This is a genomic window from Pseudomonas sp. Ps21-P2 (genome assembly GCF_039672565.1).
Taxonomy (GTDB): Bacteria; Pseudomonadota; Gammaproteobacteria; order Pseudomonadales; family Pseudomonadaceae; genus Aquipseudomonas.
Map to the genome: position 1 here is coordinate 114,609 of NZ_JBDFPL010000008.1, position 56,824 is coordinate 171,432.

The window sequence follows — 56,824 nt, forward strand, 5'->3', positions numbered from 1 at the left end:
CAGCACCGCGCAGATTCCGTTTTTGCGTCGGCAGATCGGCGTCGTGTTCCAGAACCACCAATTGCTGTTTGATCGCACGGTGTTCAATAACGTCGCGCTGCCGCTGCAGATCCTCGGCCTGTCCAAAACCGAAGTGGTCAAGCGCGTCGACTCGGCCCTTGAGCGCGTTGCGTTATCGGACAAAGCCGAGCTGTACCCGGGCGATTTGTCCACCGGTCAGCAACAGCGCGTGGGCATCGCCCGCGCCATCGTTCACCGCCCGGCCCTGCTGCTGGCGGACGAACCCACTGGTAACCTCGACCCGCGACTGGCAGCTGAAATCATGGGTGTGTTCGAAGACATCAACCGTCTGGGCACCAGTGTGCTGATTGCAAGCCATGACCTCGCATTGATCGCGCGGATGCGCCATCGCATGCTGACGTTGCAACGCGGCCGACTGATCGGCGACGGGGAGGCTGGCGTATGAGTGCCACTCGCAGTCCCAAGGTGTCCGAACGCGTAGCGCCAAAAGCTTCAGACCCGGCGCCGCAAAAGAAAAAGAAACGCGATGACGACGATGGCCCGAGCTTCGGCGAGTTGTTCAACGCCTGGATCGAGGCCCACCGGTCAAGCCTGCTGGACAGCCTGCGCCGTCTCGGCAAGCAGCCCATTGGCAGCTTTTTTACCTGTCTGGTGATGGCCATTGCGCTGAGTTTGCCGATGGGCTTGTCGTTGTTGCTGAGCAATGTCGAGCGTTTGGGCGGATCCTGGCAGCGCGCGGCGCAGATATCTCTGTACCTGCAACTGGACGCATCGCCGAGTGAAGGCGAGGGCCTTGTCCGTCAGATCAAGGAAATGGGCGGCGTCGCCGATGCCGAATACATCAGCCGCGATGAGGCACTGAACGAGTTCCAGAAGCAGTCCGGTCTGGGCGAGGCACTGAAGGAGTTGCCTGAAAACCCGCTGCCCGGCGTTGTGCTGGTTACACCGTTGGAAGTTGACAAAGCCGCGCTGGAAGCATTACGTACGCATCTGGCCGAGTTGCCTAAAGTGCAGCAGGCCCAGCTTGATCTGGTCTGGGTCGAGCGGTTGGCAGCGATCCTCAAGCTGGGTGACCGGTTCGTGTTCGGCCTGACCGTGTTGCTCGTCGCGGCGCTCCTGTTGGTCATCGGCAACACCATTCGTCTGCACATCGAGAACCGTCGTACGGAAATCGAGGTCATCAAGTTAGTAGGCGGTACGGACAGTTACGTCCGTCGGCCCTTCCTTTATATGGGGGCGTTGTACGGGCTGGGTGCCGGAGTTCTTTCCTGGGGTGTTCTGGCTTTCGGGCTAGACTGGTTGAACGAAGCGGTGGTCCGGCTGGCCGGACTCTACGGCAGCAATTTTGCCCTTGCAGGCGTGCCAGTGTCAGACGGCGTGTCGCTCTTGCTTGGAGCGGTGCTGTTGGGGTATATCGGTGCGTGGATTGCAGTGGCACGCCATTTAAGAGAGTTGGCGCCTCGTTAGTGTTGAGTAGCTACAGTGTTCAGGCGCTGCGTCGTTAGTAAATTTTGTTTCACCTATTGACTTTTCAGCTAAGGGAACTTGTCTAGCGGTTCCCGGTCAATTTCGCAGTGCTGAACTGCACGAGTTATGTGTCGGAGGTTTTTCGTAATGACCAATTCTTTGCAACCTGCGTATGCCTTAGTCCCGGGTGCGAACCTGGAAGCCTATGTGCACACGGTTAACAGCATCCCACTGCTGACGCCAGAGCAGGAGCGTGAACTGGCGGAGAGTCTCTACTATGAGCAGGATTTGGGGGCGGCTCGGCAGATGGTGCTCGCCCACCTGCGATTTGTCGTGCATATCGCACGCAGTTATTCCGGTTATGGCCTGGCTCAGGCTGACCTGATTCAGGAAGGTAACGTCGGCCTGATGAAGGCCGTGAAGCGCTTCAATCCAGAGATGGGTGTGCGCCTGGTGTCCTTTGCCGTGCACTGGATCAAGGCCGAGATTCACGAGTTCATCCTGCGTAACTGGCGCATCGTGAAGGTCGCGACCACCAAGGCTCAGCGCAAACTGTTCTTCAACCTGCGGAGCCAGAAGAAGCGTCTGGCTTGGTTGAACAACGAAGAAGTCCATCGCGTTGCCGAAAGCCTGGGTGTCGAACCCCGCGAAGTGCGCGAGATGGAAAGTCGTCTGACCGGCCACGACATGGCATTCGACCCAGCGGCAGAAGCCGACGATGACAGCGCTTTCCAGTCGCCGGCCAACTATCTGGAAGACCATCGCTACGATCCGGCGCGTCAGCTGGAAGATTCCGACTGGACGGACAGCTCGACGGCCAACCTGCACGAAGCACTGAACGTGCTCGACGACCGCAGCCGCGACATTCTGTATCAGCGCTGGCTGGCGGAAGAGAAGGCCACGCTGCACGACCTGGCCGAGAAGTACAACGTCTCGGCCGAGCGTATTCGTCAGCTGGAGAAGAGCGCGATGAACAAGCTGAAGCTGTCGATTGCTGCCTGATCGTTACGCCGTTACGCAAAACGCCCCGAGATGATCGGGGCGTTTTTGTTTGTGGGATGTATCTCAGTAGGACCGGCTTCAGCCGGGAAGAAGCCGGGTTGAGCGCCATTAGGCTTGCGGCGTGACGTGTGACGCGTTCCCGGCTAAAGCCGGTCCTACGAAAGCTTAAAGCCAGTCCTACGAAAGCCATAAAGCCAGACTTGGGCTCACCACTTCCGGCTGTGATTCAACCCCATCAAATACTCATCCCCACCCAGCTGACGCATCTGCTGGCGGATCCAGCCTGCCCGCTGTGAGACATAGCCACTGGGGTGGCTGGCGCTCCATTCCCGTGGGTTGGGCAGGACGGCGGCCAAATAACTTGCCTGCTGCGTGGACAGCTGACTGGCATTCACATGGAAGTGATGCTGCGCGGCCGCTTGGGCGCCGAAGACGCCGTCGTCCCATTCGACGCTGTTCAGGTACACCTCAAGAATGCGCTGCTTGGACCAAAACACCTCGATCAGCGCGGTGAACCAGGCTTCCAGGCCTTTGCGGAAGTAGCTGCGGCCCGACCACAGAAACAGGTTTTTCGACACCTGCTGGCTCAGCGTGCTGGCCCCGCGCAGGGAGCCGCCGCGTTCGTTATGAACCAGTGCCGCCTGAATGGCGTCGATATCGAAACCCCAGTGCTCGGCAAACTTCTGGTCCTCGCCGGCAATGACAGCGATTTTCAGGTCATCGGAGATGTTGTCCCATGACTCCCAGTCGCGCTGCAGGTCAATGGGCTGACCGTCGAACCAGGATTCAATTTTGCGCTCGACCATCAAGCCGGTAAACGGAGGAGGGACCCAACGGAAAATCAGCACCAGCACGACACTCGTCGCTGCAAACCAGAGCAGGCCTTTGGCGACACGACGGAGAAGTAATTGCAGCATAGAGATGGCTTGGCCGAAGCGTTTGAGCGGGCCATTATACAGACCACGCGTCATTGAACTTGCCTGGAGTTGTACATGTTACGAACCTTTCTGATGCTGGCCTCCTTCTTCGGATTCACCGGCGTCGCCCTTGGCGCGTTCGCTGCCCACGGCCTGAAAAACCGCCTGACCCCCGAGTACCTGGCGGTCTTCCACACCGGCGTGCTCTACCAGCTGATTCATGCGCTGGCGATTTTCGGCGTGGCGCTGCTGGCGATGCAGATCCAGGGCCGGCTCGTCACCTACGCAGGCATCTCCTTCACACTGGGCATCATCCTGTTTTCCGGCAGCCTCTACCTGATGACGCTGACCGGCGCGACCAAGCTGGGCATCATCACCCCCTTCGGCGGCCTGTTTTTCCTGATCGGCTGGGCGATTCTCGGCTGGACGGCATGGCGCCTGGGGCTCGACACGCTTTAATCCCGCCTGGGGCGCGCGCCTGTCGCGGACGCGCCCCATACCCAGGCTACGCCCGAGACGAATGGCGTGGCTTTGCCTTGGTCATACCGGCCGATCGGGCTAGAATGCTCGCCCCCTAAAATGATGGCTGCCCCTCGCATGCGCATTCAGTTGAACGGTGAATCCTTTGAGCTGCCCGACGGCGAAACCGTCGCGGGATTGCTCACACGTCTGGATCTGGCCGGGCGCCGAGTCGCCGTCGAGCTCAATCTGGACATCGTCCCGCGCAGCCAGCATGCCGCCACGACGCTGACCGAAGGCGATCAGGTCGAAGTGGTGCACGCCATCGGTGGCGGCTAGCCTTCGACGTGCCGCCGGCCTGATCCGCAGGCACTGCAAAAACCTCAACCGTAAAGAGGATTTCAGATGAGCAACGTTCGCAGCGACAAGCCGTTCACCGTGGCCGGTCGTACTTTTCAGTCGCGCCTGCTGGTCGGCACTGGCAAGTACGCGGATATGGAACAGACCCGACTGGCCATCGAAGCCTCGGGCGCCGAGATCGTCACCGTTGCCGTGCGCCGGACCAACCTGGGCCAGAACCCGGGCGAACCGAACCTGCTCGACGTGCTGCCGCCGGACCGCTACACCATCCTGCCGAACACCGCCGGTTGCTACGACGCCATCGAAGCCGTGCGCACCTGCCGCCTGGCTCGCGAGCTGCTCGATGGCCACAATCTGGTCAAGCTGGAAGTCCTCGCTGACCAGAAAACCCTGTTCCCCAATGTCATCGAAACTCTCAAGGCCGCCGAAACGCTGGTCAGGGACGGCTTCGACGTCATGGTCTACACCAGCGATGACCCGATCATCGCCCGCCAGCTCGCCGAAATCGGTTGCTGCGCGGTGATGCCCCTCGCGGGCCTGATCGGTACTGGCCTGGGGATCTGCAACCCGTACAACCTGCAGATCATCCTCGAAGAATCGAAAGTCCCGGTGCTGGTCGATGCCGGTGTCGGCACTGCGTCCGATGCCACCATCGCCATGGAACTGGGGTGTGAGGCGGTGCTGATGAACTCGGCCATCGCCCACGCGCAACACCCGGTGCTGATGGCCGAAGCCATGAAACACGCCATTCTGGCAGGCCGCATGGCCTACCTGGCCGGCCGTATGCCCAAGAAACTCTATGCCAGCGCGTCTTCGCCGCTGGATGGTCTGATCAAGTAAGAGCCTGTTGATGATTGATTCGCAAACGCCCGACCCACTTCCGGACGATGAAGTGATGAACGACGAGAACACCAAAGCCCAAGGCGATGACAGCCACCATCGGCGCATCAAGAGCTTCGTGATGCGTGCCGGTCGCATGACCGAAGGCCAGCAACGTGGTCTGGATCAGGGCAAGGAGCGTTTCGTGCTGCCGCTGGCCGACGCCCCGGTGGATTTCGATCAGGTGTTTGGTCGCTCGGCCCCGCGCACCCTAGAAATCGGCTTCGGCATGGGCCACTCGCTGCTGGAAATGGCCGCCGCCGCGCCAGAGCAGGATTTCATCGGCGTGGAAGTGCACCGTCCGGGCGTCGGCGCCTTGCTCAACGGCGTGCTGACCCAAGGGCTCACCAACCTGCGCGTTTACGATTGCGATGCGATCGAAGTGCTCAACCGTTGTGTGGCCGACAACAGCCTGGACCGGCTGATGCTGTTCTTCCCGGATCCCTGGCACAAGTCGCGCCACCACAAGCGCCGCATCGTCCAGGCCGAATTTGCCGAGCTTGTGCGCACCAAGCTGAAGCCGGGCGGCGTGCTGCACATGGCGACCGACTGGGAACCCTATGCCGAATACATGCTGGAAGTGATGAACGTGGCGCCGGGTTACCGCAACCTGGCCGAAGACGGCAAATGCGTTCCGCGCCCTGCGGAGCGTCCGATCACCAAGTTCGAGCGCCGTGGCGAACGCCTCGGTCACGGGGTTTGGGATCTGAAGTTCGAGAAGCTGGCCTGATCACTTCTCGACCAGAAGCGGTCCGGTAGCGGCCGCTTTTGAGTTTTTACATCACATTTCAGCCGCTTTTTGCCTTGTATGACGAACCCTTCGATTTCTTCCTAAGGAGGCTACAAGGTCTTCGGAATCGTCCGACATCCATTTTCAGTTCTGATCTTCATAGTCCCCGCCGTTGCATATATCAATATTGATGACGAGGAATGAAGATGAACAAGTTTTGGCAAATGGCTGCGATCGCCACGCTGATTGCGACCACCAGCGGCTGTGTCAGCTATAACGTCAGCCAGCCAAGCGCTTCGCTGTCCGGCGACGTGAAGACTGATCTGAAGGCTGACGTCAAAGTCGGTGAAGCCATCAGCGGCGAGTCGTCCACCAATGTTCTGTTCGGCTGGTTGAACATCGGCGGCGATACGCAATTTGCGGACGGCGTGACCTACGGCGGCGCGAGCGGTGGTGGCGGCATCGGCCTGCCTCTGCCGGACCCGATCTCCTCCACCAAGGCCGCCGCAGCGTTCAAGGCCGTCAAATCGTCCGGCTCCGACCTGATCGTGGCGCCGCGTTACGAAGTCACCGTCAACGATTACTTCATCTTCAAGCAAGTGAACGTGAAAGTGACCGGCAACAAAGGCAGCATCCAGAGCATCCGCTGATGGGCTGATCGCACTCGGCAACCGCGGAGTGTGATTCTTGAGAGCGCCCTTCCCGCCATCGCGGGCAAGGGCGCTTTTGCATGTCCGGTCGGTTACTTCCGATCGGCCACCACCCCGATCAACACCAGCACTACCACCAATACCGGTGCCAGGCTGTAGTTGTTGAACTGGCTCAGTGCGCGAACGACCCACGGCGTTGCATAAATCAGCGCAGCGCCACTGCCGACGGTGCAGAGCAGCGCCATGATCGGAATGCGCAGGGCGCCGGCAAAACCGCCGATGCGGCCTTCGATCCAGCCCTTGATGTCAGTTCCGAACAGAATCAGCAGACAGCCCACCAGTGCCAGGGCGATTTCCGACAAATTGCTGCGACTCCAGCGCGAGACAGTGGCCAGCAAGTCGAGTACGAATTCCATTCAGTGTCCTTAGTGTTGAGCCTTACAGAAGAAAGTGCTGCAGCAGGTCGTTGAGGAATAACTGGCCGCGAGCGGTTGCCACCAGCCGTGTCGGATCAGTTTCCAGCAGGCCGCGTTGTTCCGCCTCAAGACGGGCGCTGGCGAGCGAATCGACGCTTAGACCGGTGCGGCGCTGAAATAATGCAGCGTCCACACCATTTGTCAGGCGCAGGGCGTTCATCAGGAATTCAAACGGCATCTCATCCAGTGGCAGCAGCTTTTCGCCAGCCTGATAGGCCTTGGCGGGATTCAAATAGTCTTTGGGCAAGCGGGTTTTCCAGGTGCGGATGATGCGCCCATCCGGGTGGCTGAGCTTGCCATGGGCGCCCGCTCCGATCCCGATGAAATCCCCGAAGCTCCAGTAATTCAGGTTATGCCGCGCTTCGCGTCCCGGCTGCGCGTAGGCCGACACTTCGTATTGGCCGTAGTCGTTTTCCCGAAGCAGCGTCTGACCGGCCTCTTGAATGTCCCAGAGGATGTCATCTTCCGGCAGCGTGGGCGGCTGATTCCAGAACACGGTGTTCGGCTCAAGGGTCAGCTGATACCAGGACAGGTGCGTCGGGGCGAGGGCGATGGCCTGCCGCAGGTCGCCGAGGGCGTCTTCCTGGGACTGATCCGGCAGACCATGCATGAGGTCCAGATTGAAGTTATCGAAACCCGCCCGACGGGCCATGTCTGCCGCGCGCACGGCTTCATCGCCGTTATGGATACGCCCCAGCGCCTTGAGCTTGGCCTCCTGAAAACTCTGGATGCCGATCGACAGCCGATTGATGCCCAGGCCGCGATAAGCGCTGAATTTCACCTGCTCAAAGGTGCCAGGGTTGGCTTCCAGCGTGATCTCGATGTCGGGCGCGAAACGGATGCGTTGTTCCACGCCGCGCAGCAAACGGCCCAGCGCGTCGGCGCTGAACAGACTGGGCGTGCCGCCACCGAAGAAAATCGTGCTCAGCTCGCGGCCGTAAACGTGGGGCAGGTCCTGGTCGAGGTCGGCCAGCAACGCGTCGACGTATTCCTGCTCCGGCAACACCGGGCTCGCGGTGTGGGAGTTAAAATCGCAGTACGGGCATTTGCGCACGCACCACGGAATATGGATGTACAGCGACAGCGGCGGCAGCTCGGCAAGCGGCGCCCGCGGCTGCTCAGAGGAGAAACCGGTCGCGCCCAGAATCAGCGGCCGGGTGTTGGAATCCTGAGTCATTGCTGATCAGGGCTCAGCCCCAGACGCTGACGCAGGATGGCCATGGCGCGGGCGCGGTGGCTGATCTGGTTCTTGTCGGTCGGGGTGAGTTCGGCGCTTGAACAGTTGCGCTCCGGCACCCAGAACAGCGGGTCATAACCAAAGCCGTGTTCGCCGCTGGCGGCGGTGAGGATGCGGCCGTGCCACAGACCTTCGCAGAGGATCGGCAGCGGGTCGTCGGCGTGGCGTACCAGTGCCAGAACGCAGACGAACTGGGCGCCGCGCTGTTCGGCGGGGACGTCGTTGAGGGCGTCCAGCAATTTGGCGTTGTTCGCCGCATCACCCTGGCCGTCGGCGTAACGCGCGGAGTAGATGCCCGGCGCACCGCCCAGGTAATCCACCGCCAGCCCCGAGTCATCGGCCAGCGCCGGCAGGCCGGAAATTCGCGCCGCATTGCGCGCTTTGAGGATGGCGTTTTCGACGAACGACAGCCCGGTTTCTTCGGGTTCCACGGTGCTGAACTCGCCGATCGAGCGCAGCTGTACGCTGGCGCCGAGCATGGCCTGAAGTTCTTTGAGTTTGCCGGCGTTATGGCTGGCCAGTACAAGCTGGGTGAGATTCATGATGAGTCCGTATAAATCGGCTGCGCGAAAACTGCTGCGTTTAAATCCGCTGATTGAAGCTGAGCCCGTTGCGTTGCTGTCGCCCGCTTTCTTCACTTGGGTGCTAACGCTGGCTGGCAGGGCTTTACTGCCCTGCGGCACCGGTCACACGGCTATCTGATGGTCCTGCAAGCCCGGGCTGCTGACGCGATAGATGCCGATTTCACCCAACAGATTAGGCCAAAGCTTGCTGGCCCAGCCGTGCCGGTGCTGTTGATCGACCGCGAGCCGATCAATGACCTTCGCCGAGCGACCGCGGCACAGCTCTTCGAAATCTTCGAAGGTGCAGAAGTGGATGTTCGGCGTGTTGTACCACGTGTACGGCAGGAACTCGGAAACCGGCATCCGCCCCTTGCTCGCCAGGTACCAGCGGCAGCGCCAGTGCCCGAAATTGGGGAAGGTGATGATGCACTGACGGCCCACGCGCAGCATTTCATCAAGGATGCGGTCCGGGTAGTGCACGGCCTGAAGCGCCTGGGTCATCACCACGACATCGAAACTGTTGCTGGCGAAGTTGCCCAGCCCCTTGTCCAGATCCTGTTCGATGACGTTGACGCCCCGCGCCACGCAACGGGCGATGTTGTCAGCGTCATTTTCCAGGCCATAGCCCGTCACTTGCTTGTGCTGCTGCAGCCAGGACAGCAATTCGCCGTCGCCGCAGCCGAGGTCGAGCACACGGCTGCCAGCCGGTATCCAGTCTTGGATGATGTCCAGGTCGGCTCTCATGGTGTCCTCAGAGTGCAATTCGGTTCATGTAGCTGGAGAAGGCCTGCAAATAGCGCGGGATCGGGATCAGGAAGGCGTCGTGGCCCTGGGGCGCATCGATTTCCAGATAACAGACGTCCTTTTTCGCCGCCATCAGCGCATCAACCAACTCCCGCGAGCGGGCCGGGGAGAACCGCCAGTCGGTGGTAAACGACATCACACAGAACTTGGCACTGGCATTGGCGAAGGTGGCGGCGAGGTTATCGTTGAAGTTGGCGGCCGGATCGAAGTAGTCCAGCGCTTTGGTCATCAGTAGATAGGTGTTGGCGTCGAAACGCCCGGAAAACTCCTCGCCCTGATAACGCAGATAGCTCTCGACCTGAAACTCGACGCTGTGAAAGTCGTAGTTGAGGTTTTCGTTCTTCAGGCCCCGGCCGAATTTCTCACCCATCGAGTCATCGGACAGATAAGTGATATGCCCGACCATGCGCGCCAGCATCAGGCCGCGCTTGGGGATCACGCCGTGTTCCTGAAACGAGCCGCCGTGGAATTCCGGGTCCGTCAGGATCGCCTGCCGCGCGACTTCGTTGAACGCGATGTTCTGCGCCGACAACTTGGGCGCGGAGGCAATCGCCAGACAGTGCCGCACGCGCTCGGGGTAGGTGATCGTCCATTGCAGCGCCTGCATGCCGCCCAGGCTGCCGCCGACGATGGCGGCCCATTGATCGACGCCCAGCCGGTCGGCCAGACGCGCCTGGCTGTGCACCCAGTCTTCGACCGTCAACACCGGGAAGTCGGCGCCGAAGGGCCTGCCGGTTTCCGGGTTGAGGCTGCTGGGGCCGGTGGAGCCGTTGCAGCCGCCGAGGTTGTTCAGGCTGACGACGAAGAACTTGTCGGTGTCGATGGGCTTGCCGGGGCCGATGCAGCTGTCCCACCAGCCCGGCTTGCGGTCTTCGGCGCTGTGATAACCCGCCGCGTGGTGATGACCCGACAGCGCGTGGCAAATCAGCACCGCGTTGCTTTTGGCGGCGTTGAGCTGACCGTAGGTTTCGTAGATGAGGTCGTAGGCAGGCAACGAGCGTCCGCAGGCCAGGGCCAGCGGCTCATTGAAATGCGCCGTTTGCGGCGTGACTAGACCGACAGAATCTTTGGGAAAGACCGTGGACATCGACCTGCTCTCGCTGAAATGAGGCGTAAGTCTAAAGATCGCGCGGGGGTGCGGCAACAAAGTAAATGGCTGATTTCGCGGAGGGTGACGCTTTGGATTTTTGCCGGCGCGACATTCATCAGACTGGGAAAAAGGCGACGGCTGCTGGCGCCGTCGCCCCAAGATCTAAAGCTTCCCGGCTGAAGCCGGTCCTGCTGTCAGAGTTACCGCGTTCTCATTGGCTGCATGCGGCGGCAGTCAGATCGACCGCCAAAGCTCTTGCGGCATGCCGGCGTAGGCCGCCAGTTCAGGCATGACGTAGGACTGCAGCACTTGGATCGCCAGGAAGGCGAAGATCGGCGAGATGTCCATGCCGCCCAAGTTAGGGATGATGCGACGGAACGGCGCCAGGATCGGTTCGCTGATCTGGTAGGCCAACTCGGCGGCCGGGTTGTGGCTGCCCGGTGCAATCCAGGAAACGATGACCATGATGATCATCGCGACCCAGAAGATCTTCAGCAGCAGCGACGTGATGCCGATGATCGACCACATCAACAGGTGCGGGATATCGCCGATGGTGCCGTAGGTCATCATCAGTACGAAGGCCATCAACAGCGCCTGAATGACGATCGCCAGCAGCAGCGAGGAAGTATCGAGCCCGAAGACGCTCGGCACGATGCGCCGGATGGGCTTCAGCAACGGCTGGGTCGCACGGACGGCGAATTGGCACAGCGGATTGTAAAAGTTGGCTTTGACCAGCTGCAGCACAAAGCGCAGCAGAACGATGGTCAGGTACAGGCTGATGAGCGTCTGGATGACGAAAATAGTGGCGCCGGTGAGTGCATTCATGAGTGGTTCCTTATTTGCCCAGCTGTTCGGCGAGTTCGGCGGAGCGATGTGCAGCGGCGCCCAGCGCCTTCTCCACAATTGTTTCGAAGCCATCGGCCTGGAACGATTTGATGGCCGCTTCGGTGGTGCCTGCAGGCGAGGTCACACGGCGACGCAGTTCAGCGGCATCGACGTCGCTGCCGGTCGCCATCAGTGCAGCGCCCAGTGCGGTTTGCAGGGTGAGCTTGCTGGCAACGTCAGCCGGCAGGCCGAGTTTGACGCCTGCGGCCGTCATGGCTTCGATCAGCAGGAAGAAATACGCCGGGCCGCTGCCCGACACCGCCGTTACGGCGTCGATGTGGGCTTCTTCATCGACCCACAGTGCAATCCCGACCGCCGACAGCAGCATCTCGGCCTGCTCGCGCTGGGCCGGGGTAACATCCGCCGTCGCATACAAGCCGCTGACACCCTGGCGCAACAGCGCCGGGGTATTCGGCATGCAGCGCACGAGGGGCTGCTCGCCCAGCCACGACCGCATGCTGGCGCAGGTAATCCCGGCGGCGATGGACACGATCAGTTGATGCGGTTTGAGCGCCGGCTTCAGTGCTTCGCACACGGCTTTCATCATTTGCGGCTTGACCGCCAACAGCACCACATCGGCGCCTTCAATGGCCTCGGCGTTGTCGGCGACCACCTTGATGCCGTGTTCTTTTGCCACGCGCTCGCGGGTCTCTGCGCCAGGGTCACTGGCGCGAATCAGCTCAGCGTCGACGCCCTGGGCGCGCATGCCGCCAATCAGGCTGGCGGCCATGTTGCCGGCGCCGATGAACGCGATACGGGTTTTGCTCATGAACGGTTTCCTGTGGGGCAAAGGTTAAGGCTGCCCATAATTGCGGGCGCCAAAGAGGGCAGTGCCAATCCGCACCCAGGTCGCGCCTTGTGCGATGGCGGCTTCGAGGTCGTGGCTCATGCCCATGGAAAGCGTGTCCAGCGGCAGGCCAAGTTGCGCCTGCAGCGTGCTGACGGCGGCGAACGAAGCGTTCTGTTCGTCGCGGTCATCGGTGGGTTCGGGAATGGCCATCAGGCCGCGCAGTTTCAGATTCGGCAGCGCGCTGATGGCCTCGGCCAGTGCGGGCAGGTCTTCAGGGCTGCAGCCTGACTTGCTGGCCTCGCCGCTGACGTTGACTTGAATGCAGATGTTCAGCGGCGGCAGTTCCGGCGGACGCTGTTCGGACAGCCGTTGTGCGATTTTCAGACGGTCCACGGAATGCACCCAGGCAAAGTGCTCGGCGATGGCGCGAGTCTTGTTGGACTGGATGGGGCCGATGAAATGCCAGATCAAGGGCAGGTCACTCAATTCGGCCTGTTTGCCGAGAGCTTCCTGAAGGTAATTTTCGCCAAAATCGCGGAGGCCGGCGTCGTAGGCTTCCCGCAGATCACTCGCCGGCTTGGTCTTGCTCACCGCCAACAGGCCGACAGACGCCGGGTCGCGCTGTACCGCTTGCGCCGCGCTACGAATTCGCTCGGCGAGCGTTGAAATGTTCTCTGCTATCGTGGACATTGATTTGCGCCAGCAGGGCTAAAGTCTGCGGCATTCTATGTGATGAGGAGCTGTATGGATATTACCGAGCTGCTGGCCTTCAGTGCCAAGCAAGGCGCGTCGGACTTGCATCTCTCTGCCGGCCTGCCGCCGATGATCCGCGTCGATGGCGATGTGCGGCGGATCAACCTGCCCGCACTGGACCAGAAAGAGGTTCAGGGGCTGATCTACGACATCATGAACGACAAGCAGCGCAAGGACTTCGAGGAAGATCTGGAGACAGACTTCTCATTCGAAGTCCCGGGCGTGGCGCGCTTCCGGGTCAACGCGTTCAACCAGAATCGCGGCGCGGGCGCCGTGTTCCGGACCATTCCGTCGAAGGTCCTGAGCATGGAAGAGCTGGGCATGGGCGAAGTGTTTCGCAAGATTACCGACGTGCCGCGCGGCCTGGTTCTGGTCACCGGTCCGACCGGCTCGGGCAAGTCGACCACCCTGGCTGCCATGGTCGACTATCTGAACAGCAACAAGCATCACCACATTCTCACCATCGAAGACCCGATCGAGTTCGTACACGAGTCCAAGAAAAGCCTGATCAACCAGCGCGAAGTCCATCGCGACACCCACGGTTTCGCCGAGGCGCTGCGTTCGGCGCTGCGGGAAGACCCTGACGTGATTCTGGTGGGCGAGCTGCGCGATCTTGAAACCATTCGTCTGGCGCTGACCGCTGCCGAAACCGGCCACCTGGTGTTCGGCACGCTGCACACCACGTCCGCAGCCAAGAGCATCGACCGTATCGTCGACGTGTTCCCGGCGCAGGAGAAGTCGATGATCCGCTCGATGCTCTCCGAGTCGCTCCACGCCATTGTTTCTCAGGCGCTGCTGAAGAAGGTCGGCGGAGGGCGGGTCGCGGCCCACGAGATCATGATCGGCACGTCGGCGATCCGTAACCTGATCCGCGAGGACAAGGTGGCGCAGATGTACTCGTCGATTCAGACCGGGGGATCGCTGGGGATGCAGACGCTGGATATGTGCCTGAAGGACCTGATCAGCAAGGGGCTGATCACGCGCGAGAGTGCGCGGGAGAAGGCGAAGACGCCTGATAATTTCTGATCAGGAATACAAACGACTGTGGGGAGCGAATGAATTCGCTCCCCACAGTGTTTTTCAGGCGGCGGGTGCGATCAGCGCTGGGCGATGCGCACGGTGCCTTTCTGACTCGGCGGCTGCTTTGGCAGCACACGCTTGGCGACGACGTAATGGCTGTCCCAATACGGCTTCTTCAGCGTGTCGATCGTCACGGATTTGCCACGGCGTGGCGCGTGAACGAATCGGTCGTTGCCGAGGTAAATCGCAACATGGTTCACCGTGCGGCTCTTGATGTTGAAGAACAGCAAGTCGCCCGGCTTCAAATCCTTGCGGTCAACCTTCTGCCCGTGACCTTCGGCCATGGCGTTGGACGTGCGCGGCAAATCGACTTCGCTCACGTCGTTGAAGGCGTATTTCACCAGTCCGCTGCAGTCGAACCCTTTTGTTGGGCTAGTGCCGCCCCAACGATAAGGTGTACCGATGGCGTTAACGGCCCGGTTGACCACGGTGCTGCTCTGTTTGGTACCCATCTGCGCCGTGTTGGCCAGGGCGACAGTGTTCTGCGAAATCTTGCGAGTGCTGCGGGATGGTTTTCCCTTAACAGCTTTGGCTCGCTTGCCAGAGGTCTCGAGTGGAGTAGCCGTCTGTTCCAGTGCAGCCATTGCAGCTCGTTGAGCAGCGATGTTGCGTGAAACGGATTCCGGCGACTCGGACCTGGCGGTGAAACCGGTGAAGCTCGGTGGAAGCGTTTGCTCACGATTGGTGGCGTGGGCGGCCAGTGGCATAAATAGACAAATAGTCAGCCATGTCTTGAAAAATGGACGCATTAGGCAGGGCTCTTGTTGGTCAGCGCGCAACTTTATAACAGCTTTTTGCGAAATTCTGAGCCCCCTTGTCGAACAATTTACTGCCCTCAAAGTCAGTTTTGGCTGCAGAATCGTCATCTCAGTGTGCTGATCACCTTGCAGAACAAGGGTTTGCACGATTGAAAAGAGGTTCAAGCCATACGTCGGACGGCGTCACGAAAGTCACAAAACTTACGCATATTTTTTTCTATTGCAGCAAGCGAGGTCAACAATGAACACCTATCAACCCGACGTTCAACGTCCGGACACCCACAGCAAGGTCATGGGCTATCTGCTCTGGATTGTGGGATTTACCGGGGCGCATCGCTTTTATTACGGCAAGCCGGTGACCGGCACGATCTGGTTTTTCACGCTGGGCCTGTTTGGCATTGGCTGGCTGATCGACGTGTTCCTGATCCCTGCGATGGATCGGGAAGCGGACCTGCGATTCAACGCAGGCTCGACCGATTACAGCCTCGCCTGGATTCTGCTGACCTTTCTGGGCGTGTTCGGCGTGCACCGGATGTATCAGGGCAAATGGATCACCGGGATCATTTACCTGTTCACGGGAGGTCTGGCGCTGCTGGGCGTGCTGTACGACTTCTGGACGCTGAATGACCAGATCTCGGTGAAGAACGCCCGCCGGTAATAGAGGTTGCTTTGGGCTCGTCCGTGGAAGTGAGAGAGGTCACCCCACGATGAGGTGCGTCATCGCTGACGGTAGGGCGCGACACAAAACCTGTGGGAGCGAGCTTGTTCACAAAGGGGCCGGTGCATTCAGCCGTTTTCTCTGAGGCTGAAAGTAAGCCTTCGCGAGCAAGCTCGCTCCCACATAATCAACGTCTGCCTGAGGTTGGGCATCTCACCCGTTATAGCTAACCCGCCCATCCACAAACGTGTATTTCACGGCGCTCGGCAGACAATGGCCGAGGAACGGGCAGTTTTCGCCTCTCGACAGCCACTTCTCGCCTACAACCGTAGAAGCGGCGGGGTCGAACAGCACCAGGTCCGCAGGTGAGCCGGCAATCAGCGTCCCGGCCGGCAGGCGCAGCGCAGCGGCGGGTCCGGAGCTGAGGCGTGCCAGCAGCGTCGGCAGGTCCAGCAGGCCGTCTTCGACCAGCGTCATCGCCAGTGGCAACAACAGCTCCACGCTGCTGATGCCCGGTTCGGTCGCGCCAAACGGGGCCAGCTTCGCGTCACGCTCATGGGGCTGGTGATGACTGGAGATCGCCTGCACCACGCCCGACTTCACCGCCTCACGCAATGCGTCGCGATCCGCGCGGGTGCGCAGCGGCGGCTGCACGTGGTACAGGCTCGAGAAGCCGGTCAGTGCTTCGTCGGTCAGGATCAACTGATACAGCGCCACATCTGCCGTCACCGGCAGGCCTCGCGCCTGCGCCTGGGCAATCAAGGCCACGCCGCGCGCACTGGTCAGTTGCGTGAAATGGGCGCGCACACCGCTTTGCTCGACCAGCAACAGGTCACGTGCCAGTGCCACCGTCTCAGCCGTTTCCGGAATGCCCGGCAAACCCAGAAACGCAGCCGTCGGACCGTCGTGGGCCAAGCCGCCTTCAGCAAGGTCGTGGTCCTGGGAATTGAAAATCACGGTCAGATCGAACGTCGCCGCGTATTCGAGCGCGCGGCACAACGTGCGGTTGCTGCGGAAATTGACCATGCCGTTGGTGAAGGCCACGCAACCGGCGTCGCGCAGGGCAATCAGCTCGGCCAGTTGCTCGCCTTCCAGACCCTTGCTCAACGCGCCGATCGGAAAGACCTTGCTGTGGCCGGCTTCGCGGGCTCGGTCCAGAATCAGCTCGGCAACGGCAGAGGTGTCGAGCACCGGTTTTGTACGCGGCGGACAGCACAGGCTGGTGACGCCGCCGGCCGCCGCTGCGCGGGTTTCGCTGGCGATGTTGCCTTTGCGGCTGTAACCCGGTTCACGCAGAGAAACATTCAGGTCGACCAGCCCGGGGGCGGCGATCAGGCCGGCGGCGTCGATGGTTTCCATAGGGCTGAAGCCGGCAGGTGCCGCGCCGAGGGCGAGAACCTTCCCCGCTTCAAGATGGATGTCGGTGACTTGATCCAGACCGCTGACAGGGTCGATGACGCGAGCGCCGAGGATGCTGAACTTCACTGGGCGATCTCCTGCTCGAACTGACGTTGTGCGGTTTGGCCACTCATGGCCATGGACAGAACGGCCATGCGCACGGCAATGCCGTAGGTGACCTGATTGAGGATCACCGAGTGCGCGCCGTCGGCCACGGCTGATTCGATCTCCACGCCGCGGTTGATCGGGCCCGGGTGCATCACGATGGCATCGGGCTTGGCGCCGGCCAGGCGCGCGGTGGTCAGGCCGAACAGCCGGTAGAACTCACCCTCGCTCGGCAGCAGGCCGCCCGACATGCGCTCGCGCTGCAGGCGCAACATGATCACCACGTCGACGTCCTTCAGGCCTTCGTTCAGGTCGGTGTAGACCTTCACGCCGTATTGCTCGACGCCCACTGGCAGCAGGGTTTTTGGCGCGACCACGCGGATGTCCGGGCAGCCCAGCGCTTTGAGCGCGATCATGTTCGAGCGCGCGACGCGGGAGTGCAGGATATCGCCGACGATCGCCACCGAGAGGTTTTCGAAATTGCCCTTGTGGCGACGGATGGTCAGCATGTCCAGCATGCCCTGGGTCGGGTGCGCATGGCGGCCGTCGCCGCCGTTGATGATCGCGACCTGAGGGCTGACATGTTCGGCGATGAAGTGCGCCGCACCGGAGTCACCGTGGCGCACCACGAACATGTCGGCGGCCATGGCTTCAAGGTTGCGCAGCGTATCGAACAGCGTCTCGCCCTTGCTGGTCGAGGAGGTCGATACGTTCAACGTAATGACGTCCGCCGACAACCTTTGGGCCGCCAGTTCGAACGTGGTGCGGGTGCGTGTCGAGTTCTCGAAGAACACGTTGCACACGGTCTTGCCGCGCAGCAACGGGACCTTCTTCACCGCGCGGGCGCCGACTTCCAGGAACGAGTCGGCGGTGTCGAGGATTTCGGTGAGCAGTTCGCGGGGCAAACCGTCGAGGGAGAGAAAGTGCTGCAGCTGGCCCTGATGGTTCAGTTGCAGCTGGCGCTTGGCGTCGAGAGGCGTCATCGCAAAGGACTCTTAGAGGGCGGCGGAATCGGTGGAGAGGTCTTGCAGTTCGAGCGTCAGCGGCGTTGGCCCGGACAGCTTGACCCGTTCATTCGGCCCCAGTGACAGGGTCGCGCCCGTCACGTTTGGCCGGATCGGCAGGTCAGCAGCGTCCAGATCCAGCAGCGACACCAGGGTCACGCTGGCCGGGCGGCCGTAATCGAACAGTTCGTTGAGCGCCGCACGAATGGTGCGCCCGCTCATCAGCACGTCATCGATCAGCACCAGATGCTGGCCTTCGATCTCGAACGGCAGCTCCGACGGGCGCACTTGCGGGTGCAGGCCGTTCTGGCTGAAGTCGTCGCGGTAAAAAGAGACGTCCAGCGTGCCCAGCGGCGACTGGATGTTGAGGGCTTCAAGGAGCGCCTGCGCGACCCACACGCCACCGGTGCGAATGCCGATGAAGCGAGGCTCCTGGATGCCGCGTTTGTTCAGGTGCGCGTTGAGATCAATCGCCATCTGGCTGATCAGTTCGGCGGGATTTGGCAGACTCATGGTTGCTCCTTCAGGTGCCCCGGCGTGCGCTGCACGAACGTCCTGGGTAAATCGAATTCGGTTCAGCGTAGATGGATCAGGTTTCAAACAGCGCGGTGTTGGCTTCCAGCCAGCTTTGCAACAGCAGCGCTGCGGCGATGGCGTCCACGGGATTGTCCCGGTAACTGCCATGCTGGCCGCGAGAGGCGCGTTCGCCCTTGGCTTCGAACGTGGTGAGGCGCTCGTCGTGGGTGTAGACCGGCAGGTTGAAGCGGCCATTGAGCTTGCGCGAAAACTTCTCGGCACGGGCGCTCATCTCGCTCGGTGTGCCGTCCATGTTCAGCGGCAGACCGACGACGATGGCGTCCGGTTTCCATTCGGTGATCAGCGCCTGCACCTTGTCCCAGTCCGGCACGCCGTTCTGCGCTTTCAATGTGCAAAGCTCGCGGGCCTGCCCGGTGATCACCTGGCCGACCGCCACGCCGATCTGTTTGGTGCCGTAATCGAATCCCAGTAACAGACGCAGTCCGGCCATCAGGCGTGACCCGCCTGACTGGTCAGCAGGTTGAGGTTAACGCCCAGTTTGGCGGCAGCGGCGTCCAGGCGATCTTCGCTTTCGACGTCGAAAAGGATCGCCGGGTCGAATGCGCAGTTAAGCCACGCATTAGCGGCAAACTCGGCGTCAAGCTGGCCGGCGTCCCAGCCGGCATAGCCGAGGGTGATCAGATTTTGATCAGGGCCGTAGCCGTCTGCGATGGAGAAGAGGACGTCCTGAGAGGTCGAGAGCGAAATGCCGCCCAGGTCCACGGTCGCCTGGAACACCTGGCCGGAAGGGTGCAGGACAAAGCCGCGATCGGTTTGCACCGGCCCGCCAAGGTGAATGGCGATGTCCTTGCAGCGCGCAGGTGGCGGCAATTCGGGGCGCAGCTGTTCCAGAATGTCTGCCAGCGACAGGCTTTGCGGTCGGTTGATGATCAGACCCATGGCGCCATTGGCATTGTGCTCGACGATGTACGTCAAGGTCTGAGCGAAGTTCTCATCGTGCATGTGGGGCATGGCGATCAGAAACTGGTGTTTGAGGTACGAGGGAGAGACGTTTTTCATGAGCCCTAGTGTGGCGTCGCGGGGCTGTTGTGACAACTGGCAGAACCGACTCACGGGCGGATAAATCGCGACGCAGGTCAGGTTTCATATTGCGCGGCATTGGCTGATCAATTACTCGACAGCTTGTCTCCGCGCGCGAATTTCCAGGTGCGGATGATTTCAAGCCGGTCGATATCGGCCAGATCGCCACTGAATGGCGCAAAGGGTGCTGCCAGGCGGACAATCTTCTGCGCCGCCTGATCCAGCAGCGGCTGGCCTGATGACTCCAGAATCAGCACTTCGTAGAGTGAACCGTCGCGGTTGATCGAGACCATCATGCGCAGGCTGCCGTAGATCTGCTTGCGGCGGGCTTCATCCGGGTAATTCAGGTTGCCGATGCGCTCGATCTTCTTGCGCCAGTCCTCTTTGTACCAGGCGCCCTTGTCGCGCATCGTTGAGGCCGCGCTCAGGCGGTGGATCTTCGGACGCTTGGCGTACGCCTGCTGCTCATCCGCCAGCTCGGCTTCGAGGCTGGCGATTTCGCTGTTCAGCTGCGTGCTGTCGATGGTCGGCGCGACCTTCTTCTGTTCTTCCGGCTTGACCTCATCGCGCCTGGCGACGGTCTTCTGCGGAGACTGCGCTTTCGTGGCGACAGCGGTCTTCGGCGCGTCCTGCTTGATCACCGGTTTGGCAGCAGGCGGTGGCGTGACCTTGTTGATCTGATTGTCTTGATACGGGGCGATTTCGGTGGTCTTGGGCACCGCTTTCTTGTCGAGGGTGCCGCTGCCCTGCTGGTTTTCCTGGGCGAGGAAGTCGGCGTCCTTGGGCTTGGTGTCGCTTCTGAAGGGGGCGAGGGTGATCTCCAGGGTCTGGCTGATCTTTTCCGGTTTGACGTAGGTGAAACCGACGCCAAGGATCACCGCCAGATGCACCAGTGCGGCGATCATCAGGGTAAACCCGAGGCGATCGGCAGGGCGCACGCCGGTGCGGGTCAGGGACAGGGGGAGATCATCGTCGACCGCAGCGTTCATCCACGCTCCGGCAGCACATGTGCCAGCATTACTACTCACCTAGCGCAAAAATTCAGGCCGCGCATGATAACGCAATGTCAGGACTGGCTTGGCGTTTGATGTCACCGGGCCGATTAGTGGGCGGTGCCTTTCCCGTTGGGAGCTTGCTCACAAAGACCTGCTTCAAGCCCCAGAGAAAGAGGATGAATGTCCTGGCCTCTTCGTGAGCAAGCTCACTCCCACCGGTTCTGCGACTTTCCCGATACCTCGAACAGACGAATATCCTGTGGGAGCGAGCTTGCTCGCGAAGCGGCCTGAGCATCCGCTGAATCCTCGGCGGCTGGAACGCCGCCTTCGTGAGCAAGGTGGAGCGCCACCCCGGTCACTCCCACAAGGAGCCGGGTTAAGCCCGGGCCTGCAGCTTCTTCTCGATCACATCCATCAACATGCCGCCAATGTCCGTCCCGAACGCGTTATCGATCTCGCGGATGCACGTCGGGCTGGTGACGTTGATTTCGGTCAGGTGCTCGCCAATTACGTCCAGGCCTACAAACAGCAAGCCTTTTTCCCGCAGCGTCGGGCCGATTTCGGCGGCGATCGCGCGATCGCGGTCCGTCAGGGGGCGGGCTTCGCCACGACCACCTGCTGCCAGATTGCCTCGGGTTTCGCCGGCGGCCGGGATGCGCGCCAGGCAATACAGCACGGGTTCGCCGTCGACCATCAGAATGCGCTTGTCGCCATCCTTGATGGCGGGCAGATAGGCCTGCGCCATGATCTGCTCATGGCCGTGCTTGGTCAGGGTTTCGAGAATCACCGACAAGTTCGGGTCACCAACGCGGTGGCGGAAGATCGACGCGCCGCCCATGCCGTCCAGCGGCTTGAGAATGACATCGCCGTGCTTGGCCGCGAACTCGCGAATGATGTCCGCGCGACGGCTGACCAGCGTGGGCGGGGTGCATTGCGGGAACAGCGTGGCGAACAGCTTCTCGTTGCAGTCACGCAGGCTTTGCGGCTTGTTGACCACCAGCACGCCGGCGCGCTCGGCTTGTTCGAGCAGATAGGTGGAGTAGACGAATTCCATGTCGAACGGCGGATCCTTGCGCATCAGGATCACGTCGAGGTCGTCCAGACCGCTGTCGACTTCGGTCTCCAGCTCGAACCAGTGGGCCGGGTCGGCGAAGACTTTCAGCGGCTTCATGCGGGCGCGGGCCTGGCCGGCGTCCTGATACAGGTCGTGCTGCTCCATATAGAACAACGACCAGCCGCGGGCTTGCGCTGCCAGGAGCATGGCCAGCGAGCTGTCCTTTTTATAGGAGATGCGCTCGATGGGGTCCATGACGATTCCCAGGCGAATGCTCATGGGTAATATCCTCTGATCGGTAATGGCCACGACAGGCCGAAAATAGGCGTCAGGGTGGCGCCGCGCCGGCTTTGGGTCAAGGGGCAAGGCTTTATGGATTGACCGTGGAGAGTGTGCTAAAAAGGCTCGGCATCCGGTGTCGCGCCAGCTGTCTTTGGCGCCTCCCGATGATCCCGACCCAAAACCAGATGCCCGGCAGAAGGCAACCCATCTGATTCGCCGCGGCGATGGTAGAGCAGATATGGAACAGCATTCAGCCCCATTGAAAGTGATGGTCATCGACGATTCCCGGACGATTCGTCGCACCGCCGAGACCCTGCTGAAAAACGTCGGCTGTGAAGTGATAACCGCCATCGACGGCTTCGACGCACTGGCCAAGATTGCCGACAATCATCCCAGAATCATCTTCGTCGACATCATGATGCCCAGGCTCGACGGGTATCAGACGTGCGCGTTGATCAAGAACAATCGGGCGTTCAAATCCACGCCGGTGATCATGCTGTCCTCAAGGGACGGGCTGTTCGACAAGGCCAAGGGGCGCATCGTTGGTTCCGATCAGTTTTTGACCAAACCGTTCAGCAAGGAAGAACTGCTCAGTGCGATCAAGGCCCACGTGCCCGGTTTCGTTGCAGTAGAACAACAACTATCTTGATGCCGACCCCCTCGTGCGGGACGGCTGTTTCTATGGGGAAGCACCATGGCTCGAATTCTGATCGTCGATGACTCGCCGACCGAAATGTACAAGCTGACCGGCATGCTGGAGAAGCATGGCCATCAGGTCCTCAAGGCCGAGAACGGTGCCGATGGCGTGGCCCTGGCCCGTCAGGAAAAGCCCGATGCCGTCCTGATGGATATCGTCATGCCGGGCCTGAACGGTTTCCAGGCGACCCGTCAGCTGACCAAAGACGCTGACACCAGCATGATCCCCGTGATCATGATCACCACCAAGGATCAGGAAACCGACAAGGTCTGGGGCAAACGCCAAGGCGCGCGGGATTACCTGACCAAGCCGGTGGACGAAGAAACCCTCATGAAAACCCTGAACGCGGTGCTCGCGGGCTGACCCCCGGCTGACGCTCATGGCTCAGTCACAAACCGCCTTCCAGCTGCTGCTCGATATCGACCAGCGCTGCCGCTCCCTCGCTGCCGGCCTGCCGCTGCAGGAAACCCGCCAGCAAGGCTGGAGCGGCATTGGCTTTCGCATGGGCGAGCGCCATTACGTGGCCCCCATGGGCGAGGTCGACGAAATCCTCCACGAGCCGCGCTGTGCGGTGTTGCCGGGTGCCAAGGCGTGGGTCTGCGGGATCGCCAATCTGCGCGGCCGCCTATTGCCGATCATGGATCTGTGCGCATTCTTCGGCCACGAACTCTCACCCCTGCGCAAACACCGCCGCGTGCTGGTCATCGACTTCGAGGGTGTGTTCGTCGGTCTGCTGATTGACGAGGTGTTGGGCATGCAGCATTTCAGCGAGCGCAGCCTGATGCCTGAACTGGCGCACGACGGCGAACCCCGCGTCGCGCCTTACATACAAGGACGGTTCGTCCGTGAGCAGGCCTGGCAGGTGTTCAGCCCGCGCGCGCTGGTGCAGTCGGCTGAGTTTATGGACGTGGCGCTCTGATGCGCCGGGCTGAACAGTGCAGGTCCAGACGGCTGATGCCCTCCCTCAATCGAACATCAGGCGGAGCCCTGAGCAATGAGTAATACCGGCAAGTCACTGGAAGGCGCGCGCAGTCGATCGCAGATCGTCGTGCTGTTCATCTGCCTCATCGTTTTCATCATGCTGCTGTTCGTCAACTTCGCGTACCTCAGCACGCAGTCCAACTACGACAAACAATACATCGGCCACGCCGGCGAGCTGCGCGTGCTGTCCCAGCGCATCGCCAAGAACGCCACGGAAGCGGCGGCGGGCAAGGCGGCGGCATTCAAGTTGCTGGCCGATGCGCGCAACGACTTCGACACGCGCTGGCAGTATCTGAAGAAAGGCGACAAGAACACCGGCCTGCCGGCTGCGCCAGCTGCGGTGAGCGATGAGCTGAAAGCGGTGCAGACCGACTGGGAAAACCTGCGCAAAAGCACCGACGTGATTCTTGCCCGTGAGCAGACCGTGCTCTCGCTGCATCAGGTGGCGGCAACGCTGGCCGAGACCATTCCGCAATTGCAGATCGAGTCTGAAAAGGTCGTCGACATCCTCCTGCAAACCCGTGCGCCCGCCAGCCAGGTGGCCCTCGCCCAGCGCCAGTCGCTGCTGGCCGAGCGGATACTGGGCGCGGTCAACACCGTGTTGTCCGGCGATGAGACTGCTGTCCAGGCGGCCGATGCGTTTGGTCGCGATGCCAGCCAGTTCGGGCGCGTGCTCAACGGCATGCTCGAAGGCAACGCCACCCTGAAAATCGCCCAGGTCGAAGACCGCGATGCGCGGGCGCGGCTGGCCGAGATTGCCGAGCTGTTCCAGTTCGTCTCCGGGTCGGTCGACGAAATCCTCGAAACCTCGCCGGAGCTGCTGGAAGTCCGTGAAGCGTCGGGCAGCATTTTCAACCTCTCGCAAACCCTCCTCGACGAAGCCTCGGTGCTGGCCAACAGTTTCGAGCACATGGCCGGTGGTCGCGCAGCCTATAGCTATGGCGGCTACATTCTGGGCCTGTTGGCGCTGGCGTCGATCATCCTGATTGGCTTGGTGATGGTGCGCGAAACCAACCGGCAACTGCGCGAAACCGCCGAGAAGAACGAGCGCAACCAGAACGCGATCATGCGCCTGCTCGACGAAATCGAAGACCTAGCGGACGGCGACCTGACCGTGGCGGCCTCGGTCACCGAGGATTTCACCGGCGCCATTGCCGATTCGATCAACTACTCCATCGATCAACTGCGCGAATTGGTGTCGACCATCAACCTCACCGCCGAGCAAGTGTTCGGCGCCGTGAAGGACACGCAGACCACTGCCACCCAACTGGCCGCGGCTTCCGAGCATCAAGCTCTACAGATTGCGGCGGCGTCCAACGCCATCAATGACATGGCGACTTCCATTGATCAGGTCTCGGCCAATGCGTCCGTGTCCGTCACGGTGGCCGAGCGGTCCGTGACCATTGCCAACAAGGGCAACGAGGTGGTGCACAACACCATCACCGGTATGGACAACATCCGCGAGCAGATTCAGGACACGTCCAAGCGCATCAAGCGTCTGGGCGAGTCGTCCCAGGAGATTGGCGACATCGTCAGCCTGATCGATGACATCGCCGACCAGACCAATATTCTTGCGCTCAATGCCGCGATCCAGGCGTCGATGGCTGGCGATGCCGGGCGCGGCTTTGCGGTGGTGGCCGATGAAGTGCAGCGGCTGGCCGAGCGCTCGTCGTCGGCGACCAAGCAGATCGAGACCCTGGTGCGCGCGATTCAGAACGACACCAACGAAGCAGTGATCTCCATGGAGCAAACCACGGCGGAAGTGGTGCGCGGTGCGCGGCTGGCGCAGGATGCCGGTGTCGCGCTCGAAGAAATCGAAGGCGTGTCGAAGATCCTCGCCGGGCTGGTCGAAAGCATCACCAACGCGGCGCAGCAGCAGGCTGCATTGGGTCAGCAGATTTCCTCGACCATGCTGGTGATCCAGCAGACCACCACACAGACCACCTCAGGCACGGCGGCGACCGCCCGGAGCATGGGCAATCTGGCGAAGATGGCCAGCGAGATGCGCCGCTCGGTGTCCGGCTTCAAGTTGCCGGCCTCGCGGCATTGATGGCCTGCTTGATAGCCCCGTTGATAATCCAGTCAATGCACATGAAGCAGCGTCAAGGCACAGGCAACCGGAGTCACCATGGCTGACCGTCACGATTACGTGGCCCTGGAGTGGGTCAAAGGCGAAATAGCCGAAACCCTCACACACGCCCGACAGGCGCTGGACACGTTCGTCGCCCAACCGCACGACGCCGCGGCAATGGACGAGTGCCTGGAGCTCATCCATCAGGTTCACGGCAGCCTGCAGATGATCGAGTTCTATGGCGCCGCGCTGTTCGCCGAGGAAATCGAACAGCTGGCGCTGGCGCTCAAAGAGGGCCACGTCGCCCAGGAAAGCGAAGCGATCCAGCTGCTGAATCTGGCGATGACGCAATTGCCGGTTTACCTGGAGCGTGTGCACTCCGCCCGCCGTGACCTGCCGTTGGTGGTGCTGCCGCTGCTCAACGATTTACGCAGCGCCCGGGGCGAAAGCCTGCTGTCGGAAACCAGCCTGTTCTCGCCGCAATTGCTGTCTATCCCCGCGCTTGATGCTCAGGCATTGGCCGAGCGCGACAATCCCGAATTGCCCGCGAAATTGCGCAAGCTGCGTCAGACGCTGCAAACCGCGCTGGTCGGGCTGCTTCGCGATCAGGACGTGCAGACTCAACTCGGTTACATGGGCAAGGTGTTCGCGCGGCTTGAGGTGTTGTGCGAGGACGCGCCCCTCGAACCGCTGTGGCGTATCGCGTCCGCGCTGGTCGAAACCATGCTCAGCGGCAATTTCACCAACAGCCCGGCGCTGCGCAGCCTGTTCAAGGATGCCGACAAAGAACTCAAACGTCTGCTGGATCAAGGCATTGAAGGCATCAATCAGCCTGCGCCCGACGAACTCCTGAAAAGCCTGTTGTTTTACATCGCCAAGTCCGACAGCGAGGCTCAGAAGATGACGGACTTGAAGGATCAGTACGCACTCGCCGATGCGCTGCCCCACAGCGCCTTGGTTGCTGAAGAACGTGCGCGCATGGCCGGGCCGGATCGCGACGCCATGCGCTCGGTGATCATTGCCTTGTGCGATGAGCTGGTACGGACCAAGGAGCGGCTCGACGTTTTCGTGCGCGGGGACCGTCAGCACGTCAGCGAGCTGAACGCCTTGCTGCCACCGTTGCGGCAGATCGCCGATACCCTGGCGGTGCTGGGTTTCGGCCAGCCGCGTAAAGTCATCATCGATCAGATGACCGTGGTGCAGGGCATGGCCCAGGGGCAACGCGCACCCGACGATGCCACCTTGATGGACGTCGCCGGTGCGCTGCTGTACGTCGAATCCACCCTCGCGGGCATGGCCGGAACGGTTAACCAGAGCAGCCCTGAAGAAAGCCGTCTGCCGACGACTGATCTCAGTCAGATTCACCAACTCGTCATCAAGGAAGCGCGCATCGTTCTGCAGCAGGCCAAGGACGTGATCGACGAGTACGTCGACGGTGAAATGGACCGGGCACGTCTGCTGCCGCTGTCGGAGCAATTGATTCAGGTGCGCGGCGCGCTGGCGATGATCCCGCTGGCGCGGGCATCCGGACTGCTGGCGGCCTGTAACGACTACATCACCGAACACTTGCTGGTTGACACCGAAAGCCCGGCGGCCTCGCAGCTCGATCACCTGGCGGACGTGATCATCGGCGTCGAGTATTACCTCGAACGCATGGCCGAAGACCCGGAAGCGCCGGGCGAACACGTGTTGGATCTGGCCCAGGAGAGTCTCGCCCGGCTTGGTTACTCGCCGGTCCCCGATGCGCTGGATGTGCCGGTGCTCGAAGAAGTCATCAGCGAAGAAGAGCTGCAGGATTTGCACGACCGTCAGGCGCTGGTCAGCCCAAGCCAGACCATCGCCGAGGTGTTGGCCAGCCCGCTGTCGGCGGTCAACCCGCCGGCGCGGAACATGCCGGCCAGTCTGTTGCCGCCGCCGAAGGGTGAGCAGGCGATCGATGACGAGCTGCGGGAAGTCTTCCTCGAAGAAACCGACGAGATGCTCGAAGCACTGCGCGAGTACGTGCCGCGCTGGATTGCCGATCCCGGCAACCTTTCGGCGCTTGGCGAGATTCGTCGTGCGTTTCACACGCTCAAGGGCAGCGGCAGGATGGTGCGCGCGCTGATTCTCGGCGAGCTGGCGTGGTCGGTGGAAAACCTCCTGAACCGCGTACTGGAGCACAGCGTCGAGCCGGACGCGCGGGTGCAGCAGTTGCTCACGGACGTACAGGCGTTGCTGCCGGACGTGATTCGCGATTTCGCCGAGGACGTTCAGCGTCAGCGTGACGATGTCGACCAACTGGCTGCCCAGGCCCACGCGCTGGCCCAGGGCGAAGCGAACGACATCGAGCCTGCGCAACGGCTGGAGGACGAAGAGGGGTTCGACCCGCAGTTGCTGGAAATTTTCCGTCAGGAAGCCCACACACACCTGAACACGATGAGCCGCTACCTCGATGCTGCTCAGGATACTGACGCACCTGTATTCAGCAACGATTTGCTGCGCGCGTTGCACACCCTCAAGGGCAGCGCGTACATGGCGGGCGTCCTGCCGATCGCCGAGCTGGCGAGCCCGCTGGACCAACTGGTCCGCGAGTTCAAGACCAACCTGATCGAGGTCGGCCAGGCCGAGATCGACCTGCTGCGTGCGGCCGGGCCTTTGTTTCATCTAGGCCTCGCCCAGCTGAATGTCGACCCGCTGATGCCCATCGAAGGCGCCGTCGCACTGATTCAACAGGCCAACGAGCTGCTCGACGCACGGCTGGCCGATGCCTTGAGCGACGACAGTAATGGTCTGCGCACGCGGCGTAATCCGCAGTTGATCGCGAGCTTTCTGGCCGAAGGCATGGACATCCTGCTGGACGCCGACAACTTGCTCAAAGACTGGCGCCAGCACCCCGGCCACCGCCAGGAATTGAACGCGCTGCTCGACGAACTGACCATGCTCGGCCACGGCGCGCACGTCGCCGACCTGCCCCAGGTCGATGAGCTCTGCGAAGCGCTGCTCGACCTGTATGGCGCCGTGGAGGAGAGCAGCCTTGCCGTCAGCGAGCGTTTTTTCGACGAAGCCGAAAAAGCCCACGAAGCACTGATCAACATGCTTGATCAGGTAGCCGCCGGACAGGAAGTCCAGCCGTGCCCTGAGCGCGTGAGCGCCTTGCGCGGTCTGCTCGCCGAGGCGTTGGACCCTGGCGCGATGGGCGTTATCAAAAGTGATCGCGGTGGGGCGACGAGCATCACGAACATGGAGGAGGTTACCGAGCATCTCGCTCAACCCGCCCAGCCTTCGCACGATGATTTCGATCAGGAAATCGTCGAGATCTTCCTCGAAGAGGCGGTGGATATTCTCGACATCGCCGGTCCTGCGCTGCAACGCTGGCTCGACGACCCGGAAAACCCGCTGCCACTGTCATCGTTGCAACGTGACCTGCACACCCTCAAAGGGGGCGCGCGCATGGCCGAAATCGGACCGGTGGGCGACCTCGGTCACGAGCTGGAATCGCTCTACGAAGGCCTGATCGATCGACGTTGCGGTTACTCGCCACAACTGGCGGAGCTGTTGGTGCACAGCCACGATCACCTGTCGCTGATGCTTGAACAGCTGCAGCACCGTTCGGCATTGACCAGTCCCGCGCCGCTGATCGATAAGATTCGCGAGTTTCGCCAGCGCAATTGCTACCTGCTGCCCAATGACGGCCAGACGCGCAATGTCAGTTCGATGATCCACTCGCTGGACGAACGCGATCCGGAACTGCTGGAAATCTTCCTCGAAGAAGCCGACGACATCATCGAGAGCAGCAGCGCGGCGTTGGTGCGCTGGCAAGCCGATCCGCAGAACATGCTTGAAGTGGAAAACCTGCTGCGCGATCTGCACACCCTCAAGGGTGGCGCGCGCATGGTGGAGATTGCGCCGATCGGCGATCTGGCCCATGAGCTGGAGTCGCTGTACGAAGGACTGTCGACCGGCGCGCTGAAAAACAGCGCGCTGCTCAACGGCCTGCTGCAAAGCGGCCACGACATGCTCGCCGACATGGTCGATGCCGTTCGCGGTTACGAGCCATTGCCCAACCCGGCGCTGCTGATCGAGAGCATCGGTCATTACACGTCATCCGGGGCCGCCCGCGAACCTGTCGAAAAACCTCAGGAGGCGCCGCCTGTGCTGCCCGCGCCGGTTGTTGATACGGCGGCGCAGGCCGAGGCCGACGGCGAGCGCACCGGCCCGGAGATGATCAAGGTACCGGCCGAGCAACTGGAAGACCTGGCGAATCTGGCGGGGGAAACCTCGATATTCCGGGGCCGTGTCGAGCAGCAGGTCAGCGACGCGCAGGTCACTCTGGTCGAGATGGAAACCACCATCGAGCGGATGCGCGATCAACTTCGCCGACTCGACATCGAAACCCAGGGCCGCATTCTCAGCCGCGATCACCCCGTTGATCGGCGCGGTTACGAAGCATTCGACCCGCTGGAAATGGACCGGCATTCGCAGCTGCAGCAGTTGTCCCGCGCGCTGTTCGAGTCCGCGTCCGACCTGATGGACCTCAAGGAAACCCTTGACACCCGCGCCCATGAAGCCGAAACCCTCTTGCAGCAACAGGCGCGAGTGAACACCCAGCTTCAGGAAAGCCTGATGCGCACACGCATGGTGCCGTTCGAGCGCATGGTGCCGCGCCTGCGCCGGATCGTCCGTCAGGTGTCGGGCGAGCTGAACAAGAAGGTCAAGTTCGACGTCATCAACGCCGAAGGCGAGATGGACCGCAACGTGCTCGAGCGCATGGTTGCGCCGCTGGAGCACATGCTGCGCAACGCCGTCGATCACGGGCTTGAGAGCGTCGAGGAACGCCTGGCCGCCGGTAAATCCGAGTGGGGGCATATCACGCTGAGCCTGGCCCACGAAGGCGGCGACATCGTTATCGAGATGCGCGACGACGGCGCCGGTGTCGACTTCGAGGCCGTGCGGCGCAAGGCGATCAAGCGCGGCATCATCAGCCCGGACGCCGAGCTGAGCGAGCACGACATCCTGCAGTTCATCCTGCGCCCGGGCTTTTCCACCGCCGAGACCATCACCCAGATTTCAGGGCGCGGCGTCGGCATGGACGTGGTGCATGCCGAGGTCAAGGATCTCGGCGGTTCGATGGTCATTGATTCCAAGGCAGGAGAGGGCGCGCGTTTCCGTGTCCGCTTGCCGTTCTCGGTGTCGGTCAACCGTGCGCTGATGGTGCAGTGCGGCGAAGAACAGTACGCCGTGCCGCTGAACAGCATCGAGGGTATCGTGCGCGTGATGCCGAGCGAGCTGGAGACCTGTTATCAGTCCGTGCCGCCGCGCTATGAATACAACGGGCGAACCTACGAGCTGCGTTATCTGGGCGAGCTGCTCAATAACGGTCATCCGCCGAAACTGGGGGGCCAGACACAGACCCAACCGCTGCCGGTGCTTCTCGTGCACGTACACGATCAATGGATTGCGGTGCAGGTGGATACGTTGGCCGGCTCGCGGGAGATCGTGGTGAAAAACCTGGGTCCGCAGTTTTCGTCGATACCCGGCATTGCCGGCGCGACTATTCTGGGCGACGGCCGCGTGGTGCTGATTCTCGACCTGTTTGCGCACATCCGGCGTTTTCACGCCAAGCTGCTCGCGTTGCAGGTCGCCGGTCACGCACCGGTGCGGTATGTCGAACCCGAACAGGCGCGGCCGTTGCTGGTGATGGTGGTGGATGACTCGGTGACCGTGCGCAAGGTCACCGGCCGCCTGCTGGAACGCAACGGCATGAACGTGCTGACGGCCAAGGATGGGGTCGATGCCATGGCGCTGCTGCAGGAGCACACCCCGGACATCATGCTGCTGGACATCGAAATGCCGCGCATGGACGGCTTTGAGGTGGTCAGCAAGATTCGCGGAGACGACGCCCTGAAGCATCTGCCGATCATCATGATCACGTCGCGATCAGGGCAGAAGCACCGCGACCACGCCATGGCGCTGGGGGTGAACGAATACATGAGCAAGCCGTATCAGGAAGCCGCTCTGTTGCAAAGCATTTCTCACTGGAGCCACGTCCATGTCTGACACCACGACGCAAACGGCGCGGCTGACCAGCCTGACCGGATTGCTCATCCCCCTCAGTGATCGGCACCTGCTGCTGCCCAACGTTGCCGTTGCCGAACTGATCGACTATCAAGACAGCGTTGCCGACCCCGCCGCACCGCAGTGGTATTTGGGCCCGATCAACTGGCGTAACCGCAGTTTGCCGCTGCTCAGTTTCGAAGCCGCCTGCGGCAGCCGCGCCCGGGTCGGAGGCCGCGCCCGCATCGTCGTGCTCAACGCCCTCGGCGGCCGCCCTGACCTCAAATTCATCGCGTTGCTGACCCAAGGCATTCCGCGCTCCTGCAAACTCGACAGCCAACTCAGCTACGTCGACGTGCCGCTGGCCGAGCTGGAACTGGCCGCGGTGCAAGTGGGCGAGACCGTGGCGAAGATCCCGGACCTCGTGGCGCTGGAGGAGTGGCTGGTGGAAGCGGGGTTGGTTCAGATGACGCCGAATTTGTAAGAGACGCCCCGGCTTTCAAACGCCGCAGAATGCATGCCCAACACAGCCCTGTAGGAGTGAGCTTGCTCGCGAAGGCAGTATTTCAGCCGCTGCAGATTTAGCGGCTGTCCTGGCCTATTCGCGAGCAAGCTCGCTCCCACGACTGCATGTCAGCCGCCGCAGATTGCATGCCGGACACAGCCCTTGTGGGAGTGAGCTTGCTCACGAAAGCTGCATTTCAGCCGCTGAAGATTTGTTGATGTACCGACCCCTTCGCGAGCAAGCTCGCTCCCACGACTGCATGTCAGCCGCCGCAGACTTCATGCCGGACACAGCCCCTGTAGGAGTGAGCTTGCTCGCGAAAGCTGTATTTCAGCCGCTGAAGATTTGTTGATGTACCGGCCCCTTCGCGAGCAAGCTCGCTCCCACGAATGCATGTCAGCCGCCGCAGATTGCATGCCCAACACAGCCCCCTGTAGGAGTGAGCTTGCTCGCGAAAGCTGCATTTCAGCCGCTGAAGATTTAGCGGCTGTCCCGGCCTATTCGCGAGCAAGCTCGCTCCCACGAATGCATGTCAGCCGCCGCAGGTTGCCTGTCGGACACAGCCCCCTGTAGGAGTGAGCTTGCTCGCGAAAGCTGTATTTCAGCCGCTGAAGATTTAGCGGCTGTCCCGGCCCATTCGCGAGCAAGCTCACTCCCACGACTGCATGTCAGCCGCCGCAGAATGCATGCCCAACACAGCCCTGTAGGAGTGAGCTTGCTCGCTAAGGCAGAATTTCAGCCGCTGAAGATTTAGCGGCTGTCCCGGCCTATTCGCGAGCAAGCTCGCTCCCACGACTGCATGTCAGCCGCTGCAGGTAGCATGCCCAACACAGCCCCTGTAGGAGTGAGCTTGCTCGCGAAGGCAGAATTTCAGCCGCTGAAGATTTAGCGGCTGTCCCGGCTCTTTCGCGAGCAAGCTCGCTCCCACCATTTGATCTCCAGCATGCTCATCTTGTGTCTGTCTGGAGCATCCAGGAACTGCCAGCGGAAGCCGGCTCATATCAGGCTGAAGTATTTCGCTTTTACAGATTCGATATCGGTAAGGTTTGCTGCGTTGGCATCTGCTATGCCGTCCGAAATAGCCTGCATCTGGCGCATCTCGGCTTCCAGGTAGCGGCTCAGTGCTTGCTGAAGGTGATATTGCCGATCACGCCCACTCCCTCCTAGACGATGAGCCGAATAAACCGCATATTCGGCTCATCCTGTGAGCCGAATAGAGTTTCTAATCGGCTCACGTACCTCCGAGGCGTCCCGTGAAACAGTCAGCGAAATGGATTTGGCAACACCCCAAATGGCCGTCCTTTTCCTGGGACGCAGAGCCGTTGGCGCCGCTGTTGCGGGCCTGCACCCAGGCGCAGGGTCAGTTGTTGGGGATGATTGGCGCGTCAGGCGCCGACGCGAATGTCGAGCGCGAACTGGACGCCTTATTGCAGAACGTCATCACCTCATCGGCCATTGAGGGTGAGCAGCTTAATGTGGAGTCGGTGCGTTCTTCGCTGGCAAAGCGGCTGGGGCTCGCCAGCGATGAACGCGTGACGGCGCGCAGTGAAGGTCTGGCAGAGTTGATGCTGGATGCCACCCAACAACATGACGCCCCGCTGACGTCCGAACGGCTGATGCATTGGCATCGCTTGTTGTTTCCCGAGACGAACGCGCTGACGGCAAAGCCCATCCAGGTTGGCGTGCTTAGGGGCCCCGAACCCATGCAGGTCGTGTCCGGTCGCATTGACCGACCCGTGGTGCATTTCGAAACACCTCCGCGCGAAGGCCTGGAGCAAAAGCTCGATGACTTTTTCTACTGGTTCAACAGTAGCCGCGCCGACCCTACCCTCGACCCGCTGATCCGCGCGGGCGTCGCACATTTCTGGTTCGTGACGCTGCACCCGTTCGACGATGGCAACGGACGTTTGACCCGCGCAATCACTGATCTGGCCATGGCCCAGGGCGAACACCAGGCCATACGCTTTTACGCCATGTCCGTCAGCATCCTCGCTCGCCGTCAGGACTACTACCGGGTCCTGGAGGCGACCCAGCGCGGTGGGCTGAATATCACTGAGTGGCTCGTTTGGTTTTTGCAGACGCTGCTCCATACGTTTGAGCAGGCCATCCAGCGCATCGACCGGGTTTTGGCGAAGGCGAGATTCTGGCAAGCCCATCGGGATGACGGGCTATCCACCGAGCAAATCAAAGTGCTCAACCGTTTGCTGAATGGCGACCTGTTGTCGGAGAGGCCGGACGCGGGTTTCACCGACGGCATCAGCGCCGCTCAATACCAGGCGGTCGCCAAGGTCAGTAAAGCCACCGCCACTCGGCATCTCGCAGATCTGTTGGAAAAAGACTGCCTGCGTAAACTCCCGGGCGGCGGGCGCAGCACCCGCTATCAGATCAACTGGCCCGACTGATCATTACTCTCACGGTAATGATTAGCGCATTTGCTTGATTGATGCCGAGCCGCCGCCCCTCCTAATCTGCCCCACGACAGCGAACTCGTGGAGTCAGCATGACCACAACAACGAAACTTGACCCGCGCTGGTCGCGTCGTCGCACTGAAAAACTGCGACGGCTCGACCTGGTGCGTTCCTTCGCCGATGGCGTTGTACTGCCCACCGACAAGATTGTCGCGGCGCTTGAGGCGCTGATTGCGCCGGGCGATCGCGTGGTGCTGGAAGGCAACAACCAGAAGCAGGCGGATTTTCTTTCGCGCTCACTGGTGAAGGCCGATCCCGGCAAGCTCCACGACCTGCACATGATCATGCCCAGCGTGGGTCGGGCCGAGCACCTGGACCTGTTCGAACGCGGCATCGCCCGCAAGCTGGATTTCTCTTTCGCCGGTACCCAAAGCCTGCGCATCAGCCAGCTGCTGGAAGACGGCCTGCTGGAAATCGGCGCGATTCATACCTACATCGAGCTGTATTCCCGCCTGCTGGTCGACCTGATTCCCAACGTCGTGCTTTCGGCCGGTTTCATGGCTGACCGCGCCGGCAATATCTACACCGGCGCCAGCACCGAAGACACCCCCGCCCTGATCGAACCGGCCGCCTTCAGCGACGGCATCGTCATCGTGCAGGTCAACCATTTGGTGGATGACGTCAGCGACCTGCCGCGCGTGGACATCCCGGCGTCATGGGTCGACTTCGTGGTCGTCGCCGACAAGCCGTTCTATATCGAGCCGCTGTTCACCCGCGACCCGCGCCACATCAAGCCGGTGCACGTGCTGATGGCGATGATGGCGATTCGCGGGATCTACGAAAAACACAACGTCCAGTCCCTCAACCACGGCATCGGCTTCAACACCGCGGCGATCGAACTGATCCTGCCGACCTACGGTGAATCCCTCGGCCTGAAGGGCAAGATCTGCCGCAACTGGACGCTCAACCCACACCCGACGCTGATCCCCGCCATCGAAAGCGGCTGGGTCGAAAGCGTGCATTGCTTCGGCACCGAGCTGGGCATGGAAAACTACATTGCGGCACGGCCCGACGTGTTCTTCACCGGTCACGATGGTTCCATGCGCTCCAACCGGATGATGTGCCAGCTGGCCGGGCAATACGCGGTTGACCTGTTCATCGGCGCCACGCTGCAAGTCGACGGCGACGGCCATTCCTCCACCGTCACCCGCGGGCGCCTCGCCGGCTTCGGCGGCGCGCCGAACATGGGCCACGACCCGCGCGGCCGACGTCACGCCACGCCTGCCTGGCTGGACATGCGCCAGCAGAGCGGTGACGGGCCGGACGCCTATCTTGAGCGCGGCAAGAAGCTTGTCGTGCAGATGGTCGAGACGTTTCAGGAGGGCGGCAAGCCCACGTTCGTCGAGACCCTGGACGCCGTCGAAGTCGCGAAAAAAAGCGGCATGCCTCTGGCGCCGATCATGATCTACGGCGACGACGTCACCCATCTACTGACCGAAGAAGGCATCGCCTATCTGTACAAGGCGCGCAGCCTGGAGGAACGTCAGGCCATGATCGCCGCCGTCGCTGGCGTGACCTCCATCGGCCTGCGCCACAACCCCAAAGACACCGCCCGTATGCGCCGCGAAGGGCTGATCGCGCTGCCTGAAGACTTAGGGATTCGCCGCACCGACGCCAGCCGCGAACTGCTTGCCGCCAAGAGCATCGCCGAACTGGTGGAATGGTCCGGCGGTTTGTACAACCCGCCTGCGAAATTCAGGAGCTGGTGATGCGCGCATTCAACGTAGCTTTCGATGCCTTCGATGCCTTCGATGCAACGACCAACCCTGCATCACTGGCAGAGCGCCTGGCCGATCTGGCGGTGGATGCACTGATCGACGAAGCCGACCTGTCGCCAAAACCGGCGCTGGTTGACCGTCGCAGTAGTGGCGCCCACACGGATTTGCACTTGGGCCTGATGCACGCATCAGCGCTCTCGCTGTGGCCGGCGTTCAAGCAGATGGCCGACGCCGCCATTGCCATCGGCGAGATCAACCCACTGTTGCGGGAAACCATTGGCCGCCTTGGTCGCGAAGGCGAAGCGGCGATGATGCGCACCACCAACGGGGTGAATACCCATCGCGGCGCGATCTGGGCACTGGGTTTGCTGGTCACCGCGGCAGCACTGAATCCCGATGAGCTTTCCCCGGAAGCGCTTTGCCAACGCGCCGGCCAGCTGGCATTGATCGAGGATCGTCACCAGGCCGCCGACCGTAGCCAGAGCCATGGTCAAGCCGTTGCGGAGAAGTACGGCGCAATGGGCGCCCGGGAGCAAGCGCAAGGGGGGTTTCCTGCCGTCATCCAAAGCGGTTTGCCGCAACTCCTCCGCAGCCGCGCCGCCGGGCATGGCGAGCAAAACGCGCGACTCGATGCGCTGCTAGCGATCATGACCACGCTGTCCGATACCTGCGTGCTGTATCGCGCGGGTGAAGCAGGCCTGCACGCCATGCAAGACGGTGCGCAGCGGGTGCTGGACGCCGGCGGCAGCGCGACCCTCAGCGGCCGTCGCGCGCTGAATCAGCTGGATCAACAACTGCTGGGCCTGAACGCCTCCCCCGGCGGCGCCGCCGATTTGCTCGCCGCTTGCCTGTTTATTGATCGCCTGGAGCCTGCGCTTGGCGATGCAACGAGGAACGTCTGATCATGGAAACCCTGTCTTTTGAATTCCCAGCCGGGCAGCCGCCAAGGGGGCGCGCGCTGGTGGGTTGTGTCGGTTCGGGTGATCTGGAAGTGCTGCTTGAACCGGGCCAGCCGGGCAAGCTGACCATTCAGGTGCTGACGTCGGTCAACGGCAGTTCGGCGCGCTGGGAAAACCTCTTTCAGCGCATGTTCGACGGCCAGACGCCGCCGGCCCTGAGCATCGACATTCATGATTTCGGCGCCACACCGGGCGTGGTTCGGCTGCGCCTGGAGCAAGGTTTCGAGGAGGTCGGTCATGACTGACAGCACGCGGCTTCTGCAGCAGCACAGCTTCGTCGAACTCGGCGCCCGGCAACGCGCCCGCGCACTGCTGGACGACGGCAGTTTTCGTGAGCTGATCGATCCCTTCGAGCGCCTCGTCTCCCCTTGGCTGGCCAAGCAGGGCGTCGTGCCCCAGGCCGATGATGGCGTGGTGATCGCCAAAGGTACGATAGATGGCAAACCGGTGGTGATCTGCGCCATCGAAGGCGGCTTTCAAGGCGGCAGCATGGGCGAAGTCGGCGGCGCAAAGATGGCTGGCGCGCTGGAGCTGGCCGCCGAAGACAATCGCAAGGGCATTCCCACCGCAGCCGTTCTGTTGCTGGAAACCGGGGGCGTTCGCTTGCAGGAAGCCAATCTCGGGCTGGCGGCCATCGCTGACATTCACGCCGCGATTGTTGATCTGCGTCGCTATCAGCCGGTAATCGGCGTAGTGGCAGGCAGCGTCGGCTGCTTCGGGGGCATGTCAATTGCGGCGGGCTTGTGCAGTTATCTGGTCGTCACTCAGGAAGCGCGTCTCGGCCTGAACGGCCCGCAAGTGATCGAGCAGGAAGCCGGCATTGAAGAATACGACTCCCGCGACCGGCCGTTCATCTGGAGCCTGACCGGGGGCGAGCAACGTTTTGCCAGCGGTCTGGTGGACGCCTTTGTCGCCGACGACATCAGCGCCATTCAGCAACAGGTGCATGCGTTGTTGCACAAGGGCAAGCCCGAGCAGGAACGCAGCAGTCGATACGCGTGGTTCCTCGAGTGTTTGTCGCACGTGGACACCGCCCAGCAGATAGCGCCCGCTTCGGTGCGCGCTGCCTATCAAGGAGACCGGTCATGAGTGCTTACTCACTCCGTGGATTGAACTGGTTCAACGCGCTGGCCGCAAACGCCGCTGAAGTAGCGGGGCTGCCTGCGTCGGTGAAAGCAGCGGATGGCGCACTGGGTGATCGCCCGGCGCGATTCCTGGCGGTGGTCGCTGACCCTGCCAACCGTTTCCCCCGCGCCCAAAACGGCGAAGTCGGATTGCTTGAAGGATGGGGTTTGGCCCAGGCCGTGGACGGCGCCATCGAACTGGATCGGGACAGCGACAACAAGCGGACATTGATCGCGATCATCGACGTGCCGAGTCAGGCCTATGGTCGCCGCGAAGAAGCGCTGGGTATTCACCAGGCGCTGGCCGGCGCGGTCGACGCCTATGCTCGGGCGCGCCTGGCCGGGCATCCGGTGATTGGGCTGTTGGTGGGCAAGGCCATGTCGGGCGCCTTTCTCGCCCACGGCTATCAGGCCAACCGGCTGATAGCCCTGCGCGACCCGGGTGTGATGGTTCACGCCATGGGGAAGGCATCTGCAGCGCGGGTGACACTGCGCAGCGTCGAGGAACTGGAAAAACTCGCCGCCAGCGTGCCGCCGATGGCCTATGACATCGACAGCTACGCCAGCCTTGGTTTGCTGTGGGAAAACCTGTCGGTCAGTCAGATCGAGCAGCCCAGCGTTTCGGATATCACCCTGGTTCAGGACTGCCTGATTGCAGCGATCAAAGACACCCTCGCCGGCGCCAATGACCTGAGTTCACGCCTCGGCGCGCCGAACCGTGGGGCGTCGTCGAAAGTCCGCGAGCTGTTGCGGGCGCAGTGGTAATGAGTGCTTTCCAGCCGGTGCTGCCCCACGACCTGTTGTGGGGTCTGCCGACGGCTGCGTTGCCGATCGACGCGCCGGCGTGGGCGTTCGAGGCCATCGGCTTGGGTTATCCGGTGGTAGTGCGCCGCGCTCGTGTCGGGCCAGGACTGGTAGCGGTGGGCGTGAGAGGTCAGTCCCGGGATCAGCGCTACGCCACCCACATGAAACTTGATGATGTGCAGCGGCGCGTGCGGCCTGAGGCGTTGATCGACATGACGGCTGACGCTGATTGGCCGGCGTTGCGCGCCTTGCAGCAGATTCGTCCCGTGATGGACGCGCTCGGCCTGCCGTGGGGCGTGGCGGGTGGCGCCGGTTTTGAGCTGGCGAGTGGCGTGGCAGTACTGCACGCGGACAGCGACCTCGATCTCATTCTGCGCACCCCTGAACTCTTTGATCGCCAGCATGCCGGTCGTTTGGTCGATCAGCTTGCCAGCGCGGTGTGTCGCATCGACCTTCAGTTGCAAACCCCCTTTGGTGCAGTCGCGCTGCGCGAGTGGGCAGGACCGTCACGCCAGGTGCTGCTCAAAGCCGAAGACGGCGCGCGGCTTGTGGATAACCCTTGGCTGGCGCAGGCGGTTGCGGCATGAGCAGTTTCTGGGCGTTTCCCGGCCAGGGCGCGCAACAGCCGGGCATGCTCCATGGGCTGCCGGAGCACTCCTTGGTTGAACAGTGCCTGGCAGAAGCGAGCGCTGCATTGAGCGAGGACGTACTGACGCTGGATACGGCCGCCGCCCTGCAATCGACGCGAGCTGTTCAGCTGTGCCTGTTAATCGCGGGCGTCGCCTGCGCCCGAGTGCTGATGGCCGATGGGAACCCCCCCGACATGGTCGCAGGTTTGTCCATCGGTGCTTATCCGGCCGCAGTGATCGCGGAGGCTCTGGATTTTTCGGATGCCGTGCGTCTGGTGGCGCTGCGGGGTGAGCTGATGCAAAGCGCTTATCCACAGGGCTACGGCATGACCGCGCTGATCGGGCTGGACCAACCCACGGTCGAAAGCCTGATCGCACGCATTCACAGCGTTGAGACGCCGGTCTATCTGGCCAACATCAACGCTGATACCCAGTTCGTTATTGCTGGCCGAGACGAAGCCATGACGGCCGTCGCTGCGCTCGCAAAAGAGCAGGGCGCTGCGGCGGCCAAGCGGCTGGCGGTCAGCGTGCCGTCCCATTGCGAACTGCTGGCCGAACCGGCACGCGCCCTTGCCGATGCATTCGCCCGAGTTTCCGTGAAAGCGCCGACGCTGAAATACCTCAGCGGCAGCACCGCGCGGCCGATGCTCAGTGCCGACAAGGTCCGTGACGATCTGGCGTTCAACATGTGCCGGGTGATCGACTGGCGCAGCACGGTGCAAACCGCCTACGAGCGAGGTGCGCGGCTGCACATCGAGTTGCCGCCAGGCACCGTGCTGACAGGCCTGGCGCGTCGCGTTTTCGAACAAGGATCGGTCGTCGCCTTTCAGGGCGCCCGGCTGGACACGCTCAGCGCGCTGTCGCGAGAGGAGGAACGCCGCCACTCATAAACCGACTGCTGCTTTCGAAGTAACACAAAAACAACAACTTCGACGATGCAATTTGAGGATAAGAACAATGGTGATTTATGGCGTGGCGTTACTCGCAATCTGCACCCTCGCGGGGGTGATTCTCGGTGATCTGCTTGGCGTGCTGCTGGGCGTCAAATCCAACGTGGGCGGCGTGGGGATCGCGATGATCCTGCTGATCTGCGCGCGGCTGTTCATGCAAAAGCGCGGCGGCATGAGCGAAGGCTGCGAAATGGGCGTCGGCTTCTGGGGCGCCATGTACATCCCGGTCGTCGTGGCCATGGCCGCTCAGCAAAACGTCGTCACGGCGCTCAAGGGCGGGCCGATCGCGGTCATCGCGGCGGTGGTGTCGGTGGTGGTCTGTGGCTGCACGATTGCAGTCATCAGCCGCATCAACAAGGGCGAGCCACTGCCCAAAGAAGACGAACTCGCGCACCCGCTGCCGGTGATCGCGCCGACTGTTTCGCCAGCAGGAGGCCGCTGATATGTGGGAGCTCATTCAGAAAGACCTGATCAGCCAGGGCCTGGTCACCGCGTTCGCCGTCGTGGGCGTGGTGATGTGGATTTCGGTGGTGCTGTCCAAGCGCCTGACGTTCGGGCGCATTCATGGTTCGGCCATTGCGATCGTCATCGGCCTGGTGCTGGCGTGGGTGGGTGGCACGATGACCGGCGGCCAGAAAGGGCTGGCGGACCTGGCGTTGTTTTCCGGGATCGGCTTGATGGGCGGGTCGATGCTGCGTGATTTCGCCATCGTCGCCACGGCCTTCGAAGTGCAGGCCACCGAAGCGAAAAAGGCCGGCTGGATCGGCGCGTTCTCGCTGCTGTTGGGTACGTTGCTGCCATTCATTGTCGGTTGCTGTGTGGCGTACGCGTTTGGCTATCGCGATGCGGTGAGCATCACCACCATTGGCGCGGGCGCAGTGACGTACATCGTCGGGCCGGTGACCGGTGCGGCATTGGGCGCGACCTCGGATGTGATGGCGCTGTCGATCGCGACCGGTCTGATCAAAGCCATTCTGGTGATGGTCGGCACCCCGATGGCTGCGCGCTGGATGGGGCTGGATAACCCGCGCTCGGCGATGGTTTTCGGCGGTCTGGCCGGCACCGTGAGCGGCGTGACGGCCGGATTGGCGGCGACGGACCGGCGGCTGGTGCCTTACGGCGCGCTGACGGCGACCTTCCATACTGGGCTCGGCTGCCTGCTGGGGCCTTCGCTGCTGTACTTCATCGTGCGCGGGATTCTGGGCTGAGGCTTTGGGATGCGCGGTGTTCAGCAACATCCTGCCGCTGCGCGCCAGAACGCTGATGTATCTGCCGGCATCGGAATTGCGGGAGCGAGCTTGCTCGCGAAGGGGTCGGTACATCCGCTATAAATTTAGCGCTTGAAATGCCATCTTCGTGAGCAAGCTCACTCCCACAAGGGATGTGTTTGATACAAGAAAGCGCGGTGTCAGAAGGCGCCGCAGATGTATCTACTGACAGGTAATTTGTGGGAGCGACCGGGGTGGCGATCCACCTTGCTCGCGAAGGGGCCGGTACATCCACCAAATTTTCAGCGACTGAAATGCCGTCTTCGTGAGCAAGCTCACTCCCACAGGGGATGTGTTTGATGCAAGAAAGCGCGGTGTCAGAAGGTGCCGAAGATGTATCTACTGACAGGTAATTTGTGGGACCGAGCTTGCTCGCGAAGGGGCCGGTACATCCGCTATAAATTCAGCGCTTGAAATGCTGTCTTCGTGAGCAAGCTCACTCCCACAGGGGATGTATCTGATGCAAGAAAATGCGGTGTCAGAGAACGCCGCAGATGTATCTACTGACAGGTAATTTGTGGGAGCGACCGGGGTGGCGATCCACCTTGCTCGCGAAGGGGCCGGTACATCCACCAAACTTTCAGCGACTGAAATGCCATCTTCGTGAGCAAGCTCTCTTCCACACGGGGGAGTCAGACTCAGCCTTGTGCCAGCCGGTTCGAGTACATCCGGCATTCCGCAAGCAACGCCAAGAGGTTCGGGTCACGCTCCCGGGCTTTGAGGAACACCAGTCCGATGTGCTGCTGCATGCGGTATCGCGCTTGCAGCGGCACCAGGCGGACGCGGTTTTCGTAGACGGCGGCGATTCGCCCGGGCAACAGCGCATAGCCCACTCCGGAGCTGACCATGCTCAGCAGCGTGAAGATGTCGTTCACTTGCATGGCGATCTTCGGTTCAAAACCGGCTTGTTCAAACACCCGCGCGCCATCGCGGTGGGTGGCGAAGCCTTGGGTCAGGGTAATGAAGGTCATTTCCCGCAGGTCGCTCAGGTCCACCTCGCTCTGTAGCGCAAAGGGTGAATCAGCCGGCGTGGCGAGAAAAATATCGTCGGAAAACAGCGGCAATTGCTCGCAATCCGGATCACTCACGGATTCGTTCAGCGACACCAAAATCGCATCCACCTCCATGTTCTTCAGCTTGTAGAAGAGATCGATATTGGAGCCCAGGATCAGGTCGATGTTGAGTTCGCTGCGGCGGATCTTCAGGCCCATGATCAGCTGCGGCACGGTTTTGACCGTGAGTGAATACAGCGCGCCCAGCTTGAACCGCGCCGCCGAAAACCCCGCCGCCTGCCGCGTCTGTTCGATGGTGCTGAGCACGTCCTGCACCAGCTTCTGCGCGCGCTCCTCCAGCACATAAGCGCCTTCGAGGGGCGTGAGGTTGCGACCCTCGTGCTTGAACAGTGGACACCGCAACGCGCTTTCCAGCGAGTGAATCGCCCGGTGCACGCTGACCGTGCTCGTCTGCAGCTCCGCCGCCGCGCGCGCGAGATTGCCGGTGCGCATGAACGCCAGAAAGATTTCCAGCTTCTTGAGGGTGAGCTCTTCGTCGATCTGCATCGTATGGATCCGCGCCGGATTCTTGTTTTGAGAGCGCCCGATTGTGCCGAAGAGATCGGCGGCTGACTGCATTAAATTCTCGATAACACCACACTAGACGTTGTCATCGCGGTTCAGAAGCAGGACGCTTGGCGCGTGTCACGCAATTGAGAGAGGTAGTTTGCGGATGTACTACGGAGAAAAATTCAACGCCTGGACCCACTTGGTCGGCGCGATTCTGGCGACGATTGGCGCCGTCTGGATGCTGGTTGTCGCCACGATGACGGGGGATATCTGGAAGATCATCAGCGTCGCGGTCTACGGTGTGGCGCTGGTGATGCTGTACAGCGCGTCGACGGTGTACCACAGCGTTCGCGGCCGGGCGAAAGTGATCATGCAAAAGGTTGATCACTTTTCGATCTATCTGCTCATCGCGGGCAGCTACACGCCGTTTTGTCTGGTGACGCTGCACGGGACGTGGGGCTGGACGTTGTTCGGTATCGTCTGGGCGCTGGCGATCATCGGCATCCTCCAGGAAATCAAACCCCGGTCCGAAGCGCGGGTGATGTCCATCGTCATTTACGCGGTCATGGGCTGGATCGTGCTGGTCGCGGTCAATCCGCTGATCGCCGCGCTGGGCATGGCCGGATTCATCTGGCTGGCGCTGGGTGGCGTGTTCTACACCGTGGGGATCATTTTTTTCGCGTTCGACACCAAGGTCCGACACTTTCATGGGGTCTGGCACCTGTTTGTCATCGCCGGCAGCCTGCTGCACTTTGTTGCGATTTCGCGTTACGTGCTTTAGACGTGTGGGGCGGGAGTGGCGCTGCCGCTTGCTCGCGAAGATGACGATTCATCTGCTGGATTTTCAGCGGCAGGGATGATGTCTTCGTGAGCAAGCTCACTCCCACAATAGGCGGTATCCGACGCACACCTGGTCATCCATGCGCCGCTTCGGTGCATATCATCTTTCACATCACTGATCATTTTCTGTACACCCCACAGCCTTGCGCGCTTTCCGCTCTGCACCAATGCGGATAACTTTCGCACCCGATTGAAGCATTTAATTCATTTATTTTATTTGTTGAATTATTTGATTCGTCATCCTAGTCTGATCCTCGAAACGCCCCCTCTGTGGTAAGGCGGCCTTCTTGAACTGACTGATCAATCGGGGAGCAAGACATGAATGTGAAAGTACTCTTGAGCATGGCCGTGGCAACCGCCTTTTCCGCATCCACCTGGGCCGCTGACTGGACCGTCGGCGCCAACGTAGGCAACGTACCGTGGGAGTTTCAGAACGCCAAAGGCGAGATCGTCGGCTTTGAAGTCGACGTGGTGAAAGAAGTCGCCAAACGCGCCGGCAAGACCGTGGAATTCGTCAACATCCCGTTCAACGGCCTGTTCAGCGCCGTGCAATCCAAAAGGGCTGACATCGCCATTTCATCGATCACCATCACCCCCAAGCGCCTTGAATCGGTCGGCTTTGCCCAGCCGTATTACGACAGCGACCAATCCCTGTCGGTGCTCGCCAAATCCGGCATCAACGGCCTGAAGGACATGGACGGCAAGGTGGTCGGCGTCGACACCGGCTCCACCGGCGACATGTGGGTCAACGCCCATCAGGCCGAATACAAGTTCAAGGAAGTCTCACGCTACGAAGGGCTGTCGCCTGCGATGCTCGATCTCGCGTCCGGCCGCATGGACGGCTACATCAGCGATATCCCGGCGGTCCTGTACTACATCAAGGACAAGCCGCAATACAAAGTCGTCGCGAAAATTCCTACCGGTGAGAAGTACTCGTTGATGCACGCCAAGGGCTGGGCATCGGCCGGCCAGGTCAACGACATCATCACCACGATGAAGAAAGAAGGCGTGATCGCCGACCTGCATAAGAAGTGGTTCGGTGCCGACGCTGATCCGGAGTCCAGCACCGTCAAAGTGGTCGATGTGCTCAAGTAACCCCTGACCGCTCACGCCCGCGCCCGTCACTGCTCGCCATCAAGGAATCGCAATGGAGTTGTTAGAAACGTTCTTCAACTGGAGCGTGTTCGTCGATGCGCTGCCATTGATGCTCCGCGGCCTGGGCGTGACGGTGATGCTCGGCGTGGTCAGCATCATTCTCGGCCTGGTGGGCGGGCTGGTGCTGGCGATGCTGCGGTTGTACGGCTACGCCCCCGTGCGGTTTCTGGCGCGGGTGTATATCGACGTGCTGCGCTCGATTCCATTGCTGGTGCTGTTGGTACTGATCTATTACGCGCTGCCGTTCGTGGGCATTCGCCTGTCGTCGTTCGCGGCGGCGACTGCGGCGCTGTCACTGGTGTCGTGCGCGTATTCGGCGGAAATTTTTCGCTCTGGCATCGAAGCCATCCCACGCGGGCAGTTCGAAGCCTCTGCGTCCCAGGGCATGAGCTTTTTCAACACCATGCGCGACATCATCCTGCCCCAGGCCATGCGCATCGTCATGCCGCCGATGACCAGCAACTGCATCAACGTCATGAAAGACACCGCGCTGGCGTCGGTCGTGGCGATGCCTGACCTCCTGAAACAAGCCACACAGGCCCAGGCCCTGGCAGCCAACCCGACACCCCTGGTGGGCGCGGCGGTCATGTACCTGTTGCTGCTTCTGCCGTTGGTGCAATTGGTGAGCTGGATCGAGCGACGTAACGGCGCCGGGAGGAAAAGCGCATGAGCACCGTCATCGAAATGGAAGGCGTGGCCAAATTCTACGGGCCATTCCAGGCCCTGACCGACATCAACCTGACCGTCGATCAAGGCGAAGTGGTGGTCATCCTCGGGCCCTCGGGCTCGGGCAAATCGACACTGATCCGCTGCATCAATCTGCTGGAGGAATATCAGCAGGGCGACATCCGCGTCGGCAGCCAACGCGTTGAAACCGGCCCGAAGCTGGCCGGCATCCGTTGCGAAGTCGGCATGGTATTTCAGAATTTCAATTTGTACCCGCACCTCACCGTGCTCGCCAACGTGGCGCTGGCGCCGGTGCGGGTGCGCGGCATGTCTCGCCGTGACGCCAACGAACGCGCGCGCCTGCTGCTGGAGAAAGTCGGCATGGGCGCCCACGCGGCGAAATACCCGAGCCAGTTGTCCGGCGGCCAGCAGCAACGCGTGGCCATCGCCCGAACCATGGCGATGGAGCCACGGGTGATTCTGTTTGACGAGCCCACTTCGGCGCTCGACCCGGAGATGGTCGGCGAAGTGCTTGACGTCATGCAGAACCTCGCCCGCTCCGGCGTGACCATGGTCGTCGTGACCCATGAAATGGGCTTTGCGCGCAAGGTCGCCGACCGGGTGATCTTCATGGAGAACGGCCGAATCATTGAACAGAACAACCCGCACGATTTCTTCACGGCCCCGCAAGAGCCGAGAACCCGCGCGTTTTTGCAGGCCATCCTGCATCACTGATCAAACTCTGGAGCTCATCCCTTGAATGCCTTGGACATCGATTACGTACGCAGCCAGTTTCCCGCCCTCGCCAGCGGCTACGCCTACCTGGACAACGCCGGCGGTTCGGCCGTGCTCAAGCCGGTCGCCGAGCGCATCACCGATTACTTGCTCAACAGCGCCGTGCAACTGGGCGCGTCCTACAGTGAGTCGGTGGACGCTGGCGCGCGGGTCATGCAGGCGCGGGAATCGGTCGCGCAACTGATCTACGCGCGCTACCCGGAAGAGTGCGTGATGGGCGGCTCGACCACCCATCTGCTGCAAATCCTCTGCCGCGCCATCGCGCCGTCGATCCAGGCCGGGGACGAAATCATCGTCACCAACTGCGACCACGAGGCCAACATCGGACCGTGGGTGCGGCTGTGCGAAGAGCGCGGCGCTACGTTGCGCGTCTGGGCGGTGAACGCCGAAAGCATGGACTTGGAGCTTGGCGATCTGGACGCGCTGCTCAGCGACAAGACCCGCTACCTGGCCATGACCCATGCGTCGAACATCCTCGGCAGCGTCAACCCGGTCGCCGAGGTTGCGCGCCGTGTGCACGCGGTGGGTGGCAAGTTGTGCGTCGATGCCGTGGCTTACGCGCCCCATCGGCTGGTCGATGTGCAAGCCAGCGGCGCCGATTATTACGTGTTTAGTTTCTACAAGACCTTCGGCCCGCACTTCGCTGTGCTGTGGGGCAAGCGGGAAGCACTGCTGGAACTGCCGAGCCTGAACCACTTTTTCATCGGTCAGGAAGTCATTCCCTACAAGCTGCAGCCCGGCAACTTGAACTACGAGCTGTCCTACGGCTGCATCGGCATCAGCGATTACCTGATCGACATCGGCCGCCGCCTCGGCGCCAGCGGCAGCGAACGCCAGTTGATGCAGGCTGCATTCGATGCCTTCGAAGTGCAGGAAGACCTGCTGGCCGAGACGTTGCTGGCGTTTCTGCGGGAGACGCCGGGCGTACGAATCATCGGAAAATCCCGTGTGACCGACGGCGATCGCGTGCCGACCATCAGCTTCGTGGTAGAGGGCATTCAGTCCGAAGCCATCGTGCGCCGCGTGGACAATCACCGCATGGGCATCCGCTTTGGTGACTTCTATGCTCGCCGCCTGATCGAACAGTTGGCCCTGACCCCTTACGGCGGCGTGGTCCGTGTGTCGATTGCGCACTACAACAGCGTCGATGAGCTGAATCGTCTGGTGGAGCACCTGGCCCAGGCAATCACAGAACTGCGTCCCTCCTGATTTCTATCGAGCCTTTTTATGCCTGTACCCCAAACTCTGGCCGAGCTGCGTGCCGCCATCGTCGAACATCAGGAACGCCTGACCGCGCGGCAGCGTGATGCGGCGCATTACCTGAACGAGCATCCCCACGACGTGGCGCTGAACACGGTCGCGGCGCTGGCGAAAATCTCCGGCATCCCGTCGTCGGCGTTCATTCGGTTGGCGCAAGCGCTGGGCTTTGGCGGGTTCAGCGATCTGCAGCGCTTGTTCAAGCAGCCGTTGCAGCAGGCCGGGCAGGGCAGTTTCAAAGAGCGCATCCGGCACTATCGCGGCGAGCAGTTGCTCGACGATCCCACCGATGTGGGCGCCATGCTCTCGGCGTTCAGCCGCGCGAATATTGTGTCGCTGGAGCACTTGGCCGAAGGCGAGCAAGTCGAGGCCATCGAGCGCGCCATCGAGCTGTTGGAACAGGCGCGCACCACCTTCGTGGTCGGCATGCGCCGTTCGTTTCCCATGGCGTCCTACCTGAGCTACGCGCTCAGCCGCGTCGGTCGTCGTGCCGTACACATCAGCGGTCTGGGCGGCAGTTTGCGCGAGCAGGTCGGCGCGCTGCACGGCGATGACGTGCTGGTGGCGGTGAGTTTTCCGCCGTACGCGCAGGAAACCATCGACGCCTGCGAGCAAGCCGTCGCGGCGGGGACACCCATCGTGGCGATCACTGACAGCATTCTCAGCCCCATCGGACAAACCGCGTCGGTGATGATCGAGGTCAACGACGCCGAGCTGCTGGGCTTTCGCTCGCTCACCGCCGCCTTCTGCATCGCGCAGACCCTGGCCATGGGCCTGGCCTTTCGCACCGGTCAGAACCTTGATGGTCCCGACCACGATGCACTGAAAACCATCGACTGCTGAGCCATGGCTTGGCGGTCTGCCGACTGTTCGAACGTTGCAGGAGTAGGCTTTTATGGCATCACCCATTCGAGATCTGGTCGGCTACGGCCGGCAGCGCCCCCAGGGCACCTGGCCCAACAGTGCGCGGCTGGCCGTCAACTTTGTCATCAATTACGAAGAAGGCTCGGAGCGTTCCCTGGCCATGGGCGATCCTGACCAGGAGAGCATGACCGAATGGGGCAGCTATCAGTTTCCCGACGGCGTGCGCAATCTGGCGATGGAATCGATGTACGAGTACGGCGCCCGCGTCGGCATCTGGCGCATCCTCGACATCCTGCAACAGGCTAACGTCCCGGCGACCTTTCATGCCTGCGCGGTGGCCTTCGAGCAGAACCCGGATGTCGCCAAAGCGGCAGTCGAGCTGGGCCATGAAATCTGCAGCCACGGTTATCGCTGGGAAGAAGTGTTCCGCCTGACCGAAGCCGAGGAGCGCGAGCACATTCGTCTGGCGATCGAGTCGTTCGAGCGCACGTGTGGCAAGCGTCCGGTGGGCTGGTATTGCCGCTATGGCGCCAGCGTTCATACGCGACGACTGGTGGCGGAAGAGGGCGGGTTTCTCTATGACTCGGACGCCTACAACGATGACGTGCCGTATTTCGTCGACGTTGAGGGCAAGCAACATCTGGTAGTGCCGTACACCAGCGACGTCAACGACTTCCGTTACTGGAACTCCCCGGGCTTGTCCCAGGCGTCCGATTTCCTCGAGTACATGAAGGAAAGCTTCGATGTGCTGTACGAAGAATCCGCCGACGGCTTGCGAATGATGTCCATCGGGCTGCACCCACGCATGGTCGGACGTCCAGGCCGGGTCCGCGCGATCAAGCATTTCATCGAGTACGCCCAGGCCCGCGAAGGCGTCTGGTTTACCACCCGCGAAGAGATCGCCAAGGCCTGGCTGACCCGCGCCTGACGGAGTGAACGACATGCAGGCTTTTGATCTGATCATCCGCAACGCCAATGTGGTGACGGCGTCGGACGGTTTCCTGTGCGACATCGGCGTGCGCGACGGCCGAATTGTCGCGCTTGGCCTGGGCCTGCAAGGTACCGCAGAGGAAGTCGATGCGCGGGGGCGAACTGTGACGCCGGGCGGGATCGACAGCCATGTGCATCTGGATCAGCCGACCGGCGACGGTTCGGTCATGGCCGATGATTTCGAAAGCGGCACCCGTTCAGCCGCGTGTGGCGGGACGACAACGGTGATTCCCTTTGCCTGCCAGCAGAAGGGACAAAGCCTGCGGGCGGCGGTGGAGGATTACCATCGGCGCGCGGACGGTCGGGCAATCATCGATTACGCGTTTCACCTCATTGTCACCGACCCCACCGACGACGTGCTGCGCCGCGAGCTGCCCGAGCTGATTGCCGAGGGCTACACCTCGTTCAAGATCTACATGACCTACGACGCCCTGAAACTTAACGACCGCGAGATTCTGGAAACCCTGTCGGTGGCGCGGGCCGAAGGCGCGATGGTGATGCTGCACGCCGAAAACAGCGACTGCATCGCCTGGCTGACCGAGCGCCTGCTCGCCGCCGGTCACAGCGCGCCGCGTTATCACGCCACGTCGCGGCCAATGCTGGTGGAGCGCGAGGCCACGCACCGGGCCATTGCGCTGGCCGAGCTGGTGGATGTGCCGATTCTCATCGTCCATGTTTCGGGGCGCGAGGCCATTGAACAGATTCGCTGGGCCCAGAGCCACGGCTTGAAGGTCTACGGCGAGACCTGTCCGCAGTATCTGTTTCTCACCGCAGATTCACTGGGCTGCGATGACAGCTTTGAAGGCGCCAAATGCATCTGCAGCCCGCCGCCGAGAGACGCCGGCAATCAGCAAGTGGTCTGGGACGGCCTGCAGAATGGCTCGTTTGAAGTGTTCTCGTCGGATCACGCGCCGTTTCGCTACGGCGGCTCGGACGGCAAGCGAGCCCACGGCGAGACGGCGCCGTTTTCCGAAGTGGCCAATGGCATTCCGGGCGTCGAGACGCGCATGGCGCTGCTTTGGTCGGAAGGCGTACGCAAGGGGCGAATCACGCCGCAGGCATTTGTCGCGCTGACGGCGACTAACGCGGCGCGGTTGTACGGTCTGTATCCGCGCAAGGGCAGCATCGCCATTGGGTCGGACGCGGATCTGGTGATTTGGGATGAGGACCTGGACATCGAGCTGACCAACGAAATGCTGCACCACAACGTCGATTACACCCCGTACGAGGGTATGCGCTTGAGTGCATGGCCGGCGATGACCTTCGCCCGAGGTGAACGGGTGTGGGATGGCAGCCCGTTGGGTAAACCGGGGCGCGGAGAGTTTCTGCCCTGCGCCCGCCCGGAACCTGCGAAAGCCCGGCGTCGAGAGTCGGAGTTACCGGAGTGATGACGGTGATACGCGTCGTGCATCAGATACCCCTCAATATGAGCTGATTCACCCCATTCCTGTGGGGGCCGAGCTTGCTCGCGAAAAGGCACTCACATCCGCTAAATCTCCAGCGGATGTACGCGACCCCTGTAGGACTGGCTTTAGCCGGGAAGAGGCCCGTGTGTGCGCCAAAAATCCTGCGCCGTGAGACCTGACGCTTTCCCGGCTAAAGCCGGTCCTACAAGGGAAGAGGTCGGTGTGTGCGCCATCAATCTTGCAGCGTGACGCCTGACGCTTTCCCGGCTGAAGCCGGTCCTACAAATCACCCCACAACTGTTGCGCGATGCTCAGCGCAACCACTGGCGCGGTTTCGGTGCGCAGCACGCGTGGGCCGAGGCGGGCGGCGTGGAAACCGGCGTCCTGCGCCTGGGCCACTTCGGCATCGTTCAGCCCGCCTTCAGGGCCGATCAGAAACGCCAGACTGCCGGGCTTTTCATGACTGTTCAGCGGCGCCGCCACCGGGTGCAGCACCAGCTTCAGGTCCGCTTCCGTCTGCTTCAGCCAGTCAGCCAGGGTCACTGGCCCATGAATCACCGGCACCACCGAGCGCCCGCACTGTTCGCAGGCGCTGATCGCGATCTGCTGCCAGTGCGCCTGACGCTTTTCTGCACGCTCGTCCTTCAAACGCACTTCGCAGCGCTCGCTGATGATCGGGGTAATCTGCGTCACGCCCAGCTCGGTGGCTTTCTGAATCGCCCAGTCCATCCGCTCACCCCGGGAGAGACCCTGGCCGAGATGGATGTGCAACGGCGACTCCGGCTGGCCGGCGAAGCTTTCTGTGACCTGCACCCGCACCTGCTTTTTGCCGACTTCCGCCAGCGTGGCGCGGAACTCATTGCCCGAGCCATCGAACAGCTGCACCGCGTCACCTTCGGACATGCGCAACACGCGGCTGATGTAATGGGCCTGGGCCTCTGGCAGTTCGTGCTCACCGATGCTGAGGGTTGCATCGACGAAAAAGCGGGACAGTCTCATGGTTGTGTCTCTAAAGATTGTGTTGAATGCAGCACCTGGAAAATGGGTGTAATGGCCTGCTAGCCCGGATCACGAAAATCCGGATGGAAGTTCTCTCTCACCGCCACACTCACGCTGCTGCGCGTCGCGATGTCGATCCCCTCGGTCGCCACGTCGGCCAGGAAGTCGATCTGCTCTGGCGTAATCACGTAGGGCGGCAGGAAGTACACCACGCTGCCCAGCGGACGCAGCAAAGCACCTCGGGTCAGCGCGTGCTCGAACACCTTCAGCCCGCGCCGCTCCTGCCACGGATACGGCGTCTTGCTGGCCTTGTCCTGCACCATCTCGATGGCAATCGCCATCCCGGTCTGCCGCACTTCGGCGACATTCGGGTGATCGACCAGATGGGCCGTCGCGGTCTTCATCCGCTGGGCCAGTGCCTTGTTGTTTTCGATGACGTTGTCCTGCTCGAAAATATCCAGCGTCGCCAACGCCGCCGCGCACGCCAGCGGGTTGCCGGTGTAACTGTGGGAATGCAGGAACGCGCGCAGGGTCGGGTAGTCGTCGTAAAACGCGTCGTACACGTCATCGGTGGTGATACAGGCCGCGAGCGGCAGATACCCGCCGGTCAGCGCCTTGGACAAGCACAGGAAGTCCGGGCGGATGCCGGCCTGCTCGCAGGCAAACATGGTCCCGGTGCGACCGAAGCCTACGGCGATCTCGTCATGAATCAGGTGCACGCCATACCGGTCGCAGGCCTCGCGCAGCAGCTTGAGGTAAATCGGGTCGTACATGCGCATGCCGCCGGCGCCTTGAATCAGCGGCTCGATGATCACCGCCGCGACGCTGTCGTGATGTTCGGCCAGGGTCTGCTCCATCACCGCGAACATCGTGCGGGTATGGTCTTCCCAGCTCACGCCTTCAGGCCGGTGGTAGCAGTCCGGGCTCGGCACCTTGATGGTGTCCATCAGCAGCGCTTTGTAGGTCTCGGTGAACAGCGGCACGTCACCGACCGCCATCGCCGCCATGGTTTCGCCGTGGTAGCTGTTGGTCAGGGTGACGAAGCGTTTCTTGTCCGGCTTGCCGCGATTGAGCCAGTAATGAAAGCTCATCTTCAGCGCGACTTCGATGCAGGACGAACCGTTGTCGGCGTAGAAGCAGCGTGTCAGGCCTTCGGGCGTCATCGCCACCAGACGCTCGGACAGCTCGATGACCGGCTGATGACTGAAACCCGCCAGGATCACGTGCTCCAGCTGATCGACCTGGTCCTTGATGCGCTGATTGATGCGCGGGTTGGCGTGGCCGAATACGTTGACCCACCACGAGCTGACCGCGTCGAGGTAGCGCTTGCCTTCGAAGTCCTCCAGCCAGACCCCTTCACCACGCTTGATCGGAATCAGCGGCAGTTTTTCGTGGTCTTTCATCTGGGTGCAGGGGTGCCAAAGGACCTTCAGGTCGCGCTGCATCCACTGGTCGTTAAGGCCCATTACTCTTCTCCACATAGCGGCTCGCATGGCGCGAGGGCAAACAATCGCGCAAGCCTATGCAATGCATGCCAGCGGGACAACCTTTAGCGCGTTGTTTCAGTGGCCGCGCGCGCGAAAATCAGGCTCGCCGACATTGCTGGCGGGCGTTTCGCGGCTCGCGTATCCTTCGCGCTCTTCGAAAAATCGGACAACAAAATCCGACAATTCCCCCCGTTTTTCTCCGGAGTTCGCTGAATGCTTTCTGGTTGGCTGCGCGCCTGTGCGCTGGTGATGGTTGGGCTGGTCAGCGCTTCAGCGCTTGCCGTGGATAAACCGCATACGGTGATCGTCGTCGGCGGTGGTCTGGCGGGACTCACAACGGCTTACGAGCTGCAGAGCAAAGGCTGGCAAGTCACCTTGCTGGAAGCCAAACCCAACGTCGGCGGCCGCTCCGGTCTGGCCGGCAGCGAATGGATCGGCAACGCCAAGGCTCAGCCGGTCCTGAATCAATACATTGATCGCTTCAAGATCAAGGCGGTGCCTGCGCCGGAATTCGTGCGGATCCCGAGCTACCTGATCGAAGGCGAATACTTCACTGGCGCCGACCTGGCGACCAAACAACCGGCCACTGCGGAAGCCATCAAGCGCTACGAAGCGGCGGTGGATGACCTGGCCCGCTCGATCACCGACCCGGACAACCCGGCTGCCAACAGCACGCTGTTTGCGCTGGACCAGATCACCGTCGCTAACTGGCTGGACCGTCTGAGCCTGCCACCGACCGCGCGCCAGCTGATCAACCAGCAGATTCGTACGCGCTACGACGAGCCTTCGCGTTTGTCGCTGCTGTATCTCGCACAGCAGACGCGGGTCAATCGCAACGTCGACGACCGCGACCGTCGCGCCGCTCGCCTGCCAGGTGGCAGCGCGGTGTTGGCCGAGGAGTTCGTCAAACAGCTGAAAGTCATCAAGACCAATTCGCCGGTGTCGGCCATCAATCAGGACAAGGACGGCGTGACCGTCAAGGTCGGTTCGCTGGGCTACGAAGCCGAGTACGTGGTCCTGGCCGTGCCGTTGCGCGCGCTGAGCAAGATCCAGATGACTCCGGCGCTGGACGCCCAGCGTCTGGGCGCGATCAAGAGCACCAACTACGGGTGGCATGACCAGATCATGCTCAAGTTCAAGACCCCGGTCTGGGACAGCAAAGCGCGCATGTCCGGCGAGATCTACAGCAACACCGGCCTGGGCATGTTGTGGGTCGAGCCTGCGTTGAAGGGCGGCGCTAACGTCGTGATCAACCTGTCCGGCGACAACGCTCGCATCATGCAGGCGTTCGGCGACAAGCAGCTGGTGGATCAAGTACTGATACGCATGCAGGCGTTTTATCCACAGGCGCGCGGTGCGTTCACCGGTTATGAACTGCGTCGTTCCAGCATCGACCCGTCCAGCGGCGGCGCGTACCTGGCGTTCGGCCCGGGCCAGATCAGCAAATACTGGCGCTTGTGGGAACGACCGCTGCAGCGCGTAGCCTTTGCCGGCGAACACACCGACACTTTGTACCCGGGCACCCTGGAAGGCGCATTGCGTTCGGGTCAGCGCGCGGCCGCTCAGGTGCAGGGTCTGTCTGAAGGCAAATCGTACGAACCGGTCAAAGCACCGCCACCGAAGGCCCCTGAACCGGCCAAGGAAAGCAGCGGCGGCATTGGCGGCTTCTTCTCGAACATGTTCGGCGGTTCCAAGCCTGAGCCGAAACCGGCCGAGAAAGCGCCAGCACCTGCTCCGGCCCCAGCTCCAGCGCCTGCCCCGGTAACGCCGCCGCCAGCTCCAGTGGTTGAACCGGCCAAGCCTGCGGCTGTGGAACCTGCGAAAAAGGCACCGGCCAAGAATGAGCCGGCGAAGAAGGAACCCGTCAAAAAGGCCCCGGCCAAACCGGCAGCTACTCACAAAGCCCCTGCCAAAACCGACGCTGTGAAAAAAGCGCCGGCCAAGGCCACGGGTGACAAAGCGGCACCGGCCACTCCGGCGGCTCCGGCAACGGCTGCACCCGCGACCGACAGCAAAAACTGATCGGTAACGGCTGAAAACAAAGGCGCGGCTTGATACCGCGCCTTTTTTTCGTCTGGATGAACCGTAACGCTGGCTTAATCTCATTCGGACGAAAATATGTCAGGAGATTTCAATCGGATTTCCTGATTCTTCAAAGCAACATTTTGCGCTTTCTTTCGATAGGTAAAGCGCTAGTCTCTCCCTCGGCCCTCACAGGATATTCAGCATGCAGCTACGCAACTCTTCTTCTCGCTATGGCTGGGTCAGCATCGTTTTGCATTGGGGTGTCGCGCTGACGGTGTTTGGCATGTTTGCGCTAGGGTTGTGGATGGTGGGGCTGGGCTATTACGACACGTGGCGCAAGGCTGGCCCGGACCTGCACAAGAGCATCGGCATCACGCTGTTCCTGTTCATGCTGATCCGGGTGATCTGGCGCTTCGTCAGCCCGCCGCCAGCAGCGCCTGCCTCCCACAGCCGGTTTGTGAAAACCGCTGCGAAACTGGGGCATGCGTTTCTGTACCTGGACCTGTTTTTGGTGATGTTCGCCGGTTACCTGATTTC

At 61.6% G+C, this 56,824-nt stretch carries 56 protein-coding genes (2 of these 56 only partly in view); 36 read left to right on the forward strand and 20 right to left on the reverse strand.

Annotation, left to right across the window (positions count from 1 at the left end; genetic code table 11):
- From ftsE to rpoH, 3 genes are all read left to right on the forward strand, one after another.
- Positions 1-466, forward strand: partial view of a cell division ATP-binding protein FtsE gene (gene ftsE, locus ABEH28_RS20310; RefSeq protein WP_037018829.1) — the 3' portion only. It extends 206 nt beyond the left edge of the window; the window shows 466 of its 672 coding nt (coding positions 207-672); its start codon lies off the left edge, out of view; the stop codon is at positions 464-466.
- Positions 463-1,488 carry a permease-like cell division protein FtsX gene (gene ftsX / locus ABEH28_RS20315; RefSeq protein WP_192172988.1) on the forward strand — a complete coding sequence of 342 codons (1,026 nt, stop codon included), beginning with the start codon at positions 463-465 and terminating at the stop codon, positions 1,486-1,488. The genes ftsE and ftsX overlap by 4 nt, the downstream gene beginning before the upstream one ends.
- A 147-nt stretch (positions 1,489-1,635) precedes the next feature.
- Positions 1,636-2,490: an RNA polymerase sigma factor RpoH gene (rpoH, locus tag ABEH28_RS20320; protein WP_065991120.1), complete on the forward strand. Its 855-nt coding sequence runs from the start codon at positions 1,636-1,638 to the stop codon at positions 2,488-2,490.
- Between the two features lie 206 nt (positions 2,491-2,696).
- On the opposite strand, the gene mtgA is transcribed toward rpoH, so the two are convergent.
- Positions 2,697-3,407: a monofunctional biosynthetic peptidoglycan transglycosylase gene (gene mtgA, locus ABEH28_RS20325; protein WP_346630917.1), complete on the reverse strand. Its 711-nt coding sequence runs from the start codon at positions 3,405-3,407 to the stop codon at positions 2,697-2,699.
- Positions 3,408-3,482: 75 nt separating this feature from the next.
- Between mtgA and ABEH28_RS20330 the strand changes: the two genes are divergently transcribed.
- The 5 genes from ABEH28_RS20330 (at position 3,483) to ABEH28_RS20350 (ending at position 6,485) form a co-directional block, all read left to right on the forward strand.
- A complete protein-coding gene (locus ABEH28_RS20330) occupies positions 3,483-3,866 on the forward strand; it encodes a DUF423 domain-containing protein (protein ID WP_065991125.1) in 384 nt (127 codons plus the stop codon).
- A gap of 138 nt (positions 3,867-4,004) precedes the next feature.
- On the forward strand, positions 4,005-4,205 hold the full coding sequence (thiS, locus tag ABEH28_RS20335) for a sulfur carrier protein ThiS (protein ID WP_346630918.1): 201 nt from the start codon (positions 4,005-4,007) through the stop codon (positions 4,203-4,205).
- Positions 4,206-4,271: 66 nt separating this feature from the next.
- Complete coding sequence (locus tag ABEH28_RS20340) at positions 4,272-5,066, forward strand: thiazole synthase (RefSeq protein ID WP_192172986.1); 795 nt, start codon at positions 4,272-4,274, stop codon at positions 5,064-5,066.
- Positions 5,067-5,121: 55 nt separating this feature from the next.
- Complete coding sequence (gene trmB / locus ABEH28_RS20345; protein WP_282368673.1) at positions 5,122-5,835, forward strand: tRNA (guanosine(46)-N7)-methyltransferase TrmB; 714 nt, start codon at positions 5,122-5,124, stop codon at positions 5,833-5,835.
- A 206-nt stretch (positions 5,836-6,041) separates the two neighbouring features.
- Positions 6,042-6,485 carry a hypothetical protein gene (locus ABEH28_RS20350; RefSeq protein ID WP_074892395.1) on the forward strand — a complete coding sequence of 148 codons (444 nt, stop codon included), beginning with the start codon at positions 6,042-6,044 and terminating at the stop codon, positions 6,483-6,485.
- A gap of 92 nt (positions 6,486-6,577) precedes the next feature.
- Here the strand turns inward: ABEH28_RS20350 and ABEH28_RS20355 are convergent, their stop codons facing one another.
- The 8 genes from ABEH28_RS20355 to ABEH28_RS20390 form a co-directional block, all read right to left on the reverse strand.
- Positions 6,578-6,901, reverse strand: coding sequence for a DUF3392 domain-containing protein (locus ABEH28_RS20355; protein ID WP_192172985.1), 324 nt, complete (start codon positions 6,899-6,901; stop codon positions 6,578-6,580).
- Between the two features lie 22 nt (positions 6,902-6,923).
- On the reverse strand, positions 6,924-8,138 hold the full coding sequence (hemW, locus tag ABEH28_RS20360) for a radical SAM family heme chaperone HemW (RefSeq protein WP_346627250.1): 1,215 nt from the start codon (positions 8,136-8,138) through the stop codon (positions 6,924-6,926).
- Positions 8,135-8,743: an RdgB/HAM1 family non-canonical purine NTP pyrophosphatase gene (gene rdgB, locus ABEH28_RS20365; protein ID WP_346627314.1), complete on the reverse strand. Its 609-nt coding sequence runs from the start codon at positions 8,741-8,743 to the stop codon at positions 8,135-8,137. The genes hemW and rdgB overlap by 4 nt, the downstream gene beginning before the upstream one ends.
- 141 nt (positions 8,744-8,884) lie before the next feature.
- The gene (gene metW / locus ABEH28_RS20370) at positions 8,885-9,505 is read right to left on the reverse strand and encodes a methionine biosynthesis protein MetW (RefSeq protein ID WP_192172983.1); all 621 of its coding nucleotides are present in this window, start codon (positions 9,503-9,505) and stop codon (positions 8,885-8,887) included.
- A gap of 7 nt (positions 9,506-9,512) precedes the next feature.
- Entirely contained in the window at positions 9,513-10,652 is a 1,140-nt protein-coding gene (locus ABEH28_RS20375; RefSeq protein WP_192172982.1) for a homoserine O-acetyltransferase, read from the reverse strand.
- Between the two features lie 237 nt (positions 10,653-10,889).
- On the reverse strand, positions 10,890-11,480 hold the full coding sequence (locus ABEH28_RS20380) for a YggT family protein (protein WP_346630919.1): 591 nt from the start codon (positions 11,478-11,480) through the stop codon (positions 10,890-10,892).
- A 10-nt stretch (positions 11,481-11,490) separates the two neighbouring features.
- On the reverse strand, positions 11,491-12,309 hold the full coding sequence (proC, locus tag ABEH28_RS20385) for a pyrroline-5-carboxylate reductase (RefSeq protein ID WP_346630920.1): 819 nt from the start codon (positions 12,307-12,309) through the stop codon (positions 11,491-11,493).
- Between the two features lie 24 nt (positions 12,310-12,333).
- Positions 12,334-13,020, reverse strand: a complete 687-nt coding sequence (locus tag ABEH28_RS20390; protein ID WP_346630921.1) for a YggS family pyridoxal phosphate-dependent enzyme — start codon at positions 13,018-13,020, stop codon at positions 12,334-12,336.
- Positions 13,021-13,074: 54 nt separating this feature from the next.
- Between ABEH28_RS20390 and ABEH28_RS20395 the strand changes: the two genes are divergently transcribed.
- Entirely contained in the window at positions 13,075-14,109 is a 1,035-nt protein-coding gene (locus ABEH28_RS20395) for a type IV pilus twitching motility protein PilT (protein ID WP_192172978.1), read from the forward strand.
- A 71-nt stretch (positions 14,110-14,180) separates the two neighbouring features.
- Here the strand turns inward: ABEH28_RS20395 and ABEH28_RS20400 are convergent, their stop codons facing one another.
- Positions 14,181-14,912: a C40 family peptidase gene (locus ABEH28_RS20400; RefSeq protein ID WP_133775605.1), complete on the reverse strand. Its 732-nt coding sequence runs from the start codon at positions 14,910-14,912 to the stop codon at positions 14,181-14,183.
- 250 nt (positions 14,913-15,162) lie between these two features.
- Between ABEH28_RS20400 and ABEH28_RS20405 the strand changes: the two genes are divergently transcribed.
- Positions 15,163-15,579 (forward strand): TM2 domain-containing protein, encoded by a 417-nt coding sequence (locus tag ABEH28_RS20405; RefSeq protein ID WP_346630922.1) that lies wholly within the window; start codon positions 15,163-15,165, stop codon positions 15,577-15,579.
- A 213-nt stretch (positions 15,580-15,792) separates the two neighbouring features.
- Here the strand turns inward: ABEH28_RS20405 and ABEH28_RS20410 are convergent, their stop codons facing one another.
- The 7 genes from ABEH28_RS20410 to gshB form a co-directional block, all read right to left on the reverse strand.
- Positions 15,793-17,064 (reverse strand): dihydroorotase, encoded by a 1,272-nt coding sequence (locus tag ABEH28_RS20410; RefSeq protein WP_346630923.1) that lies wholly within the window; start codon positions 17,062-17,064, stop codon positions 15,793-15,795.
- The gene (locus tag ABEH28_RS20415) at positions 17,061-18,065 is read right to left on the reverse strand and encodes an aspartate carbamoyltransferase catalytic subunit (protein WP_346630924.1); all 1,005 of its coding nucleotides are present in this window, start codon (positions 18,063-18,065) and stop codon (positions 17,061-17,063) included. Before ABEH28_RS20415 ends, ABEH28_RS20410 begins: the two co-directional genes overlap by 4 nt.
- Positions 18,066-18,077: 12 nt before the next feature.
- Positions 18,078-18,599 (reverse strand): bifunctional pyr operon transcriptional regulator/uracil phosphoribosyltransferase PyrR, encoded by a 522-nt coding sequence (gene pyrR, locus ABEH28_RS20420; protein ID WP_172610020.1) that lies wholly within the window; start codon positions 18,597-18,599, stop codon positions 18,078-18,080.
- A gap of 76 nt (positions 18,600-18,675) precedes the next feature.
- Entirely contained in the window at positions 18,676-19,113 is a 438-nt protein-coding gene (gene ruvX, locus ABEH28_RS20425; RefSeq protein WP_237254516.1) for a Holliday junction resolvase RuvX, read from the reverse strand.
- Positions 19,113-19,682 (reverse strand): YqgE/AlgH family protein, encoded by a 570-nt coding sequence (locus ABEH28_RS20430; protein WP_192172975.1) that lies wholly within the window; start codon positions 19,680-19,682, stop codon positions 19,113-19,115. The genes ruvX and ABEH28_RS20430 overlap by 1 nt, the downstream gene beginning before the upstream one ends.
- Positions 19,683-19,789: 107 nt before the next feature.
- On the reverse strand, positions 19,790-20,692 hold the full coding sequence (locus ABEH28_RS20435) for an energy transducer TonB (protein ID WP_192172974.1): 903 nt from the start codon (positions 20,690-20,692) through the stop codon (positions 19,790-19,792).
- A 382-nt stretch (positions 20,693-21,074) separates the two neighbouring features.
- Positions 21,075-22,031, reverse strand: coding sequence for a glutathione synthase (gene gshB / locus ABEH28_RS20440; protein ID WP_346630925.1), 957 nt, complete (start codon positions 22,029-22,031; stop codon positions 21,075-21,077).
- Between the two features lie 241 nt (positions 22,032-22,272).
- Between gshB and pilG the strand changes: the two genes are divergently transcribed.
- From pilG to madM, 16 genes are all read left to right on the forward strand, one after another.
- Entirely contained in the window at positions 22,273-22,683 is a 411-nt protein-coding gene (pilG, locus tag ABEH28_RS20445; protein WP_065991170.1) for a twitching motility response regulator PilG, read from the forward strand.
- 45 nt (positions 22,684-22,728) lie between these two features.
- Positions 22,729-23,094 (forward strand): twitching motility response regulator PilH, encoded by a 366-nt coding sequence (gene pilH / locus ABEH28_RS20450; RefSeq protein ID WP_065991171.1) that lies wholly within the window; start codon positions 22,729-22,731, stop codon positions 23,092-23,094.
- Between the two features lie 16 nt (positions 23,095-23,110).
- Positions 23,111-23,650, forward strand: a complete 540-nt coding sequence (locus ABEH28_RS20455; RefSeq protein WP_192172972.1) for a chemotaxis protein CheW — start codon at positions 23,111-23,113, stop codon at positions 23,648-23,650.
- A 75-nt stretch (positions 23,651-23,725) separates the two neighbouring features.
- Entirely contained in the window at positions 23,726-25,762 is a 2,037-nt protein-coding gene (locus ABEH28_RS20460) for a methyl-accepting chemotaxis protein (protein WP_192172971.1), read from the forward strand.
- A gap of 78 nt (positions 25,763-25,840) precedes the next feature.
- Positions 25,841-31,819, forward strand: a complete 5,979-nt coding sequence (locus ABEH28_RS20465; protein WP_346630926.1) for an Hpt domain-containing protein — start codon at positions 25,841-25,843, stop codon at positions 31,817-31,819.
- The gene (locus ABEH28_RS20470; RefSeq protein ID WP_122536410.1) at positions 31,812-32,300 is read left to right on the forward strand and encodes a chemotaxis protein CheW; all 489 of its coding nucleotides are present in this window, start codon (positions 31,812-31,814) and stop codon (positions 32,298-32,300) included. Before ABEH28_RS20465 ends, ABEH28_RS20470 begins: the two co-directional genes overlap by 8 nt.
- 1,274 nt (positions 32,301-33,574) lie before the next feature.
- Positions 33,575-34,723, forward strand: coding sequence for a Fic family protein (locus ABEH28_RS20475; RefSeq protein ID WP_346630927.1), 1,149 nt, complete (start codon positions 33,575-33,577; stop codon positions 34,721-34,723).
- A gap of 98 nt (positions 34,724-34,821) precedes the next feature.
- Positions 34,822-36,498, forward strand: a complete 1,677-nt coding sequence (gene mdcA / locus ABEH28_RS20480; RefSeq protein ID WP_346630928.1) for a malonate decarboxylase subunit alpha — start codon at positions 34,822-34,824, stop codon at positions 36,496-36,498.
- Entirely contained in the window at positions 36,498-37,409 is a 912-nt protein-coding gene (locus tag ABEH28_RS20485) for a triphosphoribosyl-dephospho-CoA synthase (protein WP_346630929.1), read from the forward strand. The genes mdcA and ABEH28_RS20485 overlap by 1 nt, the downstream gene beginning before the upstream one ends.
- A gap of 2 nt (positions 37,410-37,411) precedes the next feature.
- Positions 37,412-37,711 (forward strand): malonate decarboxylase subunit delta, encoded by a 300-nt coding sequence (locus ABEH28_RS20490; RefSeq protein ID WP_346627238.1) that lies wholly within the window; start codon positions 37,412-37,414, stop codon positions 37,709-37,711.
- On the forward strand, positions 37,704-38,555 hold the full coding sequence (locus ABEH28_RS20495) for a biotin-independent malonate decarboxylase subunit beta (RefSeq protein WP_346630930.1): 852 nt from the start codon (positions 37,704-37,706) through the stop codon (positions 38,553-38,555). Before ABEH28_RS20490 ends, ABEH28_RS20495 begins: the two co-directional genes overlap by 8 nt.
- Complete coding sequence (gene mdcE / locus ABEH28_RS20500; RefSeq protein ID WP_346630931.1) at positions 38,552-39,355, forward strand: biotin-independent malonate decarboxylase subunit gamma; 804 nt, start codon at positions 38,552-38,554, stop codon at positions 39,353-39,355. The genes ABEH28_RS20495 and mdcE overlap by 4 nt, the downstream gene beginning before the upstream one ends.
- Entirely contained in the window at positions 39,355-39,981 is a 627-nt protein-coding gene (locus ABEH28_RS20505) for a malonate decarboxylase holo-ACP synthase (RefSeq protein ID WP_346630932.1), read from the forward strand. The genes mdcE and ABEH28_RS20505 overlap by 1 nt, the downstream gene beginning before the upstream one ends.
- On the forward strand, positions 39,978-40,913 hold the full coding sequence (gene mdcH / locus ABEH28_RS20510) for a malonate decarboxylase subunit epsilon (protein ID WP_346630933.1): 936 nt from the start codon (positions 39,978-39,980) through the stop codon (positions 40,911-40,913). Before ABEH28_RS20505 ends, mdcH begins: the two co-directional genes overlap by 4 nt.
- Before the next feature lie 67 nt (positions 40,914-40,980).
- Positions 40,981-41,415 (forward strand): malonate transporter subunit MadL, encoded by a 435-nt coding sequence (madL, locus tag ABEH28_RS20515; RefSeq protein ID WP_192172962.1) that lies wholly within the window; start codon positions 40,981-40,983, stop codon positions 41,413-41,415.
- A gap of 1 nt (position 41,416) precedes the next feature.
- Positions 41,417-42,181: a malonate transporter subunit MadM gene (madM, locus tag ABEH28_RS20520; protein ID WP_122624431.1), complete on the forward strand. Its 765-nt coding sequence runs from the start codon at positions 41,417-41,419 to the stop codon at positions 42,179-42,181.
- Between the two features lie 698 nt (positions 42,182-42,879).
- Here madM and ABEH28_RS20525 read toward each other — a convergent pair.
- A complete protein-coding gene (locus ABEH28_RS20525; protein WP_192173225.1) occupies positions 42,880-43,800 on the reverse strand; it encodes a LysR substrate-binding domain-containing protein in 921 nt (306 codons plus the stop codon).
- A gap of 166 nt (positions 43,801-43,966) precedes the next feature.
- Between ABEH28_RS20525 and ABEH28_RS20530 the strand changes: the two genes are divergently transcribed.
- From ABEH28_RS20530 to hydA, 8 genes are all read left to right on the forward strand, one after another.
- Positions 43,967-44,584, forward strand: a complete 618-nt coding sequence (locus ABEH28_RS20530) for a hemolysin III family protein (RefSeq protein ID WP_192173224.1) — start codon at positions 43,967-43,969, stop codon at positions 44,582-44,584.
- Positions 44,585-44,961: 377 nt separating this feature from the next.
- A complete protein-coding gene (locus ABEH28_RS20535; protein WP_346630935.1) occupies positions 44,962-45,738 on the forward strand; it encodes a transporter substrate-binding domain-containing protein in 777 nt (258 codons plus the stop codon).
- A gap of 52 nt (positions 45,739-45,790) precedes the next feature.
- Positions 45,791-46,468 carry an amino acid ABC transporter permease gene (locus ABEH28_RS20540; RefSeq protein ID WP_191944630.1) on the forward strand — a complete coding sequence of 226 codons (678 nt, stop codon included), beginning with the start codon at positions 45,791-45,793 and terminating at the stop codon, positions 46,466-46,468.
- Entirely contained in the window at positions 46,465-47,199 is a 735-nt protein-coding gene (locus ABEH28_RS20545) for an amino acid ABC transporter ATP-binding protein (RefSeq protein ID WP_037018914.1), read from the forward strand. The genes ABEH28_RS20540 and ABEH28_RS20545 overlap by 4 nt, the downstream gene beginning before the upstream one ends.
- 21 nt (positions 47,200-47,220) lie before the next feature.
- A complete protein-coding gene (locus tag ABEH28_RS20550) occupies positions 47,221-48,468 on the forward strand; it encodes a cysteine desulfurase-like protein (RefSeq protein ID WP_346630936.1) in 1,248 nt (415 codons plus the stop codon).
- A gap of 18 nt (positions 48,469-48,486) precedes the next feature.
- A complete protein-coding gene (locus tag ABEH28_RS20555) occupies positions 48,487-49,359 on the forward strand; it encodes a MurR/RpiR family transcriptional regulator (protein ID WP_192173220.1) in 873 nt (290 codons plus the stop codon).
- A gap of 52 nt (positions 49,360-49,411) precedes the next feature.
- Positions 49,412-50,308, forward strand: coding sequence for an allantoinase PuuE (locus ABEH28_RS20560; RefSeq protein ID WP_346630937.1), 897 nt, complete (start codon positions 49,412-49,414; stop codon positions 50,306-50,308).
- 13 nt (positions 50,309-50,321) lie between these two features.
- Positions 50,322-51,758, forward strand: a complete 1,437-nt coding sequence (hydA, locus tag ABEH28_RS20565; RefSeq protein WP_346627229.1) for a dihydropyrimidinase — start codon at positions 50,322-50,324, stop codon at positions 51,756-51,758.
- A 297-nt stretch (positions 51,759-52,055) separates the two neighbouring features.
- Here the strand turns inward: hydA and ABEH28_RS20570 are convergent, their stop codons facing one another.
- Positions 52,056-52,775 (reverse strand): 16S rRNA (uracil(1498)-N(3))-methyltransferase, encoded by a 720-nt coding sequence (locus ABEH28_RS20570; protein WP_346630938.1) that lies wholly within the window; start codon positions 52,773-52,775, stop codon positions 52,056-52,058.
- A gap of 59 nt (positions 52,776-52,834) precedes the next feature.
- Positions 52,835-54,241, reverse strand: a complete 1,407-nt coding sequence (locus tag ABEH28_RS20575) for an adenosylmethionine--8-amino-7-oxononanoate transaminase (protein WP_346630939.1) — start codon at positions 54,239-54,241, stop codon at positions 52,835-52,837.
- Positions 54,242-54,475: 234 nt separating this feature from the next.
- Between ABEH28_RS20575 and ABEH28_RS20580 the strand changes: the two genes are divergently transcribed.
- Both ABEH28_RS20580 and ABEH28_RS20585 read left to right on the forward strand, forming a co-directional pair.
- Positions 54,476-56,284, forward strand: coding sequence for an FAD-dependent oxidoreductase (locus ABEH28_RS20580; protein WP_346630940.1), 1,809 nt, complete (start codon positions 54,476-54,478; stop codon positions 56,282-56,284).
- A 205-nt stretch (positions 56,285-56,489) separates the two neighbouring features.
- On the forward strand, positions 56,490-56,824 hold the 5' portion of the coding sequence (locus ABEH28_RS20585; RefSeq protein WP_346630941.1) for a cytochrome b. It continues 217 nt past the right edge of the window; 335 of the gene's 552 nt are visible here — the first part of the coding sequence; the start codon lies at positions 56,490-56,492; the stop codon falls past the right edge of the window.

Coding starts and splice junctions, on each gene's coding strand:
- ABEH28_RS20505 (WP_346630932.1), top strand. CDS start 39,355: ATGAGTGCTTTCCAGCCGGTGCTGCCCCACGACCTGTTGTGGGGTCTG.
- rpoH (WP_065991120.1), top strand. CDS start 1,636: ATGACCAATTCTTTGCAACCTGCGTATGCCTTAGTCCCGGGTGCGAAC.
- ruvX (WP_237254516.1), bottom strand. CDS start 19,113: ATGGCCGGACTGCGTCTGTTACTGGGATTCGATTACGGCACCAAACAG.
- ABEH28_RS20380 (WP_346630919.1), bottom strand. CDS start 11,480: ATGAATGCACTCACCGGCGCCACTATTTTCGTCATCCAGACGCTCATC.
- ABEH28_RS20460 (WP_192172971.1), top strand. CDS start 23,726: ATGAGTAATACCGGCAAGTCACTGGAAGGCGCGCGCAGTCGATCGCAG.
- ABEH28_RS20485 (WP_346630929.1), top strand. CDS start 36,498: ATGCGCGCATTCAACGTAGCTTTCGATGCCTTCGATGCCTTCGATGCA.
- ABEH28_RS20430 (WP_192172975.1), bottom strand. CDS start 19,682: ATGAAAAACGTCTCTCCCTCGTACCTCAAACACCAGTTTCTGATCGCC.
- ABEH28_RS20495 (WP_346630930.1), top strand. CDS start 37,704: ATGACTGACAGCACGCGGCTTCTGCAGCAGCACAGCTTCGTCGAACTC.
- ABEH28_RS20560 (WP_346630937.1), top strand. CDS start 49,412: ATGGCATCACCCATTCGAGATCTGGTCGGCTACGGCCGGCAGCGCCCC.
- pyrR (WP_172610020.1), bottom strand. CDS start 18,599: ATGAGTCTGCCAAATCCCGCCGAACTGATCAGCCAGATGGCGATTGAT.
- hemW (WP_346627250.1), bottom strand. CDS start 8,138: ATGACTCAGGATTCCAACACCCGGCCGCTGATTCTGGGCGCGACCGGT.
- ABEH28_RS20535 (WP_346630935.1), top strand. CDS start 44,962: ATGAATGTGAAAGTACTCTTGAGCATGGCCGTGGCAACCGCCTTTTCC.
- ftsX (WP_192172988.1), top strand. CDS start 463: ATGAGTGCCACTCGCAGTCCCAAGGTGTCCGAACGCGTAGCGCCAAAA.
- ABEH28_RS20580 (WP_346630940.1), top strand. CDS start 54,476: ATGCTTTCTGGTTGGCTGCGCGCCTGTGCGCTGGTGATGGTTGGGCTG.
- madL (WP_192172962.1), top strand. CDS start 40,981: ATGGTGATTTATGGCGTGGCGTTACTCGCAATCTGCACCCTCGCGGGG.
- ABEH28_RS20395 (WP_192172978.1), top strand. CDS start 13,075: ATGGATATTACCGAGCTGCTGGCCTTCAGTGCCAAGCAAGGCGCGTCG.
- ABEH28_RS20405 (WP_346630922.1), top strand. CDS start 15,163: ATGAACACCTATCAACCCGACGTTCAACGTCCGGACACCCACAGCAAG.
- ABEH28_RS20355 (WP_192172985.1), bottom strand. CDS start 6,901: ATGGAATTCGTACTCGACTTGCTGGCCACTGTCTCGCGCTGGAGTCGC.
- proC (WP_346630920.1), bottom strand. CDS start 12,309: ATGAGCAAAACCCGTATCGCGTTCATCGGCGCCGGCAACATGGCCGCC.
- ABEH28_RS20530 (WP_192173224.1), top strand. CDS start 43,967: ATGTACTACGGAGAAAAATTCAACGCCTGGACCCACTTGGTCGGCGCG.
- ABEH28_RS20545 (WP_037018914.1), top strand. CDS start 46,465: ATGAGCACCGTCATCGAAATGGAAGGCGTGGCCAAATTCTACGGGCCA.
- ABEH28_RS20350 (WP_074892395.1), top strand. CDS start 6,042: ATGAACAAGTTTTGGCAAATGGCTGCGATCGCCACGCTGATTGCGACC.
- pilG (WP_065991170.1), top strand. CDS start 22,273: ATGGAACAGCATTCAGCCCCATTGAAAGTGATGGTCATCGACGATTCC.
- madM (WP_122624431.1), top strand. CDS start 41,417: ATGTGGGAGCTCATTCAGAAAGACCTGATCAGCCAGGGCCTGGTCACC.
- ABEH28_RS20400 (WP_133775605.1), bottom strand. CDS start 14,912: ATGCGTCCATTTTTCAAGACATGGCTGACTATTTGTCTATTTATGCCA.
- ABEH28_RS20555 (WP_192173220.1), top strand. CDS start 48,487: ATGCCTGTACCCCAAACTCTGGCCGAGCTGCGTGCCGCCATCGTCGAA.
- ABEH28_RS20435 (WP_192172974.1), bottom strand. CDS start 20,692: ATGAACGCTGCGGTCGACGATGATCTCCCCCTGTCCCTGACCCGCACC.
- pilH (WP_065991171.1), top strand. CDS start 22,729: ATGGCTCGAATTCTGATCGTCGATGACTCGCCGACCGAAATGTACAAG.
- ABEH28_RS20490 (WP_346627238.1), top strand. CDS start 37,412: ATGGAAACCCTGTCTTTTGAATTCCCAGCCGGGCAGCCGCCAAGGGGG.
- ABEH28_RS20570 (WP_346630938.1), bottom strand. CDS start 52,775: ATGAGACTGTCCCGCTTTTTCGTCGATGCAACCCTCAGCATCGGTGAG.
- mdcA (WP_346630928.1), top strand. CDS start 34,822: ATGACCACAACAACGAAACTTGACCCGCGCTGGTCGCGTCGTCGCACT.
- ABEH28_RS20390 (WP_346630921.1), bottom strand. CDS start 13,020: ATGTCCACGATAGCAGAGAACATTTCAACGCTCGCCGAGCGAATTCGT.
- mtgA (WP_346630917.1), bottom strand. CDS start 3,407: ATGCTGCAATTACTTCTCCGTCGTGTCGCCAAAGGCCTGCTCTGGTTT.
- thiS (WP_346630918.1), top strand. CDS start 4,005: ATGCGCATTCAGTTGAACGGTGAATCCTTTGAGCTGCCCGACGGCGAA.
- ABEH28_RS20330 (WP_065991125.1), top strand. CDS start 3,483: ATGTTACGAACCTTTCTGATGCTGGCCTCCTTCTTCGGATTCACCGGC.
- metW (WP_192172983.1), bottom strand. CDS start 9,505: ATGAGAGCCGACCTGGACATCATCCAAGACTGGATACCGGCTGGCAGC.
- ABEH28_RS20465 (WP_346630926.1), top strand. CDS start 25,841: ATGGCTGACCGTCACGATTACGTGGCCCTGGAGTGGGTCAAAGGCGAA.
- ABEH28_RS20575 (WP_346630939.1), bottom strand. CDS start 54,241: ATGGGCCTTAACGACCAGTGGATGCAGCGCGACCTGAAGGTCCTTTGG.
- mdcH (WP_346630933.1), top strand. CDS start 39,978: ATGAGCAGTTTCTGGGCGTTTCCCGGCCAGGGCGCGCAACAGCCGGGC.
- ABEH28_RS20455 (WP_192172972.1), top strand. CDS start 23,111: ATGGCTCAGTCACAAACCGCCTTCCAGCTGCTGCTCGATATCGACCAG.
- trmB (WP_282368673.1), top strand. CDS start 5,122: ATGAACGACGAGAACACCAAAGCCCAAGGCGATGACAGCCACCATCGG.
- ABEH28_RS20375 (WP_192172982.1), bottom strand. CDS start 10,652: ATGTCCACGGTCTTTCCCAAAGATTCTGTCGGTCTAGTCACGCCGCAA.
- mdcE (WP_346630931.1), top strand. CDS start 38,552: ATGAGTGCTTACTCACTCCGTGGATTGAACTGGTTCAACGCGCTGGCC.
- hydA (WP_346627229.1), top strand. CDS start 50,322: ATGCAGGCTTTTGATCTGATCATCCGCAACGCCAATGTGGTGACGGCG.
- ABEH28_RS20415 (WP_346630924.1), bottom strand. CDS start 18,065: ATGACGCCTCTCGACGCCAAGCGCCAGCTGCAACTGAACCATCAGGGC.
- ABEH28_RS20340 (WP_192172986.1), top strand. CDS start 4,272: ATGAGCAACGTTCGCAGCGACAAGCCGTTCACCGTGGCCGGTCGTACT.
- ABEH28_RS20525 (WP_192173225.1), bottom strand. CDS start 43,800: ATGCAGATCGACGAAGAGCTCACCCTCAAGAAGCTGGAAATCTTTCTG.
- gshB (WP_346630925.1), bottom strand. CDS start 22,031: ATGAGCATTCGCCTGGGAATCGTCATGGACCCCATCGAGCGCATCTCC.
- ABEH28_RS20540 (WP_191944630.1), top strand. CDS start 45,791: ATGGAGTTGTTAGAAACGTTCTTCAACTGGAGCGTGTTCGTCGATGCG.
- ABEH28_RS20470 (WP_122536410.1), top strand. CDS start 31,812: ATGTCTGACACCACGACGCAAACGGCGCGGCTGACCAGCCTGACCGGA.